General features: G+C 56.6%; 59 protein-coding genes (2 of these 59 cut by a window edge). 27 read left to right on the forward strand and 32 right to left on the reverse strand.

Annotation, left to right across the window (positions count from 1 at the left end; all coding sequences use genetic code 11):
* Window positions 1-99, forward strand: partial view of a disulfide bond formation protein DsbB gene (dsbB, locus tag FFB58_RS05765; protein ID WP_039030771.1) — the 3' end only. 432 nt of this gene lie to the left of the window's left edge; 99 of the gene's 531 nt are visible here — the last part of the coding sequence; its start codon lies off the left edge, out of view; its stop codon occupies window positions 97-99.
* 122 nt (window positions 100-221) lie between these two features.
* On the opposite strand, the gene FFB58_RS05770 is transcribed toward dsbB, so the two are convergent.
* The 3 genes from FFB58_RS05770 to FFB58_RS05780 all read right to left on the reverse strand — a co-directional run bounded on the left by FFB58_RS05770 (window position 222) and on the right by FFB58_RS05780 (window position 1741).
* Entirely contained in the window at window positions 222-665 is a 444-nt protein-coding gene (locus tag FFB58_RS05770) for a YcgN family cysteine cluster protein (protein ID WP_039030772.1), read from the reverse strand.
* A gap of 93 nt (window positions 666-758) precedes the next feature.
* Window positions 759-1418, reverse strand: a complete 660-nt coding sequence (locus tag FFB58_RS05775) for a fumarylacetoacetate hydrolase family protein (RefSeq protein WP_138369320.1) — start codon at window positions 1416-1418, stop codon at window positions 759-761.
* A gap of 47 nt (window positions 1419-1465) precedes the next feature.
* Window positions 1466-1741 (reverse strand): YcgL domain-containing protein, encoded by a 276-nt coding sequence (locus FFB58_RS05780; RefSeq protein ID WP_138369321.1) that lies wholly within the window; start codon window positions 1739-1741, stop codon window positions 1466-1468.
* A 126-nt stretch (window positions 1742-1867) separates the two neighbouring features.
* Between FFB58_RS05780 and minC the strand changes: the two genes are divergently transcribed.
* The 3 genes from minC to minE are packed head-to-tail and all read left to right on the forward strand — an operon-like array spanning window position 1868 to window position 3669.
* On the forward strand, window positions 1868-2560 hold the full coding sequence (gene minC, locus FFB58_RS05785) for a septum site-determining protein MinC (protein WP_039030775.1): 693 nt from the start codon (window positions 1868-1870) through the stop codon (window positions 2558-2560).
* Window positions 2561-2583: 23 nt separating this feature from the next.
* Window positions 2584-3396 carry a septum site-determining protein MinD gene (gene minD, locus FFB58_RS05790; protein WP_032611473.1) on the forward strand — a complete coding sequence of 271 codons (813 nt, stop codon included), beginning with the start codon at window positions 2584-2586 and terminating at the stop codon, window positions 3394-3396.
* Between the two features lie 3 nt (window positions 3397-3399).
* Window positions 3400-3669, forward strand: a complete 270-nt coding sequence (gene minE / locus FFB58_RS05795; RefSeq protein WP_032611475.1) for a cell division topological specificity factor MinE — start codon at window positions 3400-3402, stop codon at window positions 3667-3669.
* Between the two features lie 81 nt (window positions 3670-3750).
* Here the strand turns inward: minE and rnd are convergent, their stop codons facing one another.
* The 5 genes from rnd to FFB58_RS05820 form a co-directional block, all read right to left on the reverse strand.
* Window positions 3751-4878, reverse strand: a complete 1128-nt coding sequence (rnd, locus tag FFB58_RS05800; protein ID WP_138369322.1) for a ribonuclease D — start codon at window positions 4876-4878, stop codon at window positions 3751-3753.
* Window positions 4879-4952: 74 nt separating this feature from the next.
* Window positions 4953-6638, reverse strand: coding sequence for a long-chain-fatty-acid--CoA ligase FadD (gene fadD / locus FFB58_RS05805; RefSeq protein WP_138369323.1), 1686 nt, complete (start codon window positions 6636-6638; stop codon window positions 4953-4955).
* A 204-nt stretch (window positions 6639-6842) separates the two neighbouring features.
* Window positions 6843-7430: a Slp family lipoprotein gene (locus FFB58_RS05810; RefSeq protein ID WP_138369324.1), complete on the reverse strand. Its 588-nt coding sequence runs from the start codon at window positions 7428-7430 to the stop codon at window positions 6843-6845.
* Between the two features lie 37 nt (window positions 7431-7467).
* Entirely contained in the window at window positions 7468-8163 is a 696-nt protein-coding gene (gene tsaB, locus FFB58_RS05815) for a tRNA (adenosine(37)-N6)-threonylcarbamoyltransferase complex dimerization subunit type 1 TsaB (protein ID WP_138369325.1), read from the reverse strand.
* Window positions 8164-8229: 66 nt separating this feature from the next.
* Window positions 8230-10140, reverse strand: coding sequence for an ATP-dependent DNA helicase (locus tag FFB58_RS05820; protein ID WP_039030779.1), 1911 nt, complete (start codon window positions 10138-10140; stop codon window positions 8230-8232).
* Between the two features lie 126 nt (window positions 10141-10266).
* Between FFB58_RS05820 and FFB58_RS05825 the strand changes: the two genes are divergently transcribed.
* Window positions 10267-10611 carry a RidA family protein gene (locus FFB58_RS05825; protein ID WP_039030780.1) on the forward strand — a complete coding sequence of 115 codons (345 nt, stop codon included), beginning with the start codon at window positions 10267-10269 and terminating at the stop codon, window positions 10609-10611.
* 6 nt (window positions 10612-10617) lie between these two features.
* Here the strand turns inward: FFB58_RS05825 and FFB58_RS05830 are convergent, their stop codons facing one another.
* Entirely contained in the window at window positions 10618-10800 is a 183-nt protein-coding gene (locus FFB58_RS05830; RefSeq protein ID WP_039030781.1) for a YoaH family protein, read from the reverse strand.
* Between the two features lie 61 nt (window positions 10801-10861).
* Here FFB58_RS05830 and pabB point away from each other — a divergent pair, with 61 nt between their 5' ends.
* From pabB to FFB58_RS05850, 4 genes are all read left to right on the forward strand, one after another.
* On the forward strand, window positions 10862-12214 hold the full coding sequence (gene pabB / locus FFB58_RS05835) for an aminodeoxychorismate synthase component 1 (protein WP_138369326.1): 1353 nt from the start codon (window positions 10862-10864) through the stop codon (window positions 12212-12214).
* 3 nt (window positions 12215-12217) lie between these two features.
* A complete protein-coding gene (locus tag FFB58_RS05840) occupies window positions 12218-12796 on the forward strand; it encodes a CoA pyrophosphatase (RefSeq protein ID WP_138369327.1) in 579 nt (192 codons plus the stop codon).
* 183 nt (window positions 12797-12979) lie between these two features.
* Complete coding sequence (sdaA, locus tag FFB58_RS05845) at window positions 12980-14344, forward strand: L-serine ammonia-lyase (protein WP_138369328.1); 1365 nt, start codon at window positions 12980-12982, stop codon at window positions 14342-14344.
* 164 nt (window positions 14345-14508) lie between these two features.
* Window positions 14509-16101, forward strand: a complete 1593-nt coding sequence (locus FFB58_RS05850; RefSeq protein WP_138369329.1) for an EAL domain-containing protein — start codon at window positions 14509-14511, stop codon at window positions 16099-16101.
* Here the strand turns inward: FFB58_RS05850 and yoaE are convergent, their stop codons facing one another.
* A complete protein-coding gene (yoaE, locus tag FFB58_RS05855) occupies window positions 16102-17661 on the reverse strand; it encodes a CNNM family cation transport protein YoaE (protein WP_039030786.1) in 1560 nt (519 codons plus the stop codon).
* Window positions 17662-18124: 463 nt separating this feature from the next.
* On the opposite strand from yoaE, the gene manX reads away from it, so the two are divergent.
* The 5 genes from manX (at window position 18125) to mntP (ending at window position 22292) form a co-directional block, all read left to right on the forward strand.
* Complete coding sequence (gene manX, locus FFB58_RS05860; RefSeq protein WP_039030787.1) at window positions 18125-19102, forward strand: PTS mannose transporter subunit IIAB; 978 nt, start codon at window positions 18125-18127, stop codon at window positions 19100-19102.
* Between the two features lie 58 nt (window positions 19103-19160).
* The gene (locus FFB58_RS05865; protein ID WP_039030788.1) at window positions 19161-19958 is read left to right on the forward strand and encodes a PTS mannose/fructose/sorbose transporter subunit IIC; all 798 of its coding nucleotides are present in this window, start codon (window positions 19161-19163) and stop codon (window positions 19956-19958) included.
* A gap of 12 nt (window positions 19959-19970) precedes the next feature.
* Entirely contained in the window at window positions 19971-20822 is an 852-nt protein-coding gene (locus FFB58_RS05870; protein WP_039030789.1) for a PTS mannose transporter subunit IID, read from the forward strand.
* 57 nt (window positions 20823-20879) lie between these two features.
* The gene (locus FFB58_RS05875; protein ID WP_138369331.1) at window positions 20880-21338 is read left to right on the forward strand and encodes a DUF986 family protein; all 459 of its coding nucleotides are present in this window, start codon (window positions 20880-20882) and stop codon (window positions 21336-21338) included.
* A 390-nt stretch (window positions 21339-21728) separates the two neighbouring features.
* Window positions 21729-22292: a manganese efflux pump MntP gene (gene mntP / locus FFB58_RS05880; RefSeq protein ID WP_138369404.1), complete on the forward strand. Its 564-nt coding sequence runs from the start codon at window positions 21729-21731 to the stop codon at window positions 22290-22292.
* On the opposite strand, the gene rlmA is transcribed toward mntP, so the two are convergent.
* The 7 genes from rlmA to mgrB all read right to left on the reverse strand — a co-directional run bounded on the left by rlmA (window position 22289) and on the right by mgrB (window position 27515).
* Window positions 22289-23104: a 23S rRNA (guanine(745)-N(1))-methyltransferase gene (rlmA, locus tag FFB58_RS05885; protein ID WP_138369332.1), complete on the reverse strand. Its 816-nt coding sequence runs from the start codon at window positions 23102-23104 to the stop codon at window positions 22289-22291. The two genes, mntP and rlmA, sit on opposite strands and share 4 nt — an antisense overlap.
* Before the next feature lie 63 nt (window positions 23105-23167).
* The gene (gene ftsI, locus FFB58_RS05890; RefSeq protein ID WP_138369333.1) at window positions 23168-24886 is read right to left on the reverse strand and encodes a peptidoglycan glycosyltransferase FtsI; all 1719 of its coding nucleotides are present in this window, start codon (window positions 24884-24886) and stop codon (window positions 23168-23170) included.
* A 219-nt stretch (window positions 24887-25105) separates the two neighbouring features.
* Window positions 25106-25315 (reverse strand): transcription antiterminator/RNA stability regulator CspE, encoded by a 210-nt coding sequence (gene cspE / locus FFB58_RS05895; RefSeq protein ID WP_001062678.1) that lies wholly within the window; start codon window positions 25313-25315, stop codon window positions 25106-25108.
* 12 nt (window positions 25316-25327) lie between these two features.
* Window positions 25328-25471: a DUF2627 domain-containing protein gene (locus FFB58_RS05900; RefSeq protein ID WP_072036694.1), complete on the reverse strand. Its 144-nt coding sequence runs from the start codon at window positions 25469-25471 to the stop codon at window positions 25328-25330.
* 527 nt (window positions 25472-25998) lie between these two features.
* Window positions 25999-26988, reverse strand: a complete 990-nt coding sequence (locus FFB58_RS05905; RefSeq protein ID WP_138369334.1) for an MBL fold metallo-hydrolase — start codon at window positions 26986-26988, stop codon at window positions 25999-26001.
* Between the two features lie 19 nt (window positions 26989-27007).
* A complete protein-coding gene (locus tag FFB58_RS05910) occupies window positions 27008-27298 on the reverse strand; it encodes a YebO family protein (RefSeq protein ID WP_039030794.1) in 291 nt (96 codons plus the stop codon).
* Window positions 27299-27371: 73 nt separating this feature from the next.
* Window positions 27372-27515, reverse strand: a complete 144-nt coding sequence (mgrB, locus tag FFB58_RS05915) for a PhoP/PhoQ regulator MgrB (RefSeq protein ID WP_039030795.1) — start codon at window positions 27513-27515, stop codon at window positions 27372-27374.
* 158 nt (window positions 27516-27673) lie between these two features.
* Between mgrB and FFB58_RS05920 the strand changes: the two genes are divergently transcribed.
* A complete protein-coding gene (locus tag FFB58_RS05920) occupies window positions 27674-27913 on the forward strand; it encodes a YobH family protein (protein WP_039030918.1) in 240 nt (79 codons plus the stop codon).
* 54 nt (window positions 27914-27967) lie between these two features.
* Here FFB58_RS05920 and kdgR read toward each other — a convergent pair whose 3' ends face one another.
* Window positions 27968-28759, reverse strand: coding sequence for a DNA-binding transcriptional regulator KdgR (kdgR, locus tag FFB58_RS05925; protein ID WP_039030796.1), 792 nt, complete (start codon window positions 28757-28759; stop codon window positions 27968-27970).
* Between the two features lie 178 nt (window positions 28760-28937).
* On the opposite strand from kdgR, the gene FFB58_RS05930 reads away from it, so the two are divergent.
* Window positions 28938-30311, forward strand: coding sequence for an MFS transporter (locus FFB58_RS05930; protein WP_138369335.1), 1374 nt, complete (start codon window positions 28938-28940; stop codon window positions 30309-30311).
* A 47-nt stretch (window positions 30312-30358) separates the two neighbouring features.
* Here FFB58_RS05930 and htpX read toward each other — a convergent pair whose 3' ends face one another.
* The 4 genes from htpX to FFB58_RS05950 form a co-directional block, all read right to left on the reverse strand.
* Window positions 30359-31240 carry a protease HtpX gene (gene htpX / locus FFB58_RS05935; RefSeq protein ID WP_039030798.1) on the reverse strand — a complete coding sequence of 294 codons (882 nt, stop codon included), beginning with the start codon at window positions 31238-31240 and terminating at the stop codon, window positions 30359-30361.
* Window positions 31241-31435: 195 nt separating this feature from the next.
* The gene (prc, locus tag FFB58_RS05940; protein ID WP_138369336.1) at window positions 31436-33484 is read right to left on the reverse strand and encodes a carboxy terminal-processing peptidase; all 2049 of its coding nucleotides are present in this window, start codon (window positions 33482-33484) and stop codon (window positions 31436-31438) included.
* 19 nt (window positions 33485-33503) lie between these two features.
* On the reverse strand, window positions 33504-34190 hold the full coding sequence (gene proQ / locus FFB58_RS05945) for an RNA chaperone ProQ (protein ID WP_039030800.1): 687 nt from the start codon (window positions 34188-34190) through the stop codon (window positions 33504-33506).
* A gap of 97 nt (window positions 34191-34287) precedes the next feature.
* Window positions 34288-34785: a GAF domain-containing protein gene (locus FFB58_RS05950; RefSeq protein ID WP_039030801.1), complete on the reverse strand. Its 498-nt coding sequence runs from the start codon at window positions 34783-34785 to the stop codon at window positions 34288-34290.
* 131 nt (window positions 34786-34916) lie between these two features.
* On the opposite strand from FFB58_RS05950, the gene yebS reads away from it, so the two are divergent.
* The 5 genes from yebS to FFB58_RS05975 all read left to right on the forward strand — a co-directional run bounded on the left by yebS (window position 34917) and on the right by FFB58_RS05975 (window position 40960).
* Complete coding sequence (gene yebS / locus FFB58_RS05955; RefSeq protein WP_138369337.1) at window positions 34917-36200, forward strand: membrane integrity lipid transport subunit YebS; 1284 nt, start codon at window positions 34917-34919, stop codon at window positions 36198-36200.
* Complete coding sequence (locus FFB58_RS05960; protein WP_138369338.1) at window positions 36169-38802, forward strand: PqiB family protein; 2634 nt, start codon at window positions 36169-36171, stop codon at window positions 38800-38802. The genes yebS and FFB58_RS05960 overlap by 32 nt, the downstream gene beginning before the upstream one ends.
* Before the next feature lie 76 nt (window positions 38803-38878).
* Window positions 38879-40321: a 16S rRNA (cytosine(1407)-C(5))-methyltransferase RsmF gene (gene rsmF / locus FFB58_RS05965; RefSeq protein WP_138369339.1), complete on the forward strand. Its 1443-nt coding sequence runs from the start codon at window positions 38879-38881 to the stop codon at window positions 40319-40321.
* Between the two features lie 103 nt (window positions 40322-40424).
* Complete coding sequence (locus tag FFB58_RS05970; RefSeq protein ID WP_039030919.1) at window positions 40425-40664, forward strand: YebV family protein; 240 nt, start codon at window positions 40425-40427, stop codon at window positions 40662-40664.
* 104 nt (window positions 40665-40768) lie between these two features.
* Window positions 40769-40960, forward strand: coding sequence for a YebW family protein (locus tag FFB58_RS05975; protein ID WP_039030805.1), 192 nt, complete (start codon window positions 40769-40771; stop codon window positions 40958-40960).
* On the opposite strand, the gene pphA is transcribed toward FFB58_RS05975, so the two are convergent.
* Entirely contained in the window at window positions 40961-41605 is a 645-nt protein-coding gene (gene pphA, locus FFB58_RS05980; RefSeq protein ID WP_138369340.1) for a protein-serine/threonine phosphatase, read from the reverse strand.
* Between the two features lie 176 nt (window positions 41606-41781).
* On the opposite strand from pphA, the gene FFB58_RS05985 reads away from it, so the two are divergent.
* Window positions 41782-42729, forward strand: coding sequence for a VirK/YbjX family protein (locus FFB58_RS05985; protein WP_286172550.1), 948 nt, complete (start codon window positions 41782-41784; stop codon window positions 42727-42729).
* A gap of 399 nt (window positions 42730-43128) precedes the next feature.
* Here FFB58_RS05985 and FFB58_RS05990 read toward each other — a convergent pair whose 3' ends face one another.
* Genes FFB58_RS05990 through yobA form a run of 3 tightly spaced genes read right to left on the reverse strand, consistent with a single transcriptional unit; the run spans window position 43129 to window position 44730 of the window.
* The gene (locus tag FFB58_RS05990) at window positions 43129-43467 is read right to left on the reverse strand and encodes a YebY family protein (RefSeq protein WP_138369341.1); all 339 of its coding nucleotides are present in this window, start codon (window positions 43465-43467) and stop codon (window positions 43129-43131) included.
* A 14-nt stretch (window positions 43468-43481) separates the two neighbouring features.
* A complete protein-coding gene (gene copD / locus FFB58_RS05995) occupies window positions 43482-44354 on the reverse strand; it encodes a copper homeostasis membrane protein CopD (RefSeq protein ID WP_138369342.1) in 873 nt (290 codons plus the stop codon).
* Between the two features lies 1 nt (window position 44355).
* Entirely contained in the window at window positions 44356-44730 is a 375-nt protein-coding gene (gene yobA, locus FFB58_RS06000; protein WP_138369343.1) for a CopC domain-containing protein YobA, read from the reverse strand.
* Between the two features lie 136 nt (window positions 44731-44866).
* On the opposite strand from yobA, the gene FFB58_RS06005 reads away from it, so the two are divergent.
* The 3 genes from FFB58_RS06005 (at window position 44867) to exoX (ending at window position 46548) form a co-directional block, all read left to right on the forward strand.
* Window positions 44867-45097, forward strand: a complete 231-nt coding sequence (locus tag FFB58_RS06005; protein ID WP_039030810.1) for a DNA polymerase III subunit theta — start codon at window positions 44867-44869, stop codon at window positions 45095-45097.
* Window positions 45098-45204: 107 nt separating this feature from the next.
* Entirely contained in the window at window positions 45205-45861 is a 657-nt protein-coding gene (locus tag FFB58_RS06010) for a nitrilase-related carbon-nitrogen hydrolase (protein ID WP_138369344.1), read from the forward strand.
* Window positions 45862-45885: 24 nt separating this feature from the next.
* Window positions 45886-46548, forward strand: coding sequence for an exodeoxyribonuclease X (gene exoX / locus FFB58_RS06015; RefSeq protein ID WP_039030812.1), 663 nt, complete (start codon window positions 45886-45888; stop codon window positions 46546-46548).
* Here exoX and ptrB read toward each other — a convergent pair.
* The 3 genes from ptrB to yebF all read right to left on the reverse strand — a co-directional run bounded on the left by ptrB (window position 46530) and on the right by yebF (window position 49787).
* Window positions 46530-48611: an oligopeptidase B gene (ptrB, locus tag FFB58_RS06020; RefSeq protein WP_039030813.1), complete on the reverse strand. Its 2082-nt coding sequence runs from the start codon at window positions 48609-48611 to the stop codon at window positions 46530-46532. The genes exoX and ptrB overlap by 19 nt on opposite strands.
* A 90-nt stretch (window positions 48612-48701) precedes the next feature.
* Window positions 48702-49352 (reverse strand): DUF533 domain-containing protein, encoded by a 651-nt coding sequence (locus FFB58_RS06025; protein ID WP_138369345.1) that lies wholly within the window; start codon window positions 49350-49352, stop codon window positions 48702-48704.
* 87 nt (window positions 49353-49439) lie between these two features.
* Window positions 49440-49787, reverse strand: coding sequence for a protein YebF (gene yebF / locus FFB58_RS06030; protein WP_039030815.1), 348 nt, complete (start codon window positions 49785-49787; stop codon window positions 49440-49442).
* Between the two features lie 148 nt (window positions 49788-49935).
* Between yebF and purT the strand changes: the two genes are divergently transcribed.
* Window positions 49936-51114 (forward strand): formate-dependent phosphoribosylglycinamide formyltransferase, encoded by a 1179-nt coding sequence (gene purT / locus FFB58_RS06035; protein WP_138369346.1) that lies wholly within the window; start codon window positions 49936-49938, stop codon window positions 51112-51114.
* Window positions 51115-51189: 75 nt separating this feature from the next.
* On the opposite strand, the gene FFB58_RS06040 is transcribed toward purT, so the two are convergent.
* The 3 genes from FFB58_RS06040 to zwf form a co-directional block, all read right to left on the reverse strand.
* Entirely contained in the window at window positions 51190-51831 is a 642-nt protein-coding gene (locus FFB58_RS06040) for a bifunctional 4-hydroxy-2-oxoglutarate aldolase/2-dehydro-3-deoxy-phosphogluconate aldolase (RefSeq protein ID WP_039030817.1), read from the reverse strand.
* Between the two features lie 39 nt (window positions 51832-51870).
* Complete coding sequence (gene edd, locus FFB58_RS06045) at window positions 51871-53682, reverse strand: phosphogluconate dehydratase (RefSeq protein ID WP_138369347.1); 1812 nt, start codon at window positions 53680-53682, stop codon at window positions 51871-51873.
* 234 nt (window positions 53683-53916) lie between these two features.
* A complete protein-coding gene (zwf, locus tag FFB58_RS06050; RefSeq protein WP_039030819.1) occupies window positions 53917-55392 on the reverse strand; it encodes a glucose-6-phosphate dehydrogenase in 1476 nt (491 codons plus the stop codon).
* A gap of 322 nt (window positions 55393-55714) precedes the next feature.
* Between zwf and FFB58_RS06055 the strand changes: the two genes are divergently transcribed.
* Window positions 55715-56165 carry the beginning of a MurR/RpiR family transcriptional regulator gene (locus FFB58_RS06055; RefSeq protein ID WP_138369348.1) on the forward strand. The gene runs 455 nt beyond the window's last position, so the window shows 451 of its 906 coding nt (coding positions 1-451); the start codon lies at window positions 55715-55717; the stop codon falls past the right edge of the window.

Raw genomic sequence — 56165 nt, forward strand, 5'->3', positions numbered from 1 at the left:
TGGCTGGTGGGGATTTTTGCCGCCTACCTGGTCGTGGCGCTGCTGGTGCTGATTGCACAGCCGTTTAAACCGAAAAAACGCGATTTGTTTGGTAGGTAAAAGCAAAACGGCAACCCTGGGGGTTGCCGTTTTTAATGTTTGCGCCCTCTCCCCGTGGGAGAGGGTTGGGGTGAGGGCATCAGGCCGCACTAATAAAAAAACCCGCCGAGGCGGGTTTTTTATTATGCGCGGTTTGGGTGATTCAATATGTGGTCTTCCCAGTCGCGCACCTCTGACTCCTTCACCGCGATATGACGCACGGAGATCCGCTCGCCGTGCATCGCCGCTTTCGAGCCGGTCAGCAGGGGGTGCCACTTCGGCAAATCTTTACCCTCCGCCAGCAGACGGTAGGCGCAGGTCGGCGGCAGCCATTCAAAGGTCGGCAGGTTGTCGCGGGTCAGCTTGATGCAGTCCGGCTCCAGCTCGAAACGACGCTCGTAGTTGCGGCACTGGCAGGTTTTGATGTTCAGCTGGTTACAGGCGACGTTGGTGAAATAGATTTCGTCCGAATCTTCATCCATCAGCTTGTGCAGGCAGCACTGACCGCAACCGTCGCACAGCGATTCCCACTCGGCGTCGGTCATGTTGTCGAGAGTTTTGCTTTGCCAGAAAGGGATTTCGCTCATAAGGATGTCCACACGTCAAAAGAAAGCGCACCTTATAACCAGTCTGGCATCTTGATGCAAGTTTTGCCGCCCTTTTAAGGCGGCAAGCGGGGATTACAGCACGCGGGTTTTCAGTGACAGGCCGTTGACGGAGAGCTCCAGCTCATCGCCACCGTTCAGCGGGCCTACCCCTTCCGGGGTGCCGGTGAGGATCACATCGCCCGGTTTCAGGGTGAAGTAACGGCTCATGTAGGCAATCAGCGGCACGATTTTGTGGATCATGTCGGACGTAGAACCCTGCTGACGCACTTCGCCGTTAATTTTCAGGCTCAGGGTGGTGTTCTGCGGATCGTCCTGGAATTCAGACACCGGTACGAAGCCGGAGATTGGACAGGAGTTATCAAAGCCCTTGGCTTTCTCCCACGGCTGACCCGCTTTTTTCATTTTGCCCTGCACCTCGCGCAGGGTCAGGTCCAGCGCCACACCATAACCGGCAATCGCTTTCTGCACATGATCTTCAGAGGCCTGGCGCAGCGTTGCGCCAATCAGCACCGCCAGTTCCACTTCGTGGTGAACCGAACCCAGCCCCTGCGGGATCGCCAGCGGCTGGCGAATATCACAGAGGGCGGTTTCCGGTTTAATAAACAGCACCGGCTCGTCCGGAACCGCACTGCCCATTTCCTGAATATGCTTCGCGTAATTACTGCCGACGCAGACGACTTTGCTTACCGGATAATCCAGCAAGGCGCCTTGCCAGTTATGATGCTGATACATAATGAGCCCCTAAAAGGTTAATGTAACGCTGACAGATAATTCTTAAACTATTTTTTTCCCTGCGCCTCAAGATGCTGTTTAAGTAAATTCTCTTGCGGCGGAGGGAGTTGTAAATAATAGCCCTGTTCGGCTAACGCGCTTTTCACTTTTTCCAGATCGGCGTTCTTCAGCTGCTTGCGCCCGTCGAGCGGCATCAGCATCACCATTTGCGGCTTTCCGAAGGTCTCCATCAGTGCCTCAGGCACGCGGGAAAAATCGTCCTTTTTTTCGACATAGAGATAGGTCTGGTCGCGTTGGGTACTTCTGTAGATCACACAAAACATATATTTACTCAGAATTAACGGGGAGGGTGACTTGCCTCAATATAGTTGTGACTATAACATGCCTGATACTCTTCGGAATATCACGACGCACACGCCGTGGTAAAAAGCAAATTGAGTAAGGCCAGGATGTCAAACACGCCAATCGAGCTTAAAGGCAGTAGCTTCACCTTATCAGTGGTTCATTTGCATGAAGCAAAACCCGAGGTTATTCGTCAGGCGTTAGAAGACAAAATCGCCCAGGCGCCCGCATTTCTTAAACATGCGCCCGTCGTCATTAACGTAAGCGACCTTGAAGCGCCGATTAACTGGCAGCAGTTGCAGCAGGCAGTGTTAGCCACCGGCCTGCGGATTGTTGGCATCAGCGGCTGCAAAGATGCCGCACTGAAAGCCGAAATTGACGAGGCGGGTCTTCCGCTGCTCACCGAAGGCAAAGATAAAGCCCCACGCGCAGAGCCCCCTGCCCCGCCTGAACTCCCTGTTACACCCGTCACAAAAACGCGCTTGATCGATCTGCCGGTGCGTTCCGGTCAGCGTATTTATGCGCCAAACTGTGACCTTATTGTAACTAACCACGTCAGCGCTGGTGCAGAACTTATCGCCGATGGCAATATTCATATCTATGGCTCCATGCGGGGTCGCGCGCTGGCGGGTGCCAGCGGCGATCGCGATGCGCAAATTTTTTGTACCCATCTGGAGGCGGAGCTGGTCTCCATCGCAGGTGTTTACTGGCTGAGCGATAACATCCCGGCCGAATTTTCTGGTAAAGCCGCTCGTCTGCGTCTGGCAGACAACGCTTTGACCGTTCAACCGTTGAATTGATCCCTTTTTAACAAGGAATTTCTATGGCACGCATTATTGTTGTTACTTCGGGTAAAGGAGGCGTTGGCAAGACCACCTCCAGCGCGGCCATCGCTACTGGTTTGGCCCAGAAGGGAAAGAAAACTGTCGTTATCGACTTCGATATCGGCCTGCGTAACCTCGACCTGATTATGGGTTGCGAGCGCCGCGTGGTGTACGATTTCGTGAACGTGATTCAGGGTGATGCCACGCTGAATCAGGCAATGATCAAAGATAAGCGTACCGACAACCTCTATATTCTCCCCGCTTCCCAGACGCGCGACAAAGACGCGCTGACCCGCGAAGGCGTGGAAAAGGTGCTCGATGAGCTGAAAAAAATGGACTTCGATTTCGTGGTCTGTGATTCACCTGCGGGCATCGAAACCGGTGCGCTGATGGCGCTCTACTTCGCCGATGAAGCGATCATCACCACCAACCCGGAAGTCTCTTCCGTGCGCGACTCCGACCGTATTCTGGGGATCCTTGCTTCAAAATCCCGTCGCGCAGAGAATGGCGAAGAGCCGATTAAAGAGCACCTGCTGCTGACCCGTTATAATCCGGGTCGCGTCAATAAAGGTGATATGCTGAGTATGGAAGACGTGCTGGAGATCCTGCGCATCAAACTGGTTGGCGTTATCCCGGAAGATCAATCCGTGCTGCGCGCCTCTAACCAGGGTGAACCGGTTATCCTCGACGCTAACGCAGACGCCGGTAAAGCGTATGCGGACACGGTAGATCGTCTGCTCGGAGAAGAACGTCCTTTCCGCTTCATAGAAGAAGAGAAGAAAGGTTTCCTCAAACGCCTGTTCGGAGGATAAGTTATGGCATTACTGGACTTTTTTCTCTCGCGGAAAAAAAGCACCGCCAACATCGCAAAAGAACGACTGCAGATCATCGTCGCGGAACGCCGCCGCAGCGATGCAGAACCGCATTACCTGCCGCAGCTGCGCAAAGACATCCTGGAAGTGATTTGTAAGTATGTGCAGATCGACCCGGAGATGGTGACCGTACAGCTGGAGCAAAAGGACGGGGATATCTCGATTCTGGAGCTCAACGTGACCCTGCCGGAAGCGGAAGAGTCGCGTTCATAACGGCATTGCCGGGCGGCGCGATGCTTGCCCGGCCTACATTTGTAGCCCCGGCAAGCGCAGCGCCGCCGGGGAATTCACCCTTTACTGCGGATACTCTTCCAGCAGCGCATTCAGGCGTTCTGCCATTAACTCCCCGCGCCATCCGGCAATCAGTTCCGGCGTGCCGTTTTGCGGTTTCAACTTCCAGTGCGCGTTCAGCAGCTGGTTAATCTGACGGCGTGAAGCCAGCAGCTCGGCGCTGACTTTGCTCTCCGTTGCCACTTCCTGGACCAGGGCTTTGATTGCCTTGAAGGCTTTGCGATAGCCCGGCATATCCATCAGGTTCAACAGCGGCTCCGGCAACGCCTCTTCCGGCAACTCCTGAGCTTTCGCCACCAGCGCCAGCAGCGTTTTACCGTGGAAACGGATCTCCGAACCCGAAAGCCCGATGCTGTCCAGTTCCCCCAGGCTGCCCGGCATGTAACGCGCCACGGCCCACAGATGCTCCTCGCGCACCACAAAGTTCACCGCCAGATCGCGCTCGCGGGCCTTGCGCAGACGCCAGTCGGCCAGCAGCTGCAGGCAGGCCAGCTGACGGGTACGCAGCTGCCAGGCGTTGCTGATATCGCGCCAGGCCTCTTTCGGATCGGTGACTTCCTTACGACGCAGTTGCGTCATCCGGCACTCGTTCAGGGCCGCAGGCAGCCAGCCGGAGGCTTCGGCCTCTTTCATCAGCTGACCGGCAATCGGCAGGAGATAGAACACATCCGCCGCCGCGTAGTCGAGCTGACGCTCGGTCAGCGGACGCGCCAGCCAGTCGGTGCGGGATTCGCTCTTGTCGATAGCAAGGCCGGTATACTCCTCCACCATGGCGGCAAAGCCCCATGACAGCGGACGCCCGGCAAAGGCGGCGAGGATCTGGGTATCGATCAGCGGCTCCGGCATGATGCCGAAGGTGTTGAGGAAAACTTCCAGATCTTCACTCCCGGCGTGCAGATATTTGGTGATGGCGGTATCCAGCAGCAGCTCGCGCATCGGCGTCCAGTCGGTGATCCCCAGCGGGTCGATAAGCGATACCTTTTTGCCGTCATACAGCTGGATCAGGCCCAGCTGCGGATAATAGGTGCGGGTACGAACAAACTCGGTATCCAGCGCAATGGCGTCAGCATCGCGGGTAACATCGCACAGCGAAGCCAGTTCGTCGTTGGTGGTGATCATCTGGTAGTTCAAATCATATTCTCTTTGGTTTGCGCCCATAAAAAAACGCTGGCCAGGCCAGCGTTTCTGGGTGACTAACACGAAGCTCAGCCTTTATTGTCCACTTTGGCGCGCGCTTCGTCACGTAATTCTCGTCGCAATATCTTCCCGACGTTCGATTTTGGCAGTTCGTCGCGAAACTCCACCAGCTTCGGCACTTTATACCCGGTGAGCTGGCGACGGCAGAAGGTGATCAGCGCGTCTTCGCTCAGGGCAGGATCTTTTTTCACCACAAAGATTTTAACCGTTTCACCGCTGCTGCCTGCCGGAACCCCTACCGCGGCCACTTCCAGCACGCCGTTGTGCTGCATGACCACGTCTTCGATCTCGTTCGGATAGACGTTGAAACCGGAGACCAGGATCATGTCTTTCTTACGATCGACGATGCGCAGGAAACCTTCGTCATCCATCACCGCGATATCCCCGGTGTGCAGCCAGCCGTCCTTGATGATTTCATCGGTGGCGTCCGGACGCTGCCAGTAGCCCAGCATCACCTGCGGGCCTCGTACGCAGAGCTCGCCCGGCTCGCCATGCGGCACTTCGTAATCGTCGTCATCCACCAGTTTGGCTTCGGTGGAGGGCACCGGCAGGCCGATGCTGCCGCTGTGATAGTCGATATCGTGCGGGTTAACGCTCACCAACGGGGCGCATTCGGTCAGGCCATAGCCCTCCAGCAGATACTGGCCGGTCAGTTTCACCCAGCGCTCAGCCACCGCCTGCTGCACTGGCATCCCGCCGCCCGCTGACAGATGCAGGGTGGAGAAATCGAGCTGCTGGAACTCTTTATTATTGAGAAGCGCGTTAAACAGGGTGTTTACCCCGGTCATGGCGGTGAACGGATATTTCGCCAGCTCTTTGACCAGGCCCGGAATATCGCGCGGGTTGGTGATCAGCACGTTCTGCCCGCCGAGCTCGATAAACAGCAGGCAGTTCATGGTCAACGCGAAGATGTGATAGAGCGGCAGCGCGGTGATCACCAGCTCTTTGCCGCGATGCAGCAGCGGCCCGTAGGTGGCATTCACCTGCTCGAGGTTCGCCAGCATGTTGCGGTGGGTGAGCATCGCCCCTTTCGCCACGCCGGTGGTGCCGCCCGTATACTGCAGGAACGCCAGATCCTGGGAGACGATTTCGGGCTTCACGTACTGCATCCGGTAGCCCTGGTGCAGTGCCCGGCGGAAGGAGATGGCATCCGGCAGGTGGTATTTCGGCACCAGCCGTTTGACGTATTTGACGACGAAGTTAACCAGCGTCCCCTTGGCGGTGGAGAGCTGGTCGCCCATTCGCGTCAGAATGACGTGTTTGACCTGGGTTTTATCAACCACTTTTTCCAGCGTGTGGGCGAAGTTGGAGACAATCACAATCGCCGAGGCGCCGCTGTCGTTCAGCTGATGTTCCAGCTCGCGCGGAGTATAAAGCGGGTTGACGTTAACCACGATCATCCCGGCGCGCAAAATACCGAACAGCGCCACCGGATACTGCAGCAGGTTCGGCATCATCAGCGCCACGCGATCGCCCTTCTGCAGGCCTAACCCCTCCTGCAGATAGGCCGCAAAGGCCCGGCTGCGCTCTTCCAGCTTACGGAAGGTCATCACTTCGCCCATGTTCACAAACGCAGGCTGATCGGCGTAACGTGTTACGGAGTTTTCAAACAGTTCAACCAGGGATTGATAACGGTCAGGGTTTATCTCTGCGGGAACATCCGCAGGATATCGGTTAAGCCAAACCTTCTTCACTACATCACCTCTGAAAAGCGTGTTCGTCGTCATCACAACCCCGGTTAATAAACAAGTCGTTAACATAATATTAACTCAGCGTACCAGTTTATTAATTGCCCGGATTTAAGGTTGCGAAGCGCGTCACTATTTATTTTTCTTATTACCGTGGAAAAAACGAAACAGCGGACGGGCCGCTGTTTCTTATTCAATAATAACAGTCACTTACTCTGTTACTATCGTCCGGACCTGTGCAGGGCCGGGGCCATAACCTGGCCAGCCGCCGTAGCCGTATCCATAGCCATAACGCCATGGATGGGGTCCCCAGTACCAGGGATCCGGTGGCGGCATCATCACCTGCTGCTGTACCCGCCAGCGTTTATAGCCGTTGACCTGCATGGTCATAAATTTATAGGGGGTGTTGCCGACTTTGCCCTGCTCTGCGCCGGTGATCGGCCCCACCACGGTGATCAGCTGCCCACGGAAATCCACCGGATCGAGGAAGCCGTTAACATCGGCATAGATCCGGCCTCGTGAGGCTTCCCCCAGAACCGGACGCGCGCCGCTGTCCAGGGGCACGGTGGCGATCTCCAGACGGGTTTTGCCCTGCTGGTTGATGACCTCCACCACTTTGCCGCCGAAACGCGACTCCTGGCCCACGTAGAGTTCCGGGGCATTCATCACCCGGACCAGATCCTGCTGCGGCGTCGGACTGCTGCCCTGGATCGCATCAGGCACTGAAACACATCCTGTTAACGCCAGGGCGAACGCCCCGACGGTCAGCAGACGAACGACATATTTTTGAACCGCCATGATGCGACTCCTTTTTCTCAGGCTCTTATACTGAGATTCACTCCCGGCCCGGAAGTTTCTTCCACGCTACGGTGTTTCGTAAATAAACCGGCTCGGCTTTCTCCACCGCCACGGTTTTACCTGCCGCCAGCATCTGACAGGCAATAGGGAGCATATCTTCAGCCGCCGGCAGCAGCACGTTGCCGTCGACCAGGGTCAGACCGCTGTCGTTCGCCATATCCGGCCACGCCGGCCAGCCGGTGCCGACCGTCGCCCATTCACCGGAAAGCTGCTTCATGCGCTCGCCTGCCGCTTGCGGCGTAAGCACGGCTTCGCTCTCTTCACCGTGCCAGACGCCCTGCTCGTCGCGGGTATATTCCGCCCAGTAGACTTCGCCCATGCGGGCATCGATGGCCGCCAGTACGCGGGTCGCGCCGGTATTGCGCCATGCGCCCTGGGCCATGGTCGCCAGGGTCGAAACGCCGATCATCGGCAGTTCGGCACCCAGCGCCAGCCCCTGGGCAATGCCGATGCCAATGCGCACGCCGGTAAAGCTGCCCGGGCCGCGGCCATAGGCCAGCGCGTCAAGATCGGTAAGGGAGGTATTGCCCTCGGTGAGGATCATCTTCACCAGGGGCAGGATCCGTTGGGTGTGTTCCCGGGGGCACTCTTCGAAATGCGCACAGGTCGTGCCGTCATTCCACAGGGCAACAGAGCAGGCCTCTGTCGCGGTATCGATAGCCAGAATTCGCATGTGTTGTCGCGCTCTCGCAGTGGTCAGTCACAAAAAGGCGCGCATTTTAGCACACCCATCAATAAATTACTGCGCCTGCGGCGCGGCAAGGAAACGCACCGCGCGATCGATATCCCGGGTGCGCGGCGCCGGAGGCAGACTGGCAATAAAGGTGGCGCCGTAAGGGCGCATCACCAGGCGGTTATCGCAGATCACCAACACCCCACGATCGTCCACGTCGCGGATCAGACGCCCTACCCCCTGCTTGAGGGTAATCACCGCATCGGGAAGCTGTACCTCATCAAAGGGATCGCCCCCGCGCAGGCGGCAGTCTTCCATGCGCGCCTTCAGCAGCGGATCGTCCGGGGAGGTAAAGGGCAGTTTGTCGATGATCACCAGCGACAGCGCGTCGCCGCGCACGTCCACCCCTTCCCAGAAGCTGCTGGTCGCCACCAGCAGGGCATTGCCCGCCGTGACAAACTGCTGCAGCAGTTGGCCTTTACTGGTTTCACCCTGCAGCAGCACCGGCAGGGTCATGGTGGCGCGGAACTGCTCCGCCAGGTCACGCATCATCGCGTGGGAGGTGCAGAGCATAAAGCAGCGGCCGTTGTTGGCCTCAATCATCGGCTTGAGCATCGCCGCCAGATGACGGGCGGCGCCGGGCTGATTGGGCAGCGGCAGGTTGCGCGGCACGCAAAGCAGCGCCTGGGTAGCGTAATCAAACGGGCTCGGCAGCAGCAGGGATTTGGCCTGCTCAATCCCCAGGCGTTCGGTGAAGTGGTGCAGATCGTCATTCACCGACAGTGTGGCGGAGGTGAAGATCCAGCTGCCCGGTTTTTGCACCATTACCTCTTTAAACTTATCGGCCACGGTGAGCGGCGTCAGGGCGAGGGTGAAGTGGCGCGAGTTGCATTCGTACCAGTAGCTGTAGCCCGGCTGGTTAAACTCTTTCAGCCGTTTCAGGCGCGCGCGGTAGAGCGTGGCGCGTTCAAAAGCGGCATCGAGAAGCGCAGAGCGGCCAAGCGACAGCTTCGCCACATCGTAGCAGAGCTCCAGGGCGTCATCGAGCAGCAGCAGCGCGCGCTGAATATGCTGATCGGCCAGCAGTTCGCGCAGATTGCCACGAAAGCCCGGATCCCCCAGCTGCATGCGGAAATCCTGGGTGCTTTGCGCCAGGCGGTCGGCGCACTTCTGCAGCTGCTGGGTATCTTTCAGTTCGGTGCGGTAGGCGATGGTGAAATCTTTCGCCAGATCCAGCAGCTGGCGGCTGGAGAGCGACTGGCCAAAATACTGGCTGGCAATATCGGGGAGCTGATGGGCTTCGTCGAAAATCAGCACTTCCGCTTCGGGGATCAGTTCGCCAAAGCCGCTCTCTTTCACCACCATATCCGCCAGGAACAGGTGATGGTTGACCACCACCACGTCGGCATCCATCGCCGTTTTACGCGCTTTCACCACAAAGCAGTCTTTGTAGAGCGGGCAGTCGCTGCCCAGACAGTTGTCGTTGGTGCTGGTGACCAGCGGCCAGGCGGGCGAGTCTTCGGCCACGCTGGCGCAGGTGCTGATATCGCCATCCAGAGTCTGGTTGGCCCAGCTGCGCAGGATGATGACGTCGCTGAGGGTCTGCACCGGCAGATCGCCGCCCGCCAGCGCCTGCTGTTCGAGCCGCTCAAGGCAGAGATAGTTGGAGCGCCCTTTCAGCAGGGCCAGACGGCCTTTGTACTTGAGGGCTTTGGCGACGGTGGGCAGATCGCGGCTATAAAGCTGATCCTGTAGCGCTTTCGAACCGGTGGAGATGATCACCTTTTTTTTAGCCCGCAGCGCCGGTGCGAGATAGGCGTAAGTTTTACCGGTGCCGGTACCCGCCTCGACCACCAGCGGCTGAGCGCTGTTGATGGCATCGGCTACCGCGTGCGCCATCTGGCGCTGCGGCTCGCGCGGCTTAAAGCCTGGAATTGCCTTTGCTAACTGTCCGTCTGCTGCGAAATCGTCTGCCACTCTGCCCCCTGTATTTTTGCACAGGGGATTATGTCAGGCCGCTGCCCCTCGCGCCAGTCGATAGTGACGCAGGCAAAACAATATGGCAGTCTTGCCCGCGAAACTCACAATAACGAGGAAACGTGTATGACAATTGTGCGCATTGATGCCGAAGCCCGCTGGTCAGATGTGGTGATCCACAATCAGACCCTGTACTACACCGGCGTGCCGGCGAACCTGGATGCCGACGCTTACGAGCAGACGGCCAATACCCTGGCGCAGATTGACGCGGTGCTGGAGAAACAGGGCAGCGACAAATCCCGCATTCTGGATGCGACCATTTTCCTTGCCAGTAAAGAGGATTTTGCGGCGATGAACAAAGCCTGGGATGAGTGGGTCGTGGCAGGGCACGCGCCTGTACGCTGCACAGTACAGGCGACGCTGATGAAGCCGCAGTATAAGGTTGAGATTAAGATTATCGCTGCGGTGTAAGAGGGGTTACTCCTCTTCGTCATCCTCAAAACGCGCCACGATCCGCTCGCCGGTATGGGTGGCGCGAAGCTCTTCAGCCACCTGGGAAATCGCCTGTCCGCTGCTCATCCCCTGGGACATCAGCTCCTGAATGCGCTCGACGGCCTTTTGCTGCTGCTCGTGGCTCAGTGAAGGTAAACCTGCAAACATCGTCAACTCCTGCTAAATTATCAGCGCTAATTATTTCACGCTGCCCGGTAGTCTACCACCCATGAACTCGTTATCCCCCACTGTTTTGACATTACCCTGGCGTCCTGACGCCGCAGAATTCTGGTTTGCCCCCCTGAGCCATCTGCCGTGGGCAATGCTGCTGCACTCGGGCCATGCGGATCACCCTTACAGCCGCTTTGATATTCTGGTGGCCGACCCGCGCACCACCCTGGTCACGCAGGGCACAGATACATTGATTAACGGCGCGTCCTCGGATGCCTGTCCGCTGAGCCTGCTCCAGCAGGCCATTGACGAGATGGGCCTGCCCTGCACGCCAAACCCGGATCTGCCCTTCCAGGGCGGCGCGCTGGGGTTGTTTGGCTACGATCTGGGCCGCCGCTTCGAGCAGCTACCGGACATGGCCGAGCGCGATATCGACCTGGCGGACATGGCGGTGGGCCTGTACGACTGGGCGGTCGTGGTCGATCACCACAAACAGCGGGTGTCGCTGGTGTGTCATGGCGATGTTGCAGCGCGTCTGGCCTGGCTGGAAGCACAGCGAACGCCTGCGAACTTGCCCGCGTTCCGGCTGACCTCCGGCTGGCAGGCCAATATGACCGCAGCGGAGTACAACGACAAATTTGACCGCGTGCAGGCCTTCCTGCACAGCGGGGACTGCTATCAGGTGAACCTGGCCCAGCGTTTCCAGGCGCATTACGAGGGCGATGAGTGGCAGGCGTTTACCCGGTTGAACGCAAACAACCGCGCCCCGTTCAGCGCCTTTTTGCGCCTCGATGAGGGGGCTGTTCTGAGCCTCTCCCCGGAGCGTTTTATTCACCTGGCGGAAGGCACCATCCAGACTCGCCCGATTAAAGGCACGCTGCCGCGACTGGCGGATGCCGGTGCCGACCGCCAGCAGGCTGAGAAACTCGCCGCCTCGCCGAAGGACAGAGCGGAAAACCTGATGATCGTCGACCTGATGCGCAATGACATTGGCCGGGTGGCGGAGCCGGGAAGCGTGCGGGTGCCGGAGCTGTTCGTGGTGGAGCCCTTCCCTGCCGTACATCATCTGGTGAGCACCATTACCGCCCGCCTGCCATCGACCAGGACGGCGTGCGATCTTCTGCGCGCCGCCTTCCCCGGCGGGTCGATCACCGGCGCGCCAAAAGTGCGGGCGATGGAAATTATCGACGAGCTGGAGCCCCATCGCCGTAACGCCTGGTGCGGCAGCATCGGCTATATCAGCCTGTGCGGCGGCATGGATACCAGCATCACCATTCGCACCCTGACGGCGGTGGCCGGAGAGATTTACTGTTCCGCAGGCGGCGGGATCGTGGCGGACAGCCGGGCCGCGGCGGAGTATCAGGAAACCTTTGATAAAGTGAATCGTATTCTGCAACAACTGGAGAGTTAACTGGTGGATACCCACGACCTGACCCTGGACAATTTTTTATCGCGTTTTCAGCTTTTGCGCCCGCAGGTGAACAAAACCGCGCTGAACCAGCGTCAGGCGGCGGTACTGATCCCGGTGGTACGCCGGGCGCAGCCTGGCCTGCTGCTGACCCGCCGCTCTGCCCGGTTGCGTAAACACGCCGGTCAGGTGGCGTTTCCCGGCGGGGCGGTAGACAGCACCGATGCCTCGTTAATTGCCGCCGCCCTGCGCGAGGCCGAGGAGGAGGTGGCAATCCCGCCGCACAAGGTCGAGGTGATTGGCGTCCTGCCGCCGGTGGACAGCGTGACCGGTTTTCAGGTGACGCCGGTGGTAGGCATTATTCCGCCGGATCTGCACTATCACGCCAGCGTCGACGAAGTGGAGTCGGTCTTTGAAATGCCGCTGGCGGAAGCCCTGCGTCTGGGCCGTTATCATCCGCTGGATATTCAACGTCGTGGTCACGATCACCGGGTGTGGCTCTCCTGGTATCAGCATTATTTTGTCTGGGGCATGACGGCGGGAATTATTCGTGAACTGGCGCTACAGATCGGCCTGAAACCTTGACTATACTTTACATTCGCCCTTTTTTTGCGCCTTTGAGATCTTCCTCCCGCTATTAGTTTATCCGGCGTTAACCATTAGTTTAATTCATGTGAATAGTTAAGCTGACGACAGGGTTCCCTCTTACACTATGCGAAGTTATTACATCGTTACTGGAAACCCGGTAACCCTGTCAGGAGTGTTAAAGTGATTAGTATATTCGACATGTTCAAAGTGGGGATTGGTCCCTCTTCTTCCCACACTGTAGGGCCGATGAAGGCCGGTAAACAGTTCGTCGATGACCTGGTCGAAAAAGGAATACTGGATAGCGTTACCCGCGTGGCCGTCGACGTTTACGGTTCACTGTCGCTTACGGGTAAAGGCCACCACACCGATATCGCCATTATTATGGGTCTGGCCGGGAATATGCCGGACACCGTAGATATTGACGCCATTCCGGCGTTTATCCGCGACGTGGAAACGCGCGGTCGTCTGCTGCTGGCGAATGGCCGGCAGGAAGTGGATTTCCCCCAGGACGACGGCATGCGTTTTCGCAGCGACAACCTCTCGTTGCATGAAAACGGGATGCAGATTCACGCCTTCAGCGGCGAGAAAGTGGTCTACAGCAAAACCTATTACTCCATCGGCGGCGGCTTTATCGTCGACGAAGAGCATTTCGGCCAGGACGTAACGGGCGATGTGAAGGTGCCTTACCCGTTCAAATCGGCAACTGAGATGCTGAATTACTGCAAAGAGACCGGCCTGTCCCTCTCAGGCATGGTGATGCAGAACGAGCTGGCGCTGCACAGCAAGAAAGAGATTGAAGACTATTTCGCCAACGTCTGGCAGACCATGCGCGCCTGTATCGATCGCGGCATCAACACCGAAGGCGTGCTGCCGGGTCCGCTGCGCGTGCCGCGTCGCGCCTCTGCCCTGCGCCGCATGCTGGTCACAACGGACAAATACTCCAACGATCCGATGAACGTGATCGACTGGGTTAACATGTTTGCCCTGGCGGTGAACGAAGAGAACGCCGCCGGTGGCCGCGTGGTGACTGCCCCGACGAACGGCGCCTGCGGGATCGTTCCGGCGGTGCTGGCCTACTACGATCACTTTATCGAATCGGTGAGCCCGGATATTTATATTCGCTACTTCCTCGCCGCGGGCGCGGTCGGTGCGCTGTATAAGATGAACGCCTCTATTTCCGGCGCTGAAGTCGGCTGTCAGGGTGAAGTCGGCGTGGCATGTTCCATGGCGGCGGCCGGTCTGGCTGAGCTGCTGGGCGCCAGCCCGGAGCAGGTTTGTGTGGCCGCAGAGATCGGCATGGAACACAACCTCGGTCTGACCTGCGACCCGGTCGCTGGCCAGGTTCAGGTGCCGTGCATCGAGCGTAACGCCATTGCCTCGGTGAAAGCGATTAACGCCTCACGCATGGCGATGCGCCGCACCAGCGAACCGCGCGTCTCGCTGGATAAGGTCATCGAAACCATGTACGAAACCGGTAAAGACATGAACGCCAAATACCGCGAAACCTCCCGCGGCGGCCTGGCCATTAAGGTGCAGTGCGACTAAGCCTCTGAAAGCGCTTCTGCGACTTTCGTCTCTCATGCTTTTTTCGCCCATCTGATACGGATGGGCGAATTTTATCGACTTTTCTCGTTACCTGAAATAATGCCTACTACAATAGCCAGGTTGCCACGGGCACTCACGCCAGTGGCTCTTCGGGTGGCCGTGGCATGCAAACAGCTCACAGGATAATTAAAAATTATCGCCGCAAACGGATAATCGTCTGCCTTGTGCTGTCACTCTCTACCCTCGTTTGCACGCTAATTATTGGCTTTATTTCGCAGCGCAATGTAAACCAGCAGTCCACCGTTGCCTTTGTATCCCACGCTGTCGACACCCTGGACAAGATCCTGCAGCCGCTGGAAACCGGGCGCGACGTGGTACAACCCCTGATTGGCCTGCCCTGTGTGGAGGTCAATTTTTTACTGCGCAAACAGGCCGCGACTCTGCAAACCGTCCGCTCGATCGGCCTGATTGAGGACGGCGTGCTTTACTGCTCAAGCATGTTCGGCAATCGCGATCTTCCCATCAGCCAGTTCCAGCCCCAGCTCCCCTCTTCCCAGCCGTTACTGCTGCTTACCGCCGATCAGCCGTTTTTGCAGGGTAATCCGGTGCTGATCCAGTGGTATCCGCTGCCCGGCAAAAGTGAAGACGGGGTGATAGAGATTGTGAATATCGAGCTTATCGCCAGGCTGCTGCTGGAGCCCCAACTACCAATAATCAGTGACGTTAATCTCACCGTGGGCGATAAGCATCTGAATCATGAGCGCCAGCTCACGGATTCGCTGGTATTCGGCGATGACGACAATATCTACCAGCAGGCCTCAATCAACTTTCCTTTCACCATCACCGTTAACGGCCCGGGGCTCACCGCGCTGGCGCTGAAAACGCTGCCGTCACAGCTGCCGCTGGCGGTGATCTTCAGCATGCTGGTGGGGTATATCGCCTGGCTTGCCACCGCCAGTCGCATGAGCTTTACCCGGGAGATCAACTTTGGTCTGGCGTCCGGTGAGTTTGAACTTTTCTGCCAGCCGCTGATCGATGCGAAAAAACAGGATTGCATCGGCGTGGAAATTCTTCTGCGCTGGAACAATCCGCGCCAGGGGTGGATCGCCCCGGATATCTTTATCCCGCTGGCGGAGGAGCATAACCTGATTGTGCCCCTCACCCGCTACGTGCTCATCGAAACCGTCCGGCATCTGGCGATGTTTCCTACCGCACCGGGCTTTCATATTGGGATCAACGTGGCCGCCAGCCATTTTCGCGGCGGCGAGCTCCTTCACGACCTGAACCGCGTCTGGTTCAGCGCCGAGCCCGCGCAGCAGCTGGTCATTGAATTAACCGAGCGCGATACGCTGATGGAGATGGATTTCAACATGGTGGAGGAGCTGCATCAGAAAGGGGTGAAGCTGGCGATTGACGATTTTGGTACCGGCAGCAGTTCGCTCTCGTGGCTGGAGAAGCTCAATCCCGAGGTGCTGAAAATTGATAAATCCTTTACGGCCGCCATCGGCACTGACGCCGTCAACTCGACGGTGACGGACATTATTATTGCCCTGGCTCAGCGTCTGGATATTGAACTGGTGGCTGAAGGGGTGGAAACCAGCGATCAGGCGAGTCATCTGCGCCTGCACGGCGTGAATATACTGCAGGGGTTCTTGTACGCGCGGCCCATGCCGCTGCGGGATTTCCCGCAATGGCTGGCGGAGAGTTCACCTCCGCCAGCCTCTCACAACGGCGATATGATGCCGTCGATATCCTGATTACTCTTCTTCGTCGTGGGCGGACTGCTCTTTAACAATGCGCACCAGGTCAACGCGGTAATCATTGGCGGTCACGATCGTTATCTTCAGCGGCGGTAATTCCAGTACATCACCCATACGCGGGATCTGACCGTTTACAGCAATCACCAGGCCGGCAACCGTCGCGATATCTTCATCATGGTTGGTGAGGTGTTCCAGCCCCAGGGTATGCTGCAGCGCGTGCAGATCCGTGGTGCCTTTCACCAGCCAGCCATCGTTATCGTTGATGATTTCCGGCGTTTCGTCGGCATCCGGGAACTCACCGGCGATGGCTTCCAGCACGTCAAGCGGGGTTACAAGACCCTGCACCACGCCAAACTCGTTGGTGACGATAACAAAGCTGCCGCGGGCACGGCGCAGCACGCCAAGCAGGTTGATCGGGTCGAGCGTTTCCGGTACCACGATAGCAGGCGACGCGGCGGCAATGGCTTCAACGTTTGCACCCTCTTCCAGCGCCACCAGCATCTCCTTCGCACGTACCACGCCGATAATCTCATCCAGTTCACCGCGACACACCGGGAACAGGCTGTGCGGGGAGGAGAGCAGCTGCTGGCGGATTTCCGACACGCTCAGGCTGGCATCGACCCAGCTGATTTCGCCACGCGGGGTCATAATGCCGCGCAGGGAGCGCGAGGCCAGCGACAGCACGCCGTTGATCATATAGCGCTCTTCTTCAACGAAGGCACCTTCCGGCACCGGCACAGGGACATGGTTTTCGCTGTCCTGCTGCGCTTTGGCTTCGCGGCGGCCACCCATCAGACGCAGAATCGCATCAGCGGTACGGGCACGCAGTGGCTGGTTCGACTGCTGGCGAATAAAGTTGCGACGGGCAATCTGGTTAAACATCTCTATAATGATGGAGAAACCAATTGCGGCGTACAGATAGCCTTTCGGAATATGGAAGCCGAAACCTTCTGCAACCAGGCTCAGACCGATCATCAACAGGAAGCTCAGACAGAGCACCACGACGGTCGGATGCTGGTTGACGAATCGAGTCAATGGTTTCGAGGCGAGCAGCATCACCGCCATCGCAATGATCACAGCAGCCATCATCACCGGCAGGTGGTTAACCATACCGACGGCGGTAATCACCGCGTCGAGGGAGAAGACGGCGTCCAGCACCACGATTTGCAGTACCACCACCCAGAAGCTGGCGTAGCCTTTGCCGTGTCCATCGTCATGCTGGCGGTTTTCCAGCCGTTCATGGAGTTCGGTTGTGGCCTTGAACAACAGGAATATACCCCCCAGCAGCATGATCAGGTCACGCCCTGAGAAGGTGAAGTCGAAAGCGGTGAACAGAGGTTGCGTAAGCGTAACCATCCACGAGATCACCGACAGCAGCGCAAGACGCATAATCAGCGCCAGCGACAGACCGATTAAACGTGCTTTATCACGTTGTTTAGGCGGAAGTTTATCCGCAAGGATAGCGATAAACACCAGGTTATCGATGCCGAGAACGATCTCAAGCACCACCAGCGTGAGCAATCCTACCCAGATTTGCGGGTCCATTAAGAATTCCATGACAAGCTCCTGCTAAAGGAATGGCAAAACGGCGCCGCGAAAGATGCGGGCGAAGCGGTAAAAGACGTAAACAGTGAGTGGCGCGAATCGCCGATTAGGCTGGCCAGAGCTGGCCGGGTGTGTGACTGGCGTCGGTGACGGTCCATACAGTGGGCTGCTGCCCAATACTCCTGACAATTAAACGGATGGTAAACATATCAGAGACCTGTGCTTTTTGGCAAAGATTTACTTTCCTTTGCAAACAGATGTTTCAGGGCTTTTTTTGATCACAGAAATATCTCATCTGCTTAGGCTAAATTACGGATCTTCATCACATAAATTATTTTTTCGATGTCTAAAATAAATCGCGTAAGAATTAGTTAATTGAACTCTAACCCTTATCTGAATCGATTCGTTCTTTCGAAGATGATCTCTAATGCTCTTCTCACCCGGGGGCGTTAACGATAATAAAAGGAGGTAGCAAGTGACTATTGCTATTGTTATAGGCACACATGGTTGGGCTGCAGAGCAGTTACTTAAAACCGCAGAAATGCTTTTAGGCGAACAGGAAAACGTCGGCTGGATCGATTTCGTTCCCGGTGAAAACGCCGAGACACTGATAGAGAAGTATACCGCTCAGCTGGCAAAGCTGGACACCAGCAGCGGCGTGCTGTTCCTTGTTGACACATGGGGCGGCAGTCCGTTCAACGCCGCAAGCCGCATTGTGGTTGATAAAGAGCTGCATGAAGTCGTGGCCGGGGTCAACATCCCGATGCTGGTTGAGACGCTGATGGCCCGTGACGACAACCCGAGCTTTGACGAGCTGGTTGCGCTGGCCGTCGAAACCGGTCGCGAAGGCGTGAAAGCGCTGAAAGCGAAACCGGTTGAAAAAGCCGCTCCTGTCGCTGCCGCCGCCCCTGCTGCCGTCGCGAAAACCGCCACCCCGCTTAAGCCAATGGGCCCCAATGATTATATGCAGATTGGCCTCGCGCGTATCGACGACCGTTTGATCCATGGTCAGGTCGCCACCCGCTGGACCAAAGAGACCAACGTGCAGCGCATCATTGTCGTCAGCGATGAAGTCGCCGCCGATACGGTTCGCAAAACCCTCCTTACTCAGGTCGCTCCGCCGGGCGTAACCGCCCACGTGGTGGACGTCGCCAAAATGATCCGCGTTTACAACAACCCGAAATATGCGGGTGAGCGCGTGATGCTGCTGTTTACCAACCCAACCGACGTCGAACGTATTGTTGAAGAAGGGGTGAAGATCACCTCCGTTAACATCGGTGGTATGGCTTACCGTCAGGGCAAAACGCAGGTGAACAATGCCGTGTCGGTGGACGAGAAAGACATTGAAGCGTTCAAAAAACTCAACGATCGCGGGATTGAGCTTGAAGTGCGTAAAGTCTCTACCGACCAGAAACTGAAAATGATGGATCTGATCAGCAAAGTGGCGAAATAAGCCGGAGCTGGTTGACAAATTTCACACTTAAGTCTGTTTAAGCTATAGGAGAAGTACAATGGAGATTACCACTCTTCAGATTGTGCTGGTGTTCATCGTCGCGTGTATAGCGGGTATGGAATCCGTACTAGATGAATTTCAGTTTCACCGTCCGCTGGTCGCCTGTACGTTAATCGGCGCCGTTCTCGGCGATATGAAAACCGGTATCATCATCGGTGGTACCCTGGAAATGATCGCCCTCGGCTGGATGAACATCGGTGCGGCTGTAGCGCCCGATGCGGCTCTCGCCTCCATCATCTCTACCGTGCTGGTTATCGCCGGCCACCAGAACATCGGTGCCGGTATTGCGCTGGCTATCCCACTGGCAGCAGCAGGCCAGGTACTGACCATCATCGTGCGTACTATCACCGTCGCGTTCCAGCATGCGGCAGATAAGGCGGCGGAAAATGGCAACCTGACGGCACTGTCTTGGATCCACGTTTCGTCCCTGTTCCTGCAGGCCATGCGTATCGCTATCCCGGCGGTCATCGTGGCAATCTCCGTCGGCACCAGCGAAGTTCAGGGCATGCTGAACGCCATTCCAGAAGTGGTCACCAGCGGTCTGAACATTGCAGGCGGCATGATCGTGGTCGTTGGTTATGCGATGGTCATCAACATGATGCGCGCAGGCTACCTGATGCCGTTCTTCTACCTCGGCTTTGTTACTGCGGCCTTCACCAACTTCAACCTGGTAGCACTGGGCGTGATTGGTGCAGTAATGGCTATCCTCTACATCCAGCTCAGCCCGAAATATAACCGCGTAGCCGGTACAGCGCAGGTTGCTGGTAATAACGATCTCGATAACGAACTGGACTAGCAGGTGAGCGAAATGGTTGATATGACTAAAACTACCCCTCAGAAAAAACTGACTCCGGGTGATATTCGTGGCGTGTTCATCCGTTCAAACCTGTTCCAGGGTTCATGGAACTTCGAACGTATGCAGGCGCTGGGCTTCTGCTTCTCCATGGTACCGGCAATCAAACGTCTGTATCCGGAGAACAACGAAGCGCGTCGTCAGGCGATTAAGCGTCACCTGGAATTCTTCAACACCCATCCTTACGTTGCGGCGCCGGTTCTGGGCGTAACGCTTGCGATGGAAGAGCAGCGTGCCAACGGCGCAGAGATTGACGATGGTGCCATCAACGGTATCAAAGTGGGTCTGATGGGGCCGCTGGCAGGCGTGGGTGACCCCATCTTCTGGGGTACCGTGCGTCCGGTCTTCGCTGCACTCGGTGCCGGTATCGCCATGAGCGGTAGCCTGCTCGGGCCTCTGCTGTTCTTTATCCTGTTCAACGTGGTGCGTCTGGCCACCCGCTACTACGGCGTGGCGTACGGCTACCGTAAGGGCGTGGATATCGTTCAGGATATGGGCGGCGGCTTCCTGCAGAAACTGACTGAGGGGGCGTCAATCCTCGGCCTGTTTGTCATGGGGGCGCTGGTGAACAAGTGGACGCACGTGAATATCCCGCTGGTGGTGTCAACCATCACCGGCCAGGATGGCCAGACCCGTGTGACCACCGTGCAAACCATCCTGGACCAGCTGATGCCGGGCCTGGTGCCGCTGCTGCTGACCTTCGCCTGTATGTGGCTGCTGCGTAAGAAAGTGAACGCGCTGTGGATCATCGTCGGCTTCTTCGTTATCGGTATCGTTGGTTACGCGATCGGTCTGCTGGGTCTGTAAGTTTTAACTGAATACACCGGGGGCATGAAGGCCCCCGTTTTTTTATCCGGAGGATGAATGACGGTCACGGACATCGTACTGGTTGTTTTTATTGTTGCCCTTCTGGCGTATGCCATCTACGACGAATTGATCATGCCCCGCCGCAACGGCGCGACGCTGCTCTCAATCCCCCTTCTGCGCCGTGGTCGCGTTGACGGCATCATCTTTACCGGCCTGCTGATGATCCTTATTTATAACAACGTGATGAGTCAGGGATCATTACTGACCACATGGTTATTATGTGCCCTGGCATTAATGGGGTTTTATCTCTTCTGGATCCGGGCCCCGAAAATAATCTTCAAATCCACTGGATTCTTTTTCGCCAACGTCTGGATAGAATATAACCGCATTAAAGAGATGAATTTATCGGAAGATGGCGTGCTGGTAATGCAATTAGAGCAGCGACGCCTGCTTATCCGGGTACGGAATATTGACGACCTGGAGAAGATATACAGGTTACTTGTTAAAACTCAATAAGATAGAATAATAGCACTGGCTATATCTGGACAAATATTTAGCAATGCCATATAGCCATGGCTATATTATTTCACGGAATTCACGCCTTATTATTAACGTTATTTTCACAACAAAATCTAAATGAAAATCGTTATCAATAAGTAAACTGAATAATACATTCCTGTTGTTGTTTTATATTCTCAAAATATGTTAAGGTTGCGCCCGTCGTTGGGGAGTAGCCGATTTCCGGTTTGCCGGAAATGTGCGTGTCAACATACTCGTTGCAAAACGTGGCACGTACGGATTGTTTCTGCATTACGCAGAGGGGTCAGGCGAGACCATAGATGCATCTACTGCTGTTTACTGGGGGCAGTGATGTGTCATATGGATATTCCCGGTCTGGACGCATTTATGAACCTCTCTGCAACACTTCTTCTGGCCTTTGGCATGTCGATGGACGCGTTTGCCGCCTCCATGGGTAAAGGCGCTACGCTGCATAAACCTAAGTTCTCTGAAGCCCTGCGTACCGGTCTTATCTTTGGTGCTATCGAAACCCTGACTCCGCTGATTGGCTGGGGTCTGGGGATGCTCGCCAGCCAGTTCGTGCTGGAGTGGAACCACTGGATCGCCTTTATCCTGCTGACCTTCCTCGGCGGACGTATGGTTATCGAAGGCATTCGTAATGATGTCGATGAAGAAGAGCCCATCCACCGTCACGGCTTCTGGCTGCTGGTGACCACGGCAATTGCCACCAGTCTGGATGCGATGGCCGTCGGCGTGGGGCTGGCGTTCCTGCAGGTGAACATTATTGCCACCGCGCTGGCGATTGGCTGCGCGACCTTTATTATGTCCACCCTCGGGATGATGATTGGCCGGTTTATCGGCCCGCTGTTAGGGAAACGCGCCGAGATCCTCGGCGGTATCGTGTTGATCGGTATTGGCGCACAGATTATGTGGAGCCACTTCGCCGGTTAACCGACGCGCTGCCAGCAGTGGAGACTGAAATCTGTCTGGCAGCTGAAATGTTCCTGTTTTGCCAGGGCTTCCCACACCTCCGGTTTTGCCCGCCACGCGAAAGGCGTCATCTGTAACAGCGCCACCGCCTCTTCTCCGCTCAACGACATGCCATAACCCAGCGACTGCTCTTCTTTGAGCGCAAAGCCCGTCAGCTGCTCGGAATGCGCCGCATGCAGCAAAACCTCGTCGTAAATCAACCCTTTCAGCTCCATCAGATGGCGCGGCCCTGGCGTCACGGTGATTACCCATCCGCCCTCTTTAACTACCCGCGCCAGCTCTTCACCCTTGCAGGGGGCGTAGATGCGGACCACCGCCTCCATGCTGTTCTCTTCAAACGGCAGACGGTGACTGGATGCCACGCAGAAAGTCACCTGCGAGTAGCGTTTTGCCGCGGCGCGGATAGCGGATTTCGAGACGTCCAGACCAAAGGTCGTTGCGCCCTTCTCCTGCGCGGTTTGTGCAAAAGCGGCCGTGTAGTAACCTTCGCCGCAGCCAATATCAAGTATCGACGTCGCGCCATCGGGCAATAACGCCGCCAGCTTTTCGGCGACCGCATCACGCAGGGGCTGATAGTGACCGGCATCAAGGAAGGCTCTGCGCGCCTGCATCATCTCTGCGCTGTCGCCCGGATCGCGCGACCGCTTATGCTGCACCGGCAGCAGATTGACGTAGCCCTCTTTCGCCATATCGAACCGGTGCCCCAGCGGGCAGGCGTAACTTTTATCCGTTTGCGCCAGCGGCGCGTGGCAAAGAGGACAGCAGAAGGTCATGGTAACTCCGGGCAATCATAAAGGGCGAAAGTGTACCGCTAATCGCCCCGCTATAAAACGGCCTTAACGCATTACGATTAGATGGCTTGAGTCGGCCGGGAGTCCATCCGGCTTGATGTTTTCGATGCGCAGCACGTCGCCCATGATCTGGCTGAATACCGGCGCCGAGACCGCTCCGCCGTAATAGGCCCCGTTTTGCGGATCGTTAATCACTACCGCCAGGGCAAAGACAGGCTTGCTGGCCGGCGCGACGCCCGCCGTATAAGCCACGTATTTGTCGACATAGTTGCCGGCATCATCGATTTTCTTCGCGGTGCCGGTTTTCACCGCCACCCGGTAATCACGGACTGCCGCTTTGATCCCGCCCCCGCCCGGCAGGGCCACACTCTCCATCATATGTTCCACCTCCTGCACAATCGACGCAGGCATTACCTGGGTGCCGACAACCGGCGGATCGATGCGGGTGATAGAGAGCGGACGCTCCAGGCCGTAGCTGCCGATGGTGGCGTAGACGTGCGCCAGCTGCAACGGGGTGACCATCAGTCCGTAACCAAACGCAAAGGTGGCGCGATCGAGCTGGCTCCAGAATTTACGCACCGGCAGCAGGCCGCTGCTCTCCCCCGTTAAACCCAGACCGGTGGAGCGGCCGAAGCCAAACCCGTGGTAGGTGTCCAGCAGGCGTTGGATCGGCATCGCCAGCGAGAGGCGTGATACGCCCGTGTCGCTCGATTTTTGCAAAATGCCGGTCAGCGTCAGCTCCGGGTAGTAACCGACGTCGCGGATACGGTGTCCGGCCAGGGTGTAGGGATGCGTATCAATAACGCTGTCCGGCTGCACCAGCCCCTGCTGAAGGGCGGTCATCAGCACCAGCGGCTTAACGGTTGAGCCCGGTTCGAAGGTGTCGCTGATGGCGCGGTTGCGAAAATCGTTCAGCGTGGCGCCTTCACGGTTATTGGGGTTGAAATCCGGGAAGCTGGCCATCGCCAGGATCTCGCCGGTCTGAACGTTGATCAGCACCGCCGCCCCTGACTCCGCTTTATTCCAGGCCACGGCGTTGTCCAGGGCATCTTCCGTGATGGTCTGCAGTCGCTCGTCAATGCTTAACTGGATATTGTGCGCCGGAACCGGCGGGACTTCGGTGATGTTTTCGATCACGCGCCCGAAGCGATCTTCGCGCACGCGACGCAGGCCAGGTTTACCGGTGAGCTGGGCATTAAAGCTTTTTTCGATCCCCTCTATGCCTTGCCCGTCGATGTTAGTGAAGCCGATAAGGTTGGCTGCCACGTGCCCGGCCGGGTAAAAACGCCGGGACTCATCGCGCAGGCTGATCCCCGGTAGCCGCAACTTTTCGATCCACTTAGCCTGAGAGGGGTCGACCTGGCGGGCGAGATAGATAAACCGGCCATGCGGATTGCCATTGATACGCGCCGCCAGCGTGGGGAGCGACAGATGCAGCGCACTGGCTAACGCCTGCCAGCGATCGTCATACCCGACGCCCCCTTTTGCCAGCACCGTTTTGGGATCGGCCCACACCGCCTGCACCGGCACGCTCACGGCCAGCGGCCGCCCTTCCCTGTCCATTATCATTCCCCGGGGGGCGTTAATCGCCACTTCCCGCAGCGAGCGCATGTCCTCCTGCTTAACCAGCGGGTCGGGCTTGACGATCTGCAGCCAGGCGACGCGGCCCAGAAGAAAGAGCAGACTACCAAGAATGACCATGCAGAGAAGAGCAAAACGTAACGGAGTGAAGTTTGCTGCGGGGTTGACGTGTTTCTTTTTCACCAGGGCTCCAGGGGTTGGTAACAACGCCCTGATTTAACGGCAAATATGAGCTGGAGGGGTGAAAACAATGCTAATACTCTCGCAGCTTTGAAACAAACTGCTAACAGAGACGCATGTGGTAACACTTTGAAAAACATGCATTAAAAAGCCCCGCATACGCGAGGCTTTATATCTCTGCAACTGAAACGTCGGAACGCTTCAGATCAGGCAGGGGTTCGATCAGATAGCGGTTACGTTAACAGCAGCCGGACCTTTCTGGCCGTCCTGAATTTCGAACTCAACGTTCTGGCCTTCAGCCAGAGTTTTGAAGCCGTTACCCTGGATTGCAGAGAAATGTACGAATACATCTTTGCTGCCGTCAGCAGGAGTAATGAAACCAAAACCTTTAGACTCGTTGAACCACTTAACTTGACCTTTAATCTTTGCCATTTGCAAAATTCCTTAGAATGATTTCTTCGCCCGCGGGCATTCACTAGATAAAACTGAGACATTACTGCATGAGGCACTAATATAAGGTTCGGCAGAGAAGCGGTATTCAACGACAACGTGTTTACTCAGGACTTCTATACTGAAAATGCCACACATAAACAGAACTGTACCTCGTTTGACCCAAACCGTGTTATCACACACAACTTAAATAATGGCAAGCCATTTTTAAACGTGTCTCGATCAGCCGCACAAATTCAGGGACTGATTTGCCACAATCTGCACAGTAATCCACTTATGTGTATAGCTGGCCCGTATGTTGCTCGATCAGTGACCGTCAGGGTAGACGCTGTTATCAAAGACTTTTTTACCTTAGACCAATAACTTCGTATCGTCCAGCAAGCGAGGCGGATTTCCTGCAACATCTATTTCCATTAGAACATTTGGTAAAAACTTATGCTGATTTGATCGCAACGGCAGGCATTTGTTTATCAGTAAAAAAACAGACTATATCGCTTCGCTTGTTTAAGTTATATACACCCTGACCCTGAAAGTCGCCATGCACCAAAATAATGATATTTTTATGAACCTGCTTCAAAAAAAGGCAATCAAAACGTTTCGATTAAAATAAAATATGACCCGCGTCGGTTTAATACAGAATAAGTACTAAGCGAACACATAATAGTTTATAAGGATAAATATTGACCAATACGAAGAGGTTGAAAGTTATCGCCGGGTAAAGATATATTCTTAAGTGCCTGAGCCAACTCTTTTACAGGCTCATCCAGGGATTCATCTGCCAGTTCAAATACCCCCCAGTGGATCGGGATCGCCCGCGGCATGCCCAACTGCTGCCAGAGCGCCACCGCCGACTGCGGATCCATATGATGCACCGACATGAACCAACGTGGTGCGTACGCCCCTACAGGTATGGCAACGGTATCCAATTTTCCCAGCCGTTCGGGGATGGTCAGGAGCTCAGGGGTATATCCGGTATCGCCGCTGAACCAGAAGCGCTGGTTTTGCCCTTCAAAGACCCAGCCGCACCATAACGAGCGATTACGATCCCAGAGGCTACGCATGCTCCAGTGCTGCGCTGGAACCGCAGTAAACACCACCCCTTCGAAAACGTAGCTTTGCCACCAGTCCAGCTCAATAACCTGTTTCGCCCCCCGTCGGCGACACCAGGCGCCCAGTCCTAAGGGCACAAAAAAAGTGAGCTGCGGGAAGCGTCGCAAAAGCTGGCGCACCGTTGCGGAGTCGAGATGATCAAAATGATTATGGGAAATGACGACGGCATCGAGTGACGGTAGCGCCGCGACGCTCGTTACCGGAGGCGTTTTTCGTGTCGGCCCGGCAAAGGATACCGGCGAGGCGCGCCGGGAAAAGACCGGATCGGTAAGGATGTACTTTCCGCTCAGGCGTAACAGCAGGCTGGCGTGTCCCAGCCACCAGACACCGTCTTCTTCTAGGGTATTCAAGGTGACAGGCTGCCACCACTGGCGGATAAAGGCGTCGTAGCCTTCTGCTGGGGGTTTTGGCAATCCGGCAGCTTTGCGCTCTTTGCGCCAGCGTTCAACGTCGCCGGGTTGATGACCAGAGTCATTCGTATTGCGAAAGCCCTGCGGGGTATGATGCGCGAGGGAGGCGTTATACCAGGGATTACTCCAGGCCACACACACCTCCCTTAACGGATTAGCGTTCGGCTACCAGACGAATAAAGTCATCGTCCTGGCTGTCAGCCGTCACTTCTGGCGCTTTTGGTGCTTCTTTCTCTTCCGGCTCATTGGCTTCGCACAGGCGACGCAGCAGGACATTCTGTCGTTTCTGCAGGTCGACCAACTTCTCCAGCAGCTCAATCTGCTCGCTGGTACGGGAGCTTGCACGATTCACAAAAAACCACAGCACCAGGCCCACAACCAGCAGCACGACCGAGATTGCCAGAGATGCCACGCTGAACATCCCGGAATTCACTAACTCACCCATTTCACCCCCCAATAAAAACGCTCATTTTACCACTCGCGTTAAGGAAGGAAATCATTTGCGATAAAAATGACAGCTACCAGGGGATAAACTTATTGATAGAACAAATACCGCTAAAGAACTGTACATCCTGATCGCACATCACGTTAATGGTCTGCGTCCAGAGTAAAACACAGGCCAGCAACACTAAGACCAGAATAACCCAGCGTATTTTTTTCACTCCACTCTCCGTACCCTAACTGCCTGATGCCAGGTTATCATGCGCAACTTAAACCATGCCTAACTGTAACGTGAAGGCGATGCTTTCGGAATCATATACTTGTTAAAGTGATTGTATCGATTACCCTAAGCGGCAGTTATTCAAAAAATGAGGTAATGATGCGCTTTTTTATTCGCACATTGATTGTTATAGCACTCGTCTGGACGGGTTTGCTGCTCGCAGGCTACGGCGTGCTGACCGGCAGTAAAGAGAATGCGGGTGGGCTGGGCATTCAGTGCCAGTATCTTACCGCGCGTGGCATCAGCACGGCGCAGTATATTCATTCAGACAGCGGCTTCATCGGGCTGTCCCGCTGCCCGCTGCTGAGGAAAACCGAGACCGTCATCGATAACGGCTGATTCTGTGCACAAAAAACGCCGCCATCAGGCAGCGTTTTTTTATGGCGCTAACAATCAGAACGGATAGTCGTTGTAACCCATCTGCTCAGAAATCTTACGCGCCGCCGTGTGCAGCATTTCTACGTACTCGTGCAGATGCTCTTCAGAGAAACGCAGCGTCGGGAAGGAGATACTCAGGCCGGCGATCACCACACCGAAACGGTCAAAGACAGGTACGCCGATGCAGCGCAAGCCTTCTTCCTGCTCCTGGTTATCTTCGCCATAACCCTGCTCACGCACTTTATCCAGCACCTGCAACAGCTCCTCGGTGGTGGTAATAGTGCGTTCGGTGCTGCGTTTGTATTCCACGTTCTCGAGGATCTGCTTCACTTCGTCACGGTCGCGCCATGCCAGCAGGACTTTACCGATAGCGGTACTGTACAGCGGGTTACGACGACCAATGCGTGAATACATGCGCAGGTTGTACATGGAGTCGATTTTATGGATGTAGACGATACTGTCTTCATCCAGCGCCCCCAGGTGCACCGTCTCTTTCGTCAGACGCGACAGTTCACGCATCTGAATATCTGCGCTGCGGATCAGGTCGACGTTCTGCAGCGCGCGCGCGCCCAGTTCAAATAACTTCAGGGTCAGAGAGTACTTTTCAGACTCCCCTTCCTGTGCAACATAACCCAGTGATTTCATGGTCTGTAAAAAGCGATAAACGGTGCTTTTTGACATCATCACACGCTGGGACAGCTCAGTAATACCAATTTCGCGCTCTTCACCAAGCGCCTGCAGGATGCCGAACACCTTTAACACGGATGAAACAGAATCTGGCTGTTTATCCAAATCCGCGATTGCCATTAATCACCTCAACGCAAGTGTTTTATAAAATTCAGAACCGGTTTTTATTATAAATTCGCAGCCGCGTTGCTGCAATCAATCCTGGCTTACCTGGTTACAAATCTGCGACATACAACCGAAATAACAGTGATAATATCGTTACCCTGTTAATAATAACCTCCAATGCTAATTAATTCTCATGACTACAACCCCCACTGACGGCCTGCCGATACCGCAACGCTATGGTGCGATTGCGACCATTATTATCGGTATTTCAATGGCTGTACTGGATGGCGCCATCGCCAACGTGGCTCTCCCGACTATTGCCAGCGACCTGAATGCCTCCCCCGCCAGCTCGATCTGGATTGTGAACGCCTACCAGATAGCCATTGTCATCTCGCTGCTGTCATTCTCTTTTCTCGGGGATATGTTTGGTTACCGCCGGGTCTATCAGTGCGGGCTGGTGGTATTTACCCTGACGTCTCTCTTTTGTGCCCTTTCGGACACGCTGCACATGCTGACCCTGGCGCGCATCGCGCAGGGCTTTGGCGGCGCGGCGTTGATGAGCGTGAATACGGCGTTGATTCGCCTGATCTACCCGCAGCGGCATCTGGGCCGGGGCATGGGGATTAACTCCTTTATCGTTGCCGTGTCGTCTGCGGCGGGCCCGACCATCGCCGCAGCGATCCTCTCCGTAGCTTCCTGGCAGTGGCTGTTTCTAATCAACGTTCCGCTGGGGATCGTGGCGTTGCTGTTCGCCCTGCGCTTTTTACCCGCCAACGGGCCGAAAAGCAGCATGCCCAAATTCGACCTCCCGAGCGCGGTGATGAACGCCCTCACCTTTGGCCTGCTGATCACCGCCCTGAGCGGGTTTGCCCAGGGCCAGTCGCTTATGTTGATAGCGGGCGAGGTCGTGGCGCTGCTGGTGGTCGGCTTCTTCTTCGTGCGTCGTCAGCTGGCGCTGCCGGTGCCGTTACTGCCGGTGGACCTTTTGCGTATTCCGCTCTTCTCGCTCTCTATCTGTACCTCCATCTGCTCATTCTGCGCGCAGATGCTGGCCCTGGTTTCCCTGCCCTTCTTCCTGCAAAGCGTCATTGGCCGCTCAGAAGTGGAAACGGGTCTGCTGTTAACGCCCTGGCCGCTGGCAACAATGGTGATGGCGCCGCTGGCGGGTTATCTGATTGAGCGGGTACATGCCGGATTACTGGGTGCGCTGGGGTTGGTGGTGATGGCAACAGGACTTTTCGCGCTTGCCCTGCTGCCTGCAGCGCCTCACGATCTGGATATCATCTGGCGCATGGTGCTGTGTGGGGCAGGCTTTGGCCTGTTCCAGTCGCCGAATAACCACACCATTATCACCGCCGCTCCCCGCCATCGCAGCGGTGGTGCCAGCGGGATGCTGGGCACCGCCCGCCTGCTGGGACAGAGTACCGGCGCGGCGCTGGTGGCGTTGATGTTCAACCTGGCCGGGCAAAGCGGCACGCACATGGCGCTGTTGACCGCCGGCACACTGGCCACCGTCGCGGCCATCATCAGCGGACTCAGGGTCACCCAGCCTCGTTCGCAGGCATAAAAAAAGCGCGTCGAAAGACGCGCTTTTTTATTATCCAGCCGAAGCTGTTACTTCAGGTATTCACCGTTACGCAGCGCTTCAATACGCTTATCCAGCGGCGGGTGAGACATGAACAGCTCGCTCAGCGATTTCGATTTACCGTTGATGCAGAAGGCCATCATGGTGGAGGCTTCCTGCGGCTCGTAGCTGGTTTTCAGACGCTGCAGCGCAGCAATCATCTTCTCACGGCCAACCAGTTTGGCGGAACCTGCATCAGCGTGGAACTCACGGTGACGGGAGAACCACATGGTGATGATGCTCGCCAGGATACCAAATACCAGTTCCAGTACCATTGAGACCGCAAAGTAGATCAGCGGGTTACCGTTGCTCGACTCGCCTTCCTCACGATCGCCACCCATAAAGCCTGCGGCGATCTGGGCAATGATACGCGAGATGAAGATAACGAAGGTGTTCACCACACCCTGAATCAGGGTCATGGTCACCATATCGCCGTTGGCAATGTGGCTGATCTCATGGGCGATAACCGCTTCCGCCTCATCACGGCTCATGTTCTGCAGCAGACCGGTGCTCACCGCAACCAGAGAGGCGTCACGACGCGCACCGGTGGCGAAGGCGTTAATATCCGGGGCGTGATAAATCGCCACCTGCGGCATGGCAATACCTGCCTGACGGGACTGATTGGCAACGGTGGTCATCAGCCACTGTTCCATATCGTTACGCGGTTGCTCAATAACCTCGCCGCCAACGGACTTAAGTGCCATCCACTTGGACATCAGCAGTGAGATAAAGGAGCCACCAAAACCAAACAGCAGCGCCATAATCAACAAACCCTGAACGCTGCTCGACTGAATTCCTGTCAGGCTGAGAACCACCCCGAAGACCACCATGACCGCAAGGTTGGTGAGCAGGAAGAGCGCGATTCGCATCATAATATTCTTTTAACCTCAGTTTAACAAAACGCACTATGCGATTACCCACATCGTATGGGTATTCCGCATATTTTCAAGGATTGGAGAGGCGTAAGTCACCAGAAAGACACAACTTTACATAATGAAATGACTGCCTGACGGCAGAATGCGGTTAACAAAAAAACAGGCACAATTTCTTGTGCCTGTTGGGGGAGATTATTTTGCCGGAGCGGGGTTACCGGCAGGCTTGTCTTTTTCCAGTTTCGCCAGGTCGATGGCGATTTTCACCGTCTCATCGAGATACGGATCCGGCTCCTGGTAATCCTTCGGCAGGTCATCCAGCTTTTTGAGGACTGGCTTACCTTCACGTTTGAAGCGGTCGTTGATACGCGCCAGACGTGTCGCATCATCCTCTTCGTTCTCTTTCAGACGCTGCGCGTAATTCAGAGAGACGATATTGCGTTTCGCCTTCAGGGCATTGAAACGGGCAATATCCTTGACGATGTACTGGAACTCCGGATCTTTAGCGATGCGGTCGTCGTGCTGCTTCAGCAGCGCCGGACCAAACTGGGTCATGTCGCCCGACTTCACGTAGGTGGCAGCGTTCACGCTATCCCACGGCAACGCGTTGTCTTCGAACTTCTCACCGGTTTCGGTCTCTTCGGTGCCCGTCGGCATGATGATATCCGGGGTCACGCCTTTCCGCTGGGTACTGCCGCCATTCACGCGGTAGAACTTCTGAATGGTGTACTGGACCGAGCCCAGCGCTGGCCATTCCGGACGCAGCATCTGATCGTAAATGCGGTTCAGGGAGCGGTACTGCTGCACCGTACCTTTACCGAACGTCGGTTCGCCAACAATCAATGCACGGCTGTAATCCTGCATCGCGGCGGCAAAGATCTCCGAGGCCGAGGCGCTGAAGCGATCGACCAGCACCACCAGCGGGCCTTTATAGTACACAACGCCATCGGTATCCGCGTCTTCACGCACTTTACCGTTGTTGTCGCGCACCTGTACCACCGGTCCGGACGGGATAAACAGACCGGAAAGCGAAACCGCTTCGGTCAGGGCGCCGCCGCCGTTGGTACGCAGATCGATAATCACGCTCTTAACGTTCTGTTTTTCAAGTTTCTGCAGCTGGACTTTGACGTCGTCCGTCAGGCCCACGTAGAAACCAGGAATATCCAGCACGCCAACCTTGTCTTTACCCACGGTTTTCACCGACATCTTCACCGCGCGGTCTTCCAGACGGATACGCTCGCGGGTCAGGGTAACGATACGGGTCTTGGTGCCTTTACCAGCAGGCAGAATTTCCAGACGGACTTTGCTGCCTTTTGGCCCTTTGATCAGGGCAACCACATCATCCAGACGCCAGCCGATCACATCAACCATGTTCTGGCCGGGCTGACCGACACCGACAATGCGATCGCCTACACTAATCGCCTTGCTCTTGGCCGCCGGACCACCGGCAACCATGGAGTTGATCACGGTGTAATCGTCATCCATCTGCAGCACCGCGCCGATCCCTTCAAGGGAGAGGCTCATTTCAGTGTTGAACTGCTCGGTGTTGCGCGGAGAGAGATAGTTGGTGTGCGGATCGATTTCGTGCGCGAAGGCCGTCATCGCCAGCGAGAAGACATCTTCACTGTTGGTCTGGGCCAGGCGACGAATGGCAAATTTGTAGCGGCGGGTTAGCGTTTCGCGGATCTCTTTCTCATCTTTACCGGTGAGTTTGAGGCTCAGCTCGTCGTATTTAACTTTGCTGTCCCACAGCTGATTCAGCTCGGCTTCATCTTTTGGCCACGGCGACTTACTGCGGTCAAGATTAAAGGTGTCGTTACCCGTGAAGTCCATTGGACGTTCAAGCACCTTAAGCGCGTACTGATAGCGCTCAAAACGGCGTTTCTGCGACAGGTTATACAGGTCGTAGAACAGGTCCAGCTTGCCGCTGCGTAACTCATCCCCAACCTGGGTCTGCTTTTTGGCAAACTGTTCGACATCGCTCGCCAGCAGGACGTTATGGCTGTAGTCCAGCAGGTTCAGGTAGCGGTCGAAAATCTTTGTCGAAAAGGCCTGGTCGAGATCGAACTGGCGATAGTGCGAACGGGTGAAGCGCGACGTGACGCGCTCACTGACCGTCGCGTGCTGAGTCTCTTCCTTCAGAACCGGAATCTGATCGACACGCGTAATCTCGTCCACAGCGAAAGCGTGGCCTGTTATTGCAAACAGGCCAGCCAGCGCGGTGAGCTTAAAAAATGTGTTCATGCCGGGCTTGGCCTCCGTTTTAGAACAACAAGTGTTCTGCGCGTACAATCATTGACAGACCAGAAGTCAGCTGTACACGAACGCCATCTTTGGTGATTTCCAGTACGGTGGCATCCATAGCATTGTTACCCGCTTTTACCTTCAGAGACTGACCCACGCTGAGGGCGGTGATGTCAGAAACCGGAGTGTGGCGCGGCTCTTCACGAGGCGCACGCGGGGCTTTTGCCGCCGGTTGCTCAGCACGTGGCTTACGCTCGGTATTCTCTTTGCGACGCGGTGCAGGACGTGGCTTGCGTTCACGGCGAGGCGCTTCTTCCTGGCCATTGGCCGCGGCTGCTTCGCGTTTTTTAGCCTGCTGTTCAGCACGCTGAGCCTGAACTCGCGCTTTGGCTTCTTCAAGCTGCTTACGGGCATGCTCAACATGCTGCTCATCCAGCACACCGCAAGGGTTGCCGTCGAGATCAACACGCGTCGCGCCCGCTTTGATACCGTAAAGGTAACGCCAGCTCGAAGTATAAAGACGTAAGGCGGAGCGGAGTTGGGTTTTGCTGAGGTTCATCTCACCTTCAACACGCTCTACCAGATCCTGAAAAATACCAATTTTCAGGGGACGAGCTTCGCCTTCGGCACTAAAACATTGAGGAAAACGTTCGGCCAAAAACGCGATAACTTCTTTACTGCTATTCAACTTAGGTTGATTTTCCATGAAATTTCCTGATTACAACGGACGTTGCCGACAAGCCGCAGGCATGAACAGGCGACATTATAATGACGCCATCCGTAAATGCTACGTTATCCGTTGATTATCCTGCGACGCTCGCAAAGAATTTGTGATAATCGGTCGCGGCGAGAACGTTTTCAAGATTCGCCACCAGCTCGCGCAGCCCCTGTTCATCATCGGCTGTAAAGCGATTAAAGACAGTGCTGTCGATGTCCAGAACACCAATAATCTGATTGTTTACTTTCAGAGGAAGGACGATTTCAGCGTTGCTGGCGCTGTCGCAGGCGATGTGCCCGTCGAACGCGTGAACGTCATCCACACGCTGTACCTGATTTTGCGCCACCGCGGTGCCGCATACGCCGCGCCCGACCGGAATACGCACGCAGGCGAGCTTGCCCTGGAAGGGTCCGAGTACTAAGGTTTCACCTTCCAGCAGATAAAAACCGGCCCAGTTCACATCGGAAAGACGCTCAAAAAGTAATGCGCTGGTATTCGCCAGAGTGGCTAAGAAACTGGTTTCACCTGCCATCAATGCCTGAAAGTCACGGTTTAGATCCGTGTAGAATTCTGTTTTGTTCATTATTCAATCACTTGGTTGTCTTACAAAGTTACAGCATAGCCTATTAAAATAAGCATTATTTACGTTCATGCTCAAGATGAATCCATTCATGAGTTAAGATAACTATTAACTATCCTTTTTTAGCGCGACCGATGGCTCTTAAATCACCGAAAATAACGCCGACGAAAAAAATCACCGTGCATACGGTCGGCGATGCGCTGCCTCGTGCACATTATCAGCGTTGCCCGCAATGCGATACGCTTTTTACGTTGCCAAAGATGAAATCATACCAAAGTGCTTTCTGCCCGCACTGCAACGCAAAAATTCGCGACGGCCGCGACTGGTCACTGACCCGGCTGGCGGCGATGGCGGTCACTATGATGCTGCTGATGCCCTTCGCCTGGAGCGAGCCGCTGCTGCGGCTGCACCTGCTGGGCGTGCGCATTGATGCCAACCTGTTACAGGGGATCTGGCAGATGACCCGCCAGGGCGATCCCCTCACCGCGTCGATGGTTCTGTTCTGTACCGTCGGCGCGCCGGTGGTGCTGGTGGCGGCTATCGCCTACCTGTGGCTCGGCAATATCCTGGGAATGAACCTGCGTCCGGTACTCCTGATGCTCGAGAAGCTCAAGGAGTGGGTGATGCTGGATATCTACCTGGTGGGGATTGTTGTCGCCTCCATCAAAGTGCAGGACTACGCTTACCTGCAGCCGGGCGGCGGTCTGTTTGCGTTTATTGCGCTGGTGATCCTGAGCGTGCTGACGCTTATTCACCTGAACGTGGAGCAGCTCTGGGAGCGCTTTTACCCCCAGCGCCCCGCCACCCGCTACAACCCCGAACTGCGCGTCTGTCTTGGCTGTCACTATACCGGACTGCCCGACGCGCGCGGTCGCTGCCCACGCTGCCATATTCCCCTGCGCGTGCGGCGGCACAACAGTCTGCAAAAATGCTGGGCGGCGCTGATCGCCTCGCTGGTGTTTCTTATTCCGGCCAACCTGCTGCCTATCTCGGTGATTTACGTTAACGGTGGACGCCAGGAGGACACCATTATGTCGGGCATCGTCTCGCTGGCGCACAGCAATATCGCCGTAGCGGCGGTGGTGTTTATCGCCAGTATTCTGGTGCCCTTTACCAAAGTGGTGGTGATGTTTACCCTGCTCGTCAGCATTCATTTTAAATGTGAACAGGGGCTGAGAACCCGCATACTGCTGTTGCGTTTCGTTACCTGGATTGGCCGCTGGTCAATGCTGGATCTGTTTGTTATTTCGTTGATGATGTCGCTGATCAATCGCGATCAGCTCCTTGCTTTTACTATGGGACCCGCAGCGTTCTATTTCGGCACTGCGGTGATTTTGACTATTCTTTCAGTGGAATGGCTGGATAGCCGCTTACTTTGGGATGCACATGAGTCAGGAAACGCCAGCTTCGCCGACTGAAGCGCGAGTTAAAACAAAACGTCGTATTTCGCCATTCTGGTTACTGCCGGTTATCGCTCTGATGATCGCCGGTTGGTTAATCTGGACCAGCTACGAGGATCGCGGCAATACCGTCACTATCGATTTCCAGAGCGCCGACGGCATTGTGGCAGGCCGTACGCCGGTGCGTTTTCAGGGGGTTGAAGTAGGGACCGTCCAGGATATCTCGCTGGATAAGAGCCTCAATAAAATCGAGGTTCGCGTTAGCATTAAATCCGATATGAAAGATGCCCTGCGCGATGAGACGCAGTTCTGGCTGGTTACGCCCAAAGCTTCGCTGGCGGGTGTTTCCGGTCTGGATGCGCTGGTCGGGGGTAACTACATCGGCATGATGCCGGGTAAAGGTGAACCAAAGGATCACTTCACCGCCCTGGATACGCAGCCGAAATACCGGCTCAACAATGGCGATCTGATGATCCATCTGCACGCACAGGATCTGGGCTCGTTGAACAGCGGTTCGGTGGTCTATTTCCGTAAGATCCCCGTCGGTCGGGTATATGACTACGCCATCACCCCTAACAAGCAGGGGGTGGTCATCGACGTGCTGATCGAACGACGCTTCACCTCGCTGGTGAAAAAAGGCAGCCGCTTCTGGAATGTGTCCGGCGTGGATGCCGACCTGAGCCTGAGCGGTGCCAAAGTGAAGCTGGAGAGCCTGGCGGCGCTGGTGAACGGGGCTATCGCCTTCGATTCACCGGAAGGTTCTGAGCCTGCCACCCAGGAAGATGATTTTGGCCTGTATAAAGATCTGGCCCACAGCCAGCGCGGCGTGATTGTGAAGCTCACCCTCCCCTCTGCGGATGGTCTGAAGGAAGACTCCACCCCGCTGATGTATCAGGGGTTACAGGTTGGGCAGCTCACCAAAATGACCCTTAACCCTGGCGGCCTGGTCACCGGGGAGATGACCGTTGACCCGAGCGTGGTCGATCTGCTGCGCAAAAACACGCGCATCGAATTGCGTTCGCCAAAACTGTCGCTGAGCAACCCCAGCGTCAGTAGCCTGCTGACCGGCAGCACTTTTGAACTGATCCCCGGCGGCGGCGAACCGATAAATCAGTTTGTGATCGCCCCGGCCGATAAGGCGCTGCTGCAAAAACCGGGCGTCATCACCGTCAAACTCAACGCGCCGGAAAGCTACGGTATCGATGCCGGTCAACCGCTGATCCTGCACGGCGTGCAGATTGGCCAGGTGCTTGAGCGCACCTTAACCAGCAAAGGCGTCAGCTTTGAGGTGGCGATCGATCCGCAGTACCGCGAGCTGGTGCATGGCGACAGCAAATTCGTGGTCAACAGCCGGGTGGATGTCAAAGTCGGGCTCGACGGCGTCGAGTTCCTGGCGGCCAGCGCCAGCGAATGGATCAGCGGCGGGATACGTATCCTGCCGGGTGACAAAGGCGCCATGCGCGACAGCTATCCGCTGTATGCCAACCTCGATAAAGCTCTGGAAAACAGCCTGAGCGATCTGCCGACCACCACCCTCACGCTGGTGGCCGACACCCTCCCGGACGTGCAGGCGGGTTCGGTGGTGCTGTATCGCAAATTCGAGGTGGGTGAAGTGATTCTGGTTCGCCCGCGCGCCAATGCCTTTGATATCGAACTGCATATCAAGCCGGAATACCGCAAGCTGCTTACCAGCAACAGCGTGTTCTGGGCTGAAGGCGGGGCCAAAGTGCAGCTTAACGGCAGCGGCCTGACGGTACAGGCCTCTCCGCTCTCCCGCGCCCTGCGCGGGGCCATCAGCTTTGACAACCTGAGCGGGGCGAGCGCCAGCCAGCGTAAAGGCGACAAACGGATCCTCTACCCTTCCGAAACCGCAGCCCGTGCGGTGGGCGGCCAGATCACCCTGCATGCTTTTGATGCGGGCAAGCTCGCCGAAGGGATGCCGATACGCTATCTGGGAATTGATATCGGGCAGATCCAGAATCTGAAGCTGATCACCGCCCGCAACGAAGTGCAGGCCACGGCGGTGCTGTATCCGGAATATGTCGATAACTTCGCCCGCGCCGGGACGCGTTTCTCGGTGATCACCCCGCAGATTTCCGCGGCAGGCGTTGAGCATCTCGATACCATTCTCCAGCCTTATATCAACGTCGAACCCGGCCAGGGCAAGGCGCGTCGCGACTTCGAACTGCAGGAGGCGACCATCACCGATTCACGCTATCTCGATGGCCTGAGCATCGTGGTGGAGGTGCCGGATGCGGCGTCGCTCGCCATCGGTACGCCGGTGCTGTTCCGCGGTATGGAAGTGGGTACAGTGACCGGGCTGACGCTGGGGACGCTCTCCGACAGGGTGATGGTGGCCCTGCGTATCAGCGATCGCTATCAGCATCTGGTGCGTAACAACTCGGTGTTCTGGCTGGCGTCCGGTTATTCCCTGGACTTTGGTCTGACCGGCGGCGTGGTGAAAACCGGGACCTTTAATCAGTTTATCCGCGGCGGTATTGCCTTCGCGACGCCGCCGGGTACCCCGCTGGCGCCGAAATCCCAGCCCGGCAAGCACTTCCTGCTGCAGGAGAGTGAGCCGAAAGAGTGGCGCAACTGGGGAACCGCCCTGCCACGCTAACCCTTACGCTCCGGTGTCAACCCACCGGAGCGTTTGTGGTACACTGCGCGCCTCTTTGACTCCCTGTGGTGCGCTCGTGTCTCAACGTTCCGTCTATCTGCCAGAAGAATTTCTGGCTCAAATGCGCCAGGCCCTGCCTGACCCTCTCTCTCTCGATGCGTTTATCGCCGCCTGCCAGCGTCCGCTGCGCCGCAGCCTGCGCGTCAACACCCTGAAAATCAGCGTGGCGGATTTCCTCTCGCTTGTCGCCCCCTACAACTGGCAGCTCACGCCGGTGCCCTGGTGTGAAGAGGGATTCTGGATCGAGCGTGACGACGAAGAGGCGTTACCGCTGGGCAGCACAGCAGAACACCTGAGCGGGCTGTTCTACATTCAGGAAGCCAGCTCCATGCTGCCGGTTGCAGCGCTGTTTGCCGATGGCAACACCCCCGCCCGGGTGATGGACGTGGCGGCCGCGCCCGGCTCCAAAACCACCCAGATCGCCGCACGGATGAACAATCAGGGCGCGATCCTCGCCAACGAGTTTTCTGCCAGCCGCGTCAAGGTGCTACACGCGAATATCAGCCGCTGCGGGATCAGCAACGTGGCCTTAACCCATTTTGATGGCCGCGTGTTTGGCGCGGCCCTGCCGGAAGCCTTCGATGCGATCCTGCTGGACGCCCCCTGCTCCGGCGAAGGGGTGGTGCGCAAAGATCCTGATGCGCTGAAGAACTGGTCCGTCGCCAGCAATCTTGAGATCGCCGCCACCCAGCGCGAGCTTATCGACAGCGCCTTCCACGCCCTGCGCCCCGGCGGGACGCTGGTCTACTCCACCTGCACTCTGAACCGCGACGAAAACGAAGCCGTCTGCCTGTGGCTGAAAGAGCAGTATCCCGATGCCGTTGAATTCCTGCCGCTGAACGACCTGTTTACCAGCGCCGCTGACTGCGTCACTCCCGAAGGGTTCCTGCACGTCTTCCCGCACATCTACGACTGCGAAGGCTTCTTCGTGGCACGCCTGCGTAAAACCGCGGCCATAGCGCCGCTGCCCGTGCCAAAATTCAAGGTCGGCAACTTCCCGTTCACGCCGCTTAAAACCCGTGAAGCCCAGCAGATCGCCACCGCCGCACATCAGGTGGGCCTGCGCTGGGACGACAACCTGCGCCTGTGGCAGCGTGATAAAGAGGTGTGGTTATTCCCGACGGAGATTGAGCCGCTGATAGGCAAAGTGCGTTTTTCTCGTCTCGGCATCCGCCTGGCGGAGACGCACAACAAAGGTTACCGCTGGCAGCATGAAGCGGTGATCGCCCTGGCGGGCGAGCACAACACCTTTGCCTTGACCCAGGCAGAAGCGGAAGAGTGGTATCGCGGACGCGATGTGTGGCCAGAGGCAACCCCAACCGGGGATGATGCGGTCCTGACGTATCAGGGCTTTCCGGTAGGGCTGGCGAAAAAAGTGGGCTCGCGCCTGAAGAACAGCTACCCGCGCGAGCTGGTTCGCGATGGCCGCTTGTTTACCGGTAACGGCGAAGAGAGCTAAAAATAGCACTTTTTTACTGGCGCTTTTGCTCTCCATTGACCAGGCTGAAAAGTGGGCGACTATACTGGTCGTACCAGACCACAGCATGATCCTGGAGAGCATTATGACGAAAACCAATGTGCGCATTGGCGCATTCGAAATCGATGATGCCGAGTTAAACGGCGATACGCAGGGCGAGCGAACGTTAACTATCCCTTGTAAATCCGACCCCGACCTGTGCATGCAACTCGACGCCTGGGATGCAGACACCAGCGTTCCGGCCATTCTCGATGGAGAACACTCAGTCCTGTACCGTAAGCATTACGACCAAGGTTCCGATGCCTGGATCATGCGCCTTGCCTGATTCAGAGAGAACCCGCCCGCAGGCGGGTTATTTATTCCCAATTTCTCCCCTTCCCTGAATCATCCCCTACAATATCAATACGGTAGTAAATGCTGAGGGGCATGATGTACGCACTGGTATTGTTTATCTGTTATCTGGACGCAGGCTGTGAAGATCTGGTGGTGGACGTGTATCGCACCGAACCCCAGTGCGAGGCATCGATGGACGACCAGCGTATCCGCCACGGCGGCTGTTATCCGGTAGAAGATTTTATCGACGGCTTCTGGCGCCCGGCGCAGGAGTATTCTGACCTGTAATCACTGCAGCTGCGCCAGCGTCAGGCTGCCGCCAAACACTGCCCCGGTATCGATATAATGCAGGTTCTGGCAGTCATAGCGTTTTCTGAGCGGCGTATGGCCGAACCAGAAGTGATCTGCCCCGCCGATCCCCTCCTCACTGCCGTTCATTAAATCCTGCAGACGATCCCGGTTCCACAGAATGCGCTGCTTCTCTACCGGCTTATTCCACACATAGTGCGATGACGGGTAATCGGCATGGGCAATGACATTCAATCCGTTAGCGCAGTTGATTTCGATAATCCACGGCAGCGTTTCACAGCGGCGGAACAGATCGATAGCCTGCTGCTGTTGTTCACCTTTTAATTCAGCGAACCAGTTGCCGCCATTCATCATCCACAGGCCAAACTGATTATTATGCAGGGCGTCCAGCGCCATCTGCTCATGATTACCGCGCACGGCATAAAACCACGCTTCATTTAATAACTGCAGGCATTTCACGCTATCCGGGCCGCGATCGATTAAATCGCCGACGCAAATAAGTAAATCCTCATACGGATTAAGATGCCGGCGCTTTAGCGCCTCCATAAGCATCTGATAACAGCCGTGAAGATCGCTTACCACCCAGACGTGCCGCCAGTTGTGACCATCAAGTTTGAGATACATAGTGCCTCCTCAGGATCAGTATAGTCTCTGCGGAGTACGGCAATAATATGTGTGAAAACGCCGTTCGAAATAACCTCAATCGATATTAAACAAAGCGGAAATAAAGGGTTAGCAACTCTTAAATCAATATCCGATGGCCTTTAAGATAATTGCAGAATTATAAAGAGGTCTTCATCGTGTCAAATACCATCCTGCCTGTTGAGGTGCCATCAGCGCACCGTTCTTCTGTGATCATCGCCCTGGCGAAGGGTGAACTGATGCCGGGTCCGCTGTGGCATAAACGCGACTACCGGCTGAAATTCTTCCTGCGCACGTTGCTGTTCTGGTCCTCCACGACCCGTATGCTGGAGACGCTCTCCCGTCGCGACGATTTTCCCCTGTTACTGAAAGCACAGAGCACCCTGCCGGTGAAAACCCAGCGTCAATATCTGACCCGTGGGTTAAGCGCAGGTGAGCGTGCCGACGCCATTCTCCATCATTACGCCTGGGTTGATGCGCTGCCGGACGCCAGCCTGGCTCGCATCTTTACCAGCCCGACGCCGCTTGCGCTACTGCAGTTCGCCACCAAAGACGACGCCAGATATACGATCTACGCCACCAGCGCGGTTAAGGCTGAACGCGAGGGGGAAACCACGCTCTGGCTACGCGCCGGGGATAATACCCTGCTGGCGAGCCTGACCTTCAGCGTTACCCGCGATAACGGGCAAAGCGCGCTGGTGATTGGCGGCCTGCAGGGACCGCGCCGGGATGTCGGCCGGGAGACGATCAAGAATGCCACCCGCGCCTGCTATGGCCTGTTCCCTAAACGTATTCTGTTGGAAGCGATCTTCAATCTGGCGAAACAGTCAGGCATCAGCGCTATTTACGGCGTCAGCGATGAAGGCCACGTTTTGCGTGCCCTGCGCTATCGCTTCAGTAAAGGGCGTCATCTTCACGCCAGCTACGACGAATTCTGGCAATCGCTGGGCGCAACACCGTGCGGAGCTTTCCGCTGGACCTTGCCAGCCGGTATGGAGCGTAAATCACTGGAGAGCATTGCCAGTAAAAAACGCGCCGAATACCGCCGCCGTTTTCAACTGCTTGATGAGATTGAACTGGCCTTAAGCCAGCGGTTTAGCCGCTAATACCTGCTTTCACCCCTGACAGGCAAAAATTTAACACAACCGCTAAAAAGCGCTGGACTTCCGCCGGGCGTAGTGTGGTATGGTTTAGCGAAGAACAGAGAATGTTGCCCAACTGTTAAAGTCCGCACAAGGAAAAGGCGTTGACTTTCAACAGATAAAAAGAGACCGAATACGATTCCTGTATTCGGTCCAGGGAAATGGCTCTTGGGAGAGAGCCGTGCGCTAAAAGTTGGCATTAATGCAGGCTAAGTCGCCTTGCACTTTAAGAATAGATGACGACGCCAGGTTTTCCAGTCCGCATCAAAAGTGGCCTGAAAAAAAGCGTTAGCCTGTCCTTAAACACAAAAACCGCAATGCTTCCGAAGAGAAGCCTGCGGTTTTTTTATTGGAAGCGGGATGCTAGCAGAGCGTATTCGCGCGCTCGATAAACGGCGCCAGGCTCATCTTCTGCCCCGGGTTTGCCGGGTCATCAATCTGGATAATCGCGATCGGCTGGCCGTTGCTCTTACCGCTGTCGACCTGCTGCTGCGCCACGTCGTTCAGGGGATACTGCATCAGGGTGCTGGGATTAATGGCATACAGGGCATGGCCCGGACGGCAGGTCAGCATCACCTCTTCACGATTGAACGCCCATTTGTCTTTGCCCACTTCAAACCGGCTGACGGTAATCACCTGCGGTGCTGCCAGCGCCGTGCCGGAGCAGGCCAGCAATAATAAAGAAAGTACTGTTTTTTTCATTGTGTTCCACCTCGTCAGAAGGGTTCCCAGGTCGCGAACAGGCTGACTGCCGCCAGAACCAGCGCCCCCAGCACAACCTCAGTCTGCGTCATCCTGATAAAATACCGTTGCGCACGTCCGTCGCCAGAACGAAACCGCGGCACCAGAACATACCGATTCACCAGGGCAATTACCACCATCATTGCCACCAGCGCACATTTCAACAACAGCATACGTCCCCAGGCGGAGTGCCACGGCAGCGCCCAGCCCTGGATCAGCAGCGTATTCATCACCCCGGTGAGCACCACGCCCGCCACCGCCAGATGGCCGTAGCGAGAAAAACGCATCATGGTGTATACGGCGGCACGCTGCCAGCGTCCGCGGGACAGGCGCAGGCAAAAGAGCAGCGGCAACAGGCCGCCCAGCCAGCCTGCGGTACATAAAAGATGCAGACCCTGATTGCTGCGCTGGAACAGGCCCGTCACGCCATCATGCAACGCCGCATGTCCGGTTCCTGCCAGCAGGAAAAACTGCGCGGCGGTGAACAGCAAAATCAGCGACACGGCTTTTCGCGGCTGCAGCCAGGCGATGCAGAGGGTGATCAGAGCCAGGATCATCTGCCATAACCAGATCTGGCCAAACTGTGTCGTGAGCACCGCTTGCCAGATGGACGGGTTGATCACATCCGGCCAGCCGTTGCCCATCATTCCGCCCTGTAGCGCCAGCAGCAGCATCGCGGCGAGCAGGCTGGCGAGCGCGGCCTTTTTTTGCTGTTCGCGAAAACGACGCGCCATGACACGCCGCAGCGAAACAGGTGCCAGCCATGCCCCGTACAGGGCATTGCCAAACAGCACCATCAGAGCGGCAAAATGGGCGAAGCGCAGCGTGACGTAGCAGAACGCCAGCATCTTATTTCACGCTAAAACGGTAGCTGCCCTCGGTCTTGTGACCATCCACGGAGACCACGTGCCACTTCACCGTATAGCTCCCTGGCGTCAGCGGAGCGGCCATCGGCACGATCATCTGGGTCGGGTCCTTCTCGTTGCGTTTTACCGCCCCAAGCGCGACGGGTTGCTGTTTTTCATCCGTGACGCTCACGCCGCTGAACCGGGGCTCAATCCCCTCGGAGAAGTTGAGCGTCAGCGCCTGGGGTGCCGCGTCAACGGCGGCATCTGCAGCGGGATACTGGTGCTGCAGATGGGCATGAGCAAAGACAGTCGGGGTCGCGAGAGTGGTCAGCAGCAAAGTAAGAGTGCTGAACGTACGGGAAAGGCGGAGTGCCATCGCATATATTCCTTTTTGTTATGCCTGATTGTCAGAGGATAACTCTGTATAATGATCCAGTCGAGGATCATCCCGTCCGGACTTGTCAACGCCCCGCCGTTTGGGTAACGTTGGCCCGCAAATGAAGGAGACGGTTATGCATATTAATCTCGCCACCCTCCCCCAGGAGGAGATGGACAAAGTGAATGTCGATTTGGCCGCCGCAGGTGTGGCATTCAAAGAGCGCTACAACATGCCGGTGATCGCCGAAGTGGTAGAACGCGAGCAGCCCTCGCATCTGCGCGACTGGTTTCGCGAGCGGCTCATTGCTCACCGATTAACCTCCGTCAACCTCTCGCGCCTGCCGTGGGAGCCGAAAGTTAAGTAAACTTACCCGCGGTTACAGTTCCTTACACTGTTTATGCCAGGATGAAAACCCCTGATACATTCAGGGGCTTTATGAATCTCTGCGACTCCGTGTATAAGGAAATCACGATGTCCCACTGGAATATTGCTGCCGCACAGTACCGTCCAAATCATCATTGCGTTGATGACCACATCACGCACCATCTGCGTTTTATAACCGCCGCCGCTCGCCTGCAGTGCAATTTAGTGCTCTTTCCGGAGCTATCGTTAACCGGCCCGGCCCTGCCCGATGGCCAGCTTCCTGCACCGCCTGACGCTCAGCAGCTGACGCCTCTTATTGATGCCGCCCATACCCATAACGTCTCGGTGATTGCCGGGATCACCGTGGAAGTCAGGGGTAAGCGCCAGCCCGGACTGGCCTGGTTTACCCCGAACCAGCCCCGGGCCACGTTTTACCCCCATGGTGCCGGTGCCTGTCTGGAGAGCAGGCTCGGCGGCCTGAGTATCGTTGATTCTCAGCCCGATCAACCCAATATTGCCCCTGATGCCGCCCTGTTTACCCGCGGCATGGCGGTGAGTGAAACCGGCTGGTCTGCCACCTTCTCGCAGTTGCAGCGTTTTGCCCATCGCTATGCTATCGCCGTCCTGATGGCGAACCGCGACGGCGGAAGCGCCCTGTGGGATGCTAAAGGGCAATTAATCGTCCGCGCCGATCGTGGCGAGCTGTTATTGACCGGGCGCTTTGTTGAGCAGGGTTGGCAAGGTGAGATCATTCCATTACGCTAAACCTTTTACGGCCAGGAGAGAGCCATGCTACGTGTCATCGACACCGAAACCTGTGACCTGCAGGGGGGCATTGTGGAAGTCGCCTCTGTCGACGTTGTGAACGGGCAGATCGTCAATCCACGCAGCCATCTGGTCCGTCCGGATCGCCCTATCAGCCCGCAGGCGATGGCTATCCACCGCATCACCGAGGCGATGGTCGCCGATAAACCCTGGATTGAAGAGGTGATCCCGCACTACCACGGCAGCCCATGGTATGTGGCGCATAACGCCAGCTTCGATCGCCGCGTGCTGCCCGAGATGCCCGGGGAGTGGATCTGCACCATGAAGCTGGCGCGGCGCTTATGGCCGGGGATCAAATACAGCAATATGGCGCTCTACAAGTCGCGCAAGCTCAGCGTAAGAACGCCGGAAGGGTTGCACCACCACCGGGCCCTGTACGACTGCTATATCACCGCCGCGTTGCTCATCGACATCATGAACACCACCGGCTGGACCCCGGACGAGATGGCCGACATCACCGGACGCCCGGCGCTGCTGACCACCTTTACCTTCGGGAAATATCGCGGCAAAGCGGTGGCGGAAATCGCGGATAAGGATCCGGGCTATCTCCGCTGGCTGTATAACAACCTCGAGCGGATGAGCCCGGAGCTGCGTCTGACGCTGAAGCACTACCTGGGTGGATCCTGATCGACCTCTGCCGCCTGGCTGGTTAACGTCTCCTGAGCCAGGCCCACCAGAAACGCGTACTCCAGGGCCACCCCTTCATAGGATTTGAAGCGTCCGGACTTCCCGCCATGCCCGGCGTCCATGTCGGTGCAGAGCAGCAGTAAATTATCGTCGGTTTTCATTTCGCGCAGCTTCGCCACCCACTTCGCGGGCTCCCAGTACTGCACCTGGGAGTCATGCAAACCGGTGGTGACCAGCATGTGCGGATAGGCCTTCGCCCCGACGTTGTCGTAGGGACTGTAGTCTTTCATGTAGCGATAGTAGGTCTCATCCTGCGGATTGCCCCACTCTTCGTATTCGCCGATGGTCAGCGGGATGGACTCGTCCAGCATGGTGGTCAGGACATCCACAAACGGCACCTGGGCGATCACTCCTTTAAACAGCCCCGGGCGTTCGTTAATCACGGTGCCCATCAGCATCCCGCCCGCGCTGCCGCCCATCGCAAAGCACTGGTTACGATCGCCATAGCCCAGCCCCAGCAGCCCCTCGCAGACGTCGAGGTAGTCATTAAAGGTGTTCTTCTTTTTCAGGAATTTGCCGTCTTCGTACCATTTTTGACCCAGCTCGCCGCCGCCCCGGATGTGGGCGATAGCGAAGACAAACCCCCGGTCGAGCAGGCTTAAGCGGCTGCCGCTGAAATCCGCGTCGATGCTGGAGCCGTAGGAGCCATAGCCGTAGATCAGGATCGGGTTTTTGCCCTTGCGGAAATGGTGCTTGTGGTAGACCAGCGAGACCGGAACTTCGGTGCCGTCGCGGGCGACAATCCACACGTGCTCGCTGCGATAAAGTTCGGCGTCAAACCCTTTCACCTCGGCCTGCTTCAGCACCCGGCGCTGTCCGGTGTCCATATCCAGCTCAAACAGGGTGTCAGGCGTGGTCATGGAGGAGTAGCCGTAGCGCAGACGTGAGGTTTCCGGCTCGGGGTTGTAGCCAATCCAGGTGACGTAGGCGGGATCGTCGAAGGCGATACCAATCACTTCCCGGGTTTTGCGGTTGATCTGCCGCAGGCTAGTGAGCCCGCGCTGGCGCTCTTCCACCACCAGCCAGTCGGTAAACAGGGTGAACCCTTCGAGCATCACCTGATCCCTGGGCGGGATCAGCACTTCCCATTTGCGTTCATCGCGGACCTTGGTCTTGTAGAGGCCAAAGTTTTTGCCTTCCCGGTTGGAGCGCAGATAGAAGGTGTGCTGGAAGTGATCGAGACTGTACTCGTGATCCTTGCGCCGCGGCATAAAGCACAGCGGCTGGGCGTCCGGCAGTTCGGCATCCAGCAGCAGCACTTCGGTGGTGGTGGCGCTGGCAAGGAAGATAATCACATAGTGCTTTGAGGTAGTCTTATGCAGGCTGACGTAAAAGGTTTCGTCTTTCTCCTCATACACCAGTTCGTCGCTTTTCGACGGCGTGCCCACCGTGTGCCGCCAGACCTGATAAGGGTGCAGGGTGGTGGCGTGCTTTTTGATGTAGTAGATCGTTTCTGAATCGTTGGCCCAGATAAAGTCGGGTGAGACGTTATCAAGCATCTCCGGGAACCAGTTCCCGGTCTCGAGATTGCGAAAACGCAGGCCATACTGCCGTCGGGAGAGGTAATCTTCGGCCAGTGCCATAGTGGCGTTATCCGGCGATACCGCCATTCCGCCCAGGGTATAAAACTCGCTGTGCGCCGCGCGCTGGTTCGCATCCAGCAGCGTCTCCCAGTCCTCCCACTCGGCGCAGAGTACCGACTGGCGCTGATAGATGGCGTATTCGTTACCGGGTTCATAAACGTGCCGGTAACGATAGCCATTTCGACTCCAGGGGGCTGAGACGTCACGCTGCGGGACGCGTTCGACCATTTCACCAAGCAGGCGATCCTGCAGCGCCTGCTGCGTCGCCATGACCCTGCGGCCATAGTCGTTTTCCGCGTGGAGGTAGTCCAGCACCTCCGGCTGCGAGCGGGTGTCGTCCCGCAACCAGTAATAGTTGTCGATACGCGTGTCACCGTGCGCGGTGAGAGCGTGCGGTATGCGTTGGGCTTTAGGTGGCATGGCGATATGATTCTTTTACGTTTAACACCCTATAAGGTTGGCAAAACATGCGCACGATGCAAGCGAAACGGTGCTGACAGGGGTAAAAAACTAGCCGGGTAGCGCTTGTTTTTGCTGGCGAATATCCTGCTCAATCCCTTCCCGCACGTCCGCCGGGATTTTCAGCGCATCGCCCAGCGCCTTAAGATAGCTGCGCTCCATAAAGTGATCGATATCGATGGCCGCACAGCTCAGGAAGTAGAGTTCCAGGGCCTCCTCTTCATTCTGGATCCCCTGGGCCAGACGCGCAGGATCGAGCGGTTGTTCGATAGCGCGCGCCACCAGCGCCCTGCCCTGCTCCTCCACGCCCGCTTCCCGCAGCTGCTGTTCAATGGCGGCCCGCTCCTGGTCGTCGATATGGCCGTCACTCTTGGCGGCAAAGACCAGCGCCAGGATCAGCCTTTCGGTGCGCACGTCCAGCGGCGAGGCCTGCTGTCCAAACTGTGGCTCGTCCTGGTGCGCGCTGCGTATTCTGTCTTTGTACTTGTTCCACAGCACGGTACCGGCAATGGCACCACCGCCGGCAAGCAGGGCACCGGTGCCGTATTTGCTGAGTAACTTACGCGAGGATTTATTCGCCACCAGCAGCCCGGCGAGGCCGCCAAGCGCGCCCGGCGTCAGCATTTTGCTTAAGCCTTCACCGGACGATGACGACCCTTTCTGCCCGAGCAGAGACTGTAGTTGATTCAACCAGTTTGACATGTTTACCCTCACTAAACGGTGGATGAATTTCTCAGCGTAAGCGAGGGGATGTCAGGAAATGTCTGCGTCAGCAAAAGAAGCGAAAATTCATCTCTTCGACGACAGATACTGCGCGCTGCCCGCTTTACAGTCGATCTTCACCTGATAGTGAATATCGGTGTTTTTGCCGCGCACCGTCAGCGGTACCGTCCAATGGTCGTTCTCCCCTTTCACCTGCTTAGGATTGATCCAGGCGACCGGATCGGCCTGGCCCAGCGTTTTCTGATCGTCCGCCCAGCGCACAATGCGGTTTTGCAGATAATCCCGCTTCACGCTGGCGGCAATCCCTTCGGCATCCTGACCTTCGCAGGCCGGAAATTTCACGGTTTTTTCATCTGCAGCCTGGGCCGTCAGGCTGGCGGCCAGCAGTGCTATCGCTACCCCTGTTTTGTTCATCATGCTCTCCTGTTTTGGTTCAACAAAAGCATGGTCGAAAAATCGCGCGATGCAAATAACCGCCTGTCAGCCTGACGAATTTTCGCAACACAAGACACACGCAAACGTTTTCGTTTATACTGCGCGCAACTTTTTCAGGGGAATTATTATGACTCGTTTAGGAACTGCGCTGCGTCCGGCAGCGACGCGTGTGATGCTGCTGGGCTCGGGTGAACTGGGCAAAGAGGTGGCCATTGAGTGCCAGCGTCTGGGTGTCGAAGTGATCGCCGTTGACCGCTATGCCGATGCGCCAGCGATGCACGTTGCTCACCGCTCACACGTCATTAATATGCTCGATGGCGATGCCCTGCGCGCCCTGATCGCCAAAGAGCAGCCGCACTTTGTGGTGCCGGAAATCGAAGCTATCGCCACCGACACCCTGCTGGCGCTGGAAGCTGAAGGCCAGCGCGTGGTGCCCTGCGCCCGCGCCGCGAAGCTGACCATGAACCGGGAAGGTATTCGTCGTCTGGCGGCGGAAGAGCTGGCTCTGCCCACCTCAAGCTACCGTTTCGCCGACAGCAAAGCTGATTTTCTGCAGGCCGTCGCCGAAATTGGCTACCCGTGCATCATTAAGCCGGTGATGAGCTCCTCCGGTAAAGGGCAGAGCTTTGTGCGCAGCCCAGAGCAGCTGGATAAAGCCTGGGATTACGCCCAACAGGGCGGCCGCGCCGGGGCCGGACGCGTGATCGTTGAGGGGGTGGTGAAGTTTGATTTTGAGATCACCCTCCTGACCGTCAGCGCCGTCGATGGCGTCCATTTCTGCGATCCTATTGGTCATCGCCAGGAAGATGGCGACTACCGTGAATCCTGGCAGCCGCAGCAGATGAGCCCGCTGGCCCGGGAACGGGCCGAGGAGATCTCCCGCAAAGTGGTGCTGGCCCTGGGCGGCCACGGCCTGTTTGGCGTGGAGCTGTTCGTCTGCGGTGACGAGGTGATCTTCAGCGAAGTCTCTCCGCGTCCGCACGACACCGGTATGGTGACCTTAATTTCGCAGGATCTCTCTGAGTTTGCCCTGCACGTTCGTGCTTTCCTCGGCCTGCCGGTCGGCGGCGTGCGTCAGTACGGCCCGGCGGCGTCGGCGGTGATCCTGCCGCAGCTGACCAGCCAGAACGTCATCTTTGATAACGTCGATGCCGCAGTGGGCGCAGGCCTGCAGCTGCGTCTGTTCGGTAAGCCGGAGATCGAGGGCTCGCGTCGTCTGGGCGTGGCGCTGGCAACGGCCGACAGCGTAGAAGACGCCGTTGAGCGGGCAAAAAAAGCCGCCGCCAGCGTGCAGGTTGCAGGATAAAAAAACGGGCCGCCTGGCCCGTTTTTATTGGCGTAGGCCGGGTAAGGCGAAGCCGCCACCCGGCAAAACAAAACCTTACTGCTGCGCGCCTTCTACCGCTTCGCGCGCCAGCTTGGTGATGCGATCCCAGTCGCCCGCTTCCATCGCGTCCGCCGGAACCAGCCAGGAGCCGCCGATGCACAGCACGCTCTTCAGCGCCAGGTAGTCACGGTAGTTCGCCGGAGAGATACCGCCAGTCGGGCAGAAACGGACGTTAGCGAACGGACCTGCGATAGCCTGCAGCGCTTTGGTGCCGCCGTTGGCTTCCGCCGGGAAGAATTTGAACTCCTGCAGGCCGTAGTCCAGACCCAGCATCAGCTCAGAAACGGTGCTGATGCCCGGGATCAGCGGGATGGAGCCTTCGGTAGCGGCTTTCAGCAGAGGCTCGGTCAGGCCCGGGCTGATGGCAAACTGCGCACCGGCTTCGGTCACTTCAGCCAGCTGTTGCGGGTTCAGGACGGTGCCTGCACCGATGATGGCTTCCGGTACTTCTTTGGCGATGGCGCGAATGGCATCCATTGCACAGGCAGTACGCAGCGTGACTTCCAGTACGCGTACACCGCCCGCAACCAGCGCTTTCGCCATCGGGACTGCGTGTTCCAGCTTATTAATCACGATAACCGGCACTACCGGGCCAGTTTTCAGGATTGCTTCTGCACTTGTATTCCAGTTTTTCATCAGAGTTTTTCTCTCGCCAGATCGATAATTCTTGTCGTCTTAAAACGTAATACAGGTCGCGCCCTGTTCTGCACCCGAGAGGTTCTCGCGTAACGCGCTGAACATTTCGCGTCCCGTTCCCACGCGCGATGCGCTCAGGTCAGGAATATGCGGCTTACGTGCGGCCAGTACCGCCTCATCCACCAGTAAGGTCAACTCGCCTGTCTGACCGTTAACGCGGATGATATCGCCATCGTACACTTTCGCCAGCAGTCCACCGTCATAAGCTTCCGGGGTGACGTGGATGGCGGAAGGCACTTTACCCGATGCACCGGAGAGGCGTCCATCGGTAACTAACGCAATTTTGAAACGGCGGTCCAATAATACACCAAGTGGCGGCATTAGTTTATGTAATTCTGGCATTCCGTTCGCTTTGGGTCCCTGATGACGGACAACAACGACGCAATCTTTGTCCAGCAGACCGGCTTCAAAGGCTGGCAGCACGTCATGCTGGCTTTCGAAAACAACCGCCGGGGCTTCAATAACCTGATTTTCCACCGGAACCGCAGAGGTCTTCATCACCGCACGGCCCAGGTTGCCGTTCAGCACTTTGGTGCCGCCGTGGTGGGAGAAGGGCTTGTCAAAGGTGGCTATTACGCTGTCATCCAGCGAGGCCTGCGCCCCTTCGCGCCAGTCCAGCTCGCCGTCGTTCAGCCATGGCTCTAAGGTGTAGCGTTTCAGACCGAAACCGGCCACGGTATTAACATCTTCATGCAGCAGGCCGCCTTTCATCAGCTCACGCATCAGCACCGGGACGCCGCCCGCGGCCTGGAAATGGTTGATATCGGCCGGGCCATTCGGATACAGACGGGTCATCAGCGGAACCACTTCAGACAGGTCAGAGAAATCATCCCAGTTGATCTGGATCCCGGCCGCACGCGCCATCGCCACCATGTGCATGGTGTGGTTCGTTGAACCGCCCGTCGCCAGCAGGGCCACGATACCGTTCACCACCACTTTCTCGTCGACCATTTTACCGAGCGGCATCCACTCGTTGCCGTTACCGGTCAGGCGGGTCACCTGGCGGGCAGCGGCTGCGGTCAACGCTTCGCGCAGGGGGGCGTCAGGATGGACAAACGACGAACCGGGCAGCTGCATCCCCATAAACTCCACCACCATCTGGTTGGTGTTAGCGGTGCCGTAGAAGGTACAGGTACCCGGAGCATGGTAGGAGGCGGCTTCGGATTCCAGCAACGCCATGCGATCCACTTTGCCTTCGGCATAGAGCTGGCGAATACGCACTTTCTCTTTATTGGCAAGGCCGCTCGCCATCGGGCCTGACGGCACGAACAGCGCAGGCAGATGACCAAACGACAGCGCCGCCATCGTCAGGCCCGGGACAATCTTGTCGCACACGCCGAGGTAGAGCGCGCCATCAAACATGTTATGGGACAGCCCCACCGCCGTGGACATGGCGATCACTTCCCGGCTCAGCAGGGACAGCTCCATCCCGTCCTGGCCTTGAGTTACACCGTCGCACATGGCAGGCACACCGCCCGCGACCTGGCCTACCGCATTGGCCTGGTGCAGCGCTTTACGAATGATATCCGGGTAGGTCTCGTACGGCTGGTGCGCCGAGAGCATGTCGTTGTAGGAGGTGATGATGGCGATATTGTTACGCAGCATGCTTTTCAGCGAGGCTTTATCTTCTGGCTGGCAGGCAGCAAAACCGTGCGCCAGATTGCCGCAGGCCAGCTGCGAACGATGAACCGTATCGGACTTCGCCTGCTGGATGCGAGCGAGGTAGGCAGAACGGGTCTGTTTTGAACGCTCAACGATGCGCTGTGTTACCCGTAACAATATCGAATTCATAGAAGCTCCTGTCATTTATCTGTCCGCGCTCTGGAATTAACAAAGTGTTTAGCAGGTCGTAACATCGCTGAAACGCTTGATTGCCGGAGCTCTGGGGCAAAATCGCTGCAGGCAGTGTAATAAAAAAAGCTCCGGGTGGAAATCCACCCGGAGCTTAAATGATTAATTATTGTGCGCTGGCCTGAGCCAGATCATGTTACCGGTAAAATACCCCGTAGGGATTAACGGTAAACCTTATTCGAACTCGTTCCAGGAACGGCCATCACGGGTGATCATCGCCACCGAGGCAACCGGTCCCCAGGTGCCCGCCTGATACGGTTTCGGTGCGTCCTGATCCGCCGCCCATGCTTCAGTGATGGAGTCGACCCACTTCCACGCCTCTTCCACTTCGTCACGGCGTACGAACAGCGCCTGAATACCGCGCATGGTTTCCAGCAGCAGACGCTCGTAAGCATCCGCCAGATGCGTCTGGTTGAAGGTTTCGGAGTAGCTCAGATCCAGCTTGGTGGTCTGCAGGTTGTGCTTGTGGTCAAGACCCGGCACCTTGTTCAGTACCTGAATGTCCACGCCTTCGTCCGGCTGCAGACGGATGGTCAGTTTGTTCTGCGGCAGCTCCTGCCAGGACTCTTTGAACAGGTTCAGTTCCGGGTTTTTGAAATACACGACCACTTCAGAGCATTTCGCAGGCAGACGTTTACCGGTACGCAGGTAGAATGGAACGCCCGCCCAGCGCCAGTCATCAATATCCACGCGGATCGCCACAAACGTCTCGGTGTTGCTGGTTTTGTTCGCGCCCTCTTCTTCCAGGTAGCCCGGCACTTTTTTGCCCTGGGCAAAGCCGGCGGTGTACTGGCCGCGGACCGTTTTTTCGCGCACGTTGGAGCGATCGATACGGCGCAGGGACTTCAGGACTTTCACTTTCGCATCGCGAATGCTGTCCGCGCTGAGATCCGACGGCGGAGACATGGCAATCATGCACAGAACCTGCAGCAGGTGGTTCTGGATCATGTCGCGCATCTGACCGGCCTGGTCAAAGTAACCCCAGCGTCCTTCAATACCCACCTCTTCCGCTACCGTGATCTCCACATGATCGATAGTGCGGTTATCCCAGTTATTCACGAACAGGGAGTTGGCAAAGCGCAGCGCCAGCAGGTTCAGTACCGTCTCTTTACCGAGATAGTGGTCGATACGGTAAACCTGGCACTCTTCAAAGTATTCGCCGACCTGATCGTTGATTTCGCGGGAGGTCGCCAGCGAGGTGCCCAGCGGCTTTTCCATCACCACGCGCGCAGGCTTGGCGTTCAGCTTCGCTTCGCCCAGCCCTTTGCAGATGGCGCCGAAGGTGCTTGGCGGCATGGCGAAGTAGTTAATGGTGACGCGATTTTTTTGATCGAGCATTGCGCTCAGGTTGGCAAATGCCGACGTGTCGTTCACGTCGAGGTTGCAGAAATCGAGACGTCCGCTCAGCGTATCCCACAAACTTTCATCGATTTTCTCTTTCATGAAAGTTTCCAGCGCTTCACGCACGATTTTGGTATACGCGTCTTTATCCCAGTCCGCACGGCCTACGCCCAGGATACGGGTGTCCGGGTGGATTTGACCCGCTTTTTCCAGTTGATACAGGGAAGGCAGCAATTTACGGCGTGCAAGATCGCCTTTCGCGCCGAAAATGACCAGGTCACATGCCTGGGCTGTTTGCGTTACCGCCATGTCATTCTCCTCAGTTGGATACCCTGGTGCTTTTGCCAGAATATCGTTGTAATTTTATTACATGCACTGTACTGCTTTTACGTCATTCCCGAAACCATTTGCGCTTATCCTCGCGTGCGATACGGCGATATTTCGCCCGCGGCGCGCATCGGGTCGGGTCATGGCGGTGAAACAGGTGAAACTTTGTTCTGCCAGGCCGTTGCTAAAATCCGACAGCGATCAAGTAATGAAAAAAAACAACAACATTTTTTCCACGGTTTGACCCTTTCGGCATATCACAGGCGTATATTCTTGCTAATTCGAATCGCGATTTCACCCATTAATGAAATCGCTTCCACCGATGAGCGTCGTGTTAAAAATGAACATGCTGGAAAAAATCCAGTTTCAACTGGAACACCTTAGCAAATCCGAGCGAAAAGTGGCTGAAGTAATTCTCACCGCCCCCGCTCAGGCCATTCATTCCAGCATTGCCGCCCTGGCGCAGGAGTCCGGGGTTAGCGAACCGACCGTCAACCGGTTCTGCCGCAGCATGGAGACGCGTGGATTCCCTGATTTTAAACTGCATCTGGCGCAAAGTCTGGCGAACGGTACGCCTTATGTGAACCGTAACGTTGATGAAGACGACAGCGTGGAGGCCTATACCGGCAAGATTTTCGAATCGGCCATGGCGACGCTGGATCAGGTGCGCCAGTCGCTGGATATGACCTCGGTTAACCGCGCTGTGGATCTGCTGACCCAGGCAAAGAAAATTGCCTTCTTTGGCCTCGGGTCAT

The sequence above is a fragment of the Enterobacter sp. MF024 genome (assembly GCF_005843915.1).
Lineage (GTDB): Bacteria > Pseudomonadota > Gammaproteobacteria > Enterobacterales > Enterobacteriaceae > Enterobacter > Enterobacter barmai.

Excerpts from the sequence above, each read along its gene's own strand:
- FFB58_RS05770 (WP_039030772.1), bottom strand. The coding sequence starts at position 665 with ATGAGCGAAATCCCTTTCTGGCAAAGCAAAACTCTCGACAACATGACC.
- FFB58_RS05775 (WP_138369320.1), bottom strand. The coding sequence starts at position 1,418 with ATGTATCAGCATCATAACTGGCAAGGCGCCTTGCTGGATTATCCGGTA.
- FFB58_RS05780 (WP_138369321.1), bottom strand. The coding sequence starts at position 1,741 with ATGTTTTGTGTGATCTACAGAAGTACCCAACGCGACCAGACCTATCTC.
- minC (WP_039030775.1), top strand. The coding sequence starts at position 1,868 with ATGTCAAACACGCCAATCGAGCTTAAAGGCAGTAGCTTCACCTTATCA.
- minD (WP_032611473.1), top strand. The coding sequence starts at position 2,584 with ATGGCACGCATTATTGTTGTTACTTCGGGTAAAGGAGGCGTTGGCAAG.
- minE (WP_032611475.1), top strand. The coding sequence starts at position 3,400 with ATGGCATTACTGGACTTTTTTCTCTCGCGGAAAAAAAGCACCGCCAAC.
- FFB58_RS05810 (WP_138369324.1), bottom strand. The coding sequence starts at position 7,430 with ATGGCGGTTCAAAAATATGTCGTTCGTCTGCTGACCGTCGGGGCGTTC.
- tsaB (WP_138369325.1), bottom strand. The coding sequence starts at position 8,163 with ATGCGAATTCTGGCTATCGATACCGCGACAGAGGCCTGCTCTGTTGCC.
- FFB58_RS05825 (WP_039030780.1), top strand. The coding sequence starts at position 10,267 with ATGACAATTGTGCGCATTGATGCCGAAGCCCGCTGGTCAGATGTGGTG.
- FFB58_RS05830 (WP_039030781.1), bottom strand. The coding sequence starts at position 10,800 with ATGTTTGCAGGTTTACCTTCACTGAGCCACGAGCAGCAGCAAAAGGCC.
- pabB (WP_138369326.1), top strand. The coding sequence starts at position 10,862 with ATGAACTCGTTATCCCCCACTGTTTTGACATTACCCTGGCGTCCTGAC.
- FFB58_RS05850 (WP_138369329.1), top strand. The coding sequence starts at position 14,509 with ATGCAAACAGCTCACAGGATAATTAAAAATTATCGCCGCAAACGGATA.
- yoaE (WP_039030786.1), bottom strand. The coding sequence starts at position 17,661 with ATGGAATTCTTAATGGACCCGCAAATCTGGGTAGGATTGCTCACGCTG.
- FFB58_RS05865 (WP_039030788.1), top strand. The coding sequence starts at position 19,161 with ATGGAGATTACCACTCTTCAGATTGTGCTGGTGTTCATCGTCGCGTGT.
- FFB58_RS05870 (WP_039030789.1), top strand. The coding sequence starts at position 19,971 with ATGGTTGATATGACTAAAACTACCCCTCAGAAAAAACTGACTCCGGGT.
- FFB58_RS05875 (WP_138369331.1), top strand. The coding sequence starts at position 20,880 with ATGACGGTCACGGACATCGTACTGGTTGTTTTTATTGTTGCCCTTCTG.
- mntP (WP_138369404.1), top strand. The coding sequence starts at position 21,729 with ATGAACCTCTCTGCAACACTTCTTCTGGCCTTTGGCATGTCGATGGAC.
- rlmA (WP_138369332.1), bottom strand. The coding sequence starts at position 23,104 with ATGACCTTCTGCTGTCCTCTTTGCCACGCGCCGCTGGCGCAAACGGAT.
- cspE (WP_001062678.1), bottom strand. The coding sequence starts at position 25,315 with ATGGCAAAGATTAAAGGTCAAGTTAAGTGGTTCAACGAGTCTAAAGGT.
- FFB58_RS05900 (WP_072036694.1), bottom strand. The coding sequence starts at position 25,471 with ATGTGTGGCATTTTCAGTATAGAAGTCCTGAGTAAACACGTTGTCGTT.
- FFB58_RS05910 (WP_039030794.1), bottom strand. The coding sequence starts at position 27,298 with ATGGGTGAGTTAGTGAATTCCGGGATGTTCAGCGTGGCATCTCTGGCA.
- FFB58_RS05920 (WP_039030918.1), top strand. The coding sequence starts at position 27,674 with ATGCGCTTTTTTATTCGCACATTGATTGTTATAGCACTCGTCTGGACG.
- kdgR (WP_039030796.1), bottom strand. The coding sequence starts at position 28,759 with ATGGCAATCGCGGATTTGGATAAACAGCCAGATTCTGTTTCATCCGTG.
- FFB58_RS05930 (WP_138369335.1), top strand. The coding sequence starts at position 28,938 with ATGACTACAACCCCCACTGACGGCCTGCCGATACCGCAACGCTATGGT.
- htpX (WP_039030798.1), bottom strand. The coding sequence starts at position 31,240 with ATGATGCGAATCGCGCTCTTCCTGCTCACCAACCTTGCGGTCATGGTG.
- prc (WP_138369336.1), bottom strand. The coding sequence starts at position 33,484 with ATGAACACATTTTTTAAGCTCACCGCGCTGGCTGGCCTGTTTGCAATA.
- proQ (WP_039030800.1), bottom strand. The coding sequence starts at position 34,190 with ATGGAAAATCAACCTAAGTTGAATAGCAGTAAAGAAGTTATCGCGTTT.
- FFB58_RS05950 (WP_039030801.1), bottom strand. The coding sequence starts at position 34,785 with ATGAACAAAACAGAATTCTACACGGATCTAAACCGTGACTTTCAGGCA.
- yebS (WP_138369337.1), top strand. The coding sequence starts at position 34,917 with ATGGCTCTTAAATCACCGAAAATAACGCCGACGAAAAAAATCACCGTG.
- FFB58_RS05960 (WP_138369338.1), top strand. The coding sequence starts at position 36,169 with ATGAGTCAGGAAACGCCAGCTTCGCCGACTGAAGCGCGAGTTAAAACA.
- FFB58_RS05970 (WP_039030919.1), top strand. The coding sequence starts at position 40,425 with ATGACGAAAACCAATGTGCGCATTGGCGCATTCGAAATCGATGATGCC.
- FFB58_RS05975 (WP_039030805.1), top strand. The coding sequence starts at position 40,769 with ATGTACGCACTGGTATTGTTTATCTGTTATCTGGACGCAGGCTGTGAA.
- pphA (WP_138369340.1), bottom strand. The coding sequence starts at position 41,605 with ATGTATCTCAAACTTGATGGTCACAACTGGCGGCACGTCTGGGTGGTA.
- FFB58_RS05990 (WP_138369341.1), bottom strand. The coding sequence starts at position 43,467 with ATGAAAAAAACAGTACTTTCTTTATTATTGCTGGCCTGCTCCGGCACG.
- copD (WP_138369342.1), bottom strand. The coding sequence starts at position 44,354 with ATGCTGGCGTTCTGCTACGTCACGCTGCGCTTCGCCCATTTTGCCGCT.
- yobA (WP_138369343.1), bottom strand. The coding sequence starts at position 44,730 with ATGGCACTCCGCCTTTCCCGTACGTTCAGCACTCTTACTTTGCTGCTG.
- FFB58_RS06005 (WP_039030810.1), top strand. The coding sequence starts at position 44,867 with ATGCATATTAATCTCGCCACCCTCCCCCAGGAGGAGATGGACAAAGTG.
- FFB58_RS06010 (WP_138369344.1), top strand. The coding sequence starts at position 45,205 with ATGTCCCACTGGAATATTGCTGCCGCACAGTACCGTCCAAATCATCAT.
- exoX (WP_039030812.1), top strand. The coding sequence starts at position 45,886 with ATGCTACGTGTCATCGACACCGAAACCTGTGACCTGCAGGGGGGCATT.
- ptrB (WP_039030813.1), bottom strand. The coding sequence starts at position 48,611 with ATGCCACCTAAAGCCCAACGCATACCGCACGCTCTCACCGCGCACGGT.
- FFB58_RS06025 (WP_138369345.1), bottom strand. The coding sequence starts at position 49,352 with ATGTCAAACTGGTTGAATCAACTACAGTCTCTGCTCGGGCAGAAAGGG.
- yebF (WP_039030815.1), bottom strand. The coding sequence starts at position 49,787 with ATGAACAAAACAGGGGTAGCGATAGCACTGCTGGCCGCCAGCCTGACG.
- purT (WP_138369346.1), top strand. The coding sequence starts at position 49,936 with ATGACTCGTTTAGGAACTGCGCTGCGTCCGGCAGCGACGCGTGTGATG.
- FFB58_RS06040 (WP_039030817.1), bottom strand. The coding sequence starts at position 51,831 with ATGAAAAACTGGAATACAAGTGCAGAAGCAATCCTGAAAACTGGCCCG.
- edd (WP_138369347.1), bottom strand. The coding sequence starts at position 53,682 with ATGAATTCGATATTGTTACGGGTAACACAGCGCATCGTTGAGCGTTCA.
- zwf (WP_039030819.1), bottom strand. The coding sequence starts at position 55,392 with ATGGCGGTAACGCAAACAGCCCAGGCATGTGACCTGGTCATTTTCGGC.